General features: G+C 61.5%; 54 protein-coding genes (1 of these 54 only partly in view). 40 read left to right on the top strand and 14 right to left on the bottom strand.

The genetic code is table 11. The features are described 5' to 3' along the window. Positions 1 to 68 carry the beginning of a RidA family protein gene (locus tag HX807_RS12040; RefSeq protein ID WP_177050071.1) on the bottom strand. It extends 334 nt beyond the left edge of the window, so 68 of the gene's 402 nt are visible here — the first part of the coding sequence; the start codon lies at positions 66 to 68; its stop codon lies off the left edge, out of view. 181 nt (positions 69 to 249) lie between these two features. On the opposite strand from HX807_RS12040, the gene HX807_RS12035 reads away from it, so the two are divergent. Next, entirely contained in the window at positions 250 to 1,803 is a 1,554-nt protein-coding gene (locus HX807_RS12035; protein ID WP_177050069.1) for a DUF726 domain-containing protein, read from the top strand. Positions 1,804 to 1,844: 41 nt separating this feature from the next. Next, the gene (locus HX807_RS12030; protein WP_087694160.1) at positions 1,845 to 3,164 is read left to right on the top strand and encodes an Nramp family divalent metal transporter; all 1,320 of its coding nucleotides are present in this window, start codon (positions 1,845 to 1,847) and stop codon (positions 3,162 to 3,164) included. A 10-nt stretch (positions 3,165 to 3,174) separates the two neighbouring features. Here the strand turns inward: HX807_RS12030 and HX807_RS12025 are convergent, their stop codons facing one another. The 3 genes from HX807_RS12025 to HX807_RS12015 form a co-directional block, all read right to left on the bottom strand. After that, positions 3,175 to 3,552, bottom strand: coding sequence for a type II toxin-antitoxin system VapC family toxin (locus HX807_RS12025; protein ID WP_003208092.1), 378 nt, complete (start codon positions 3,550 to 3,552; stop codon positions 3,175 to 3,177). Further along, positions 3,549 to 3,920, bottom strand: a complete 372-nt coding sequence (locus HX807_RS31650; protein WP_008437059.1) for a type II toxin-antitoxin system Phd/YefM family antitoxin — start codon at positions 3,918 to 3,920, stop codon at positions 3,549 to 3,551. Before HX807_RS31650 ends, HX807_RS12025 begins: the two co-directional genes overlap by 4 nt. 138 nt (positions 3,921 to 4,058) lie before the next feature. After that, complete coding sequence (locus HX807_RS12015; RefSeq protein WP_023658922.1) at positions 4,059 to 4,991, bottom strand: LysR family transcriptional regulator; 933 nt, start codon at positions 4,989 to 4,991, stop codon at positions 4,059 to 4,061. Positions 4,992 to 5,109: 118 nt separating this feature from the next. Between HX807_RS12015 and HX807_RS12010 the strand changes: the two genes are divergently transcribed. The 3 genes from HX807_RS12010 (at position 5,110) to HX807_RS12000 (ending at position 6,318) form a co-directional block, all read left to right on the top strand. Beyond that, complete coding sequence (locus HX807_RS12010; protein ID WP_026078275.1) at positions 5,110 to 5,595, top strand: DMT family transporter; 486 nt, start codon at positions 5,110 to 5,112, stop codon at positions 5,593 to 5,595. A 4-nt stretch (positions 5,596 to 5,599) separates the two neighbouring features. Beyond that, on the top strand, positions 5,600 to 6,055 hold the full coding sequence (locus HX807_RS12005) for a DMT family transporter (RefSeq protein WP_177050068.1): 456 nt from the start codon (positions 5,600 to 5,602) through the stop codon (positions 6,053 to 6,055). Positions 6,056 to 6,147: 92 nt separating this feature from the next. Then, complete coding sequence (locus tag HX807_RS12000) at positions 6,148 to 6,318, top strand: metallothionein (protein WP_008437063.1); 171 nt, start codon at positions 6,148 to 6,150, stop codon at positions 6,316 to 6,318. 117 nt (positions 6,319 to 6,435) lie between these two features. On the opposite strand, the gene HX807_RS11995 is transcribed toward HX807_RS12000, so the two are convergent. Beyond that, positions 6,436 to 6,678 carry a DUF6555 family protein gene (locus tag HX807_RS11995; RefSeq protein WP_003208104.1) on the bottom strand — a complete coding sequence of 81 codons (243 nt, stop codon included), beginning with the start codon at positions 6,676 to 6,678 and terminating at the stop codon, positions 6,436 to 6,438. Positions 6,679 to 6,794: 116 nt separating this feature from the next. Between HX807_RS11995 and HX807_RS11990 the strand changes: the two genes are divergently transcribed. The 3 genes from HX807_RS11990 (at position 6,795) to HX807_RS11980 (ending at position 8,812) form a co-directional block, all read left to right on the top strand. Further along, a complete protein-coding gene (locus tag HX807_RS11990) occupies positions 6,795 to 7,559 on the top strand; it encodes a helix-turn-helix domain-containing protein (RefSeq protein WP_102369315.1) in 765 nt (254 codons plus the stop codon). Between the two features lie 89 nt (positions 7,560 to 7,648). Continuing rightward, a complete protein-coding gene (locus HX807_RS11985; RefSeq protein ID WP_003208108.1) occupies positions 7,649 to 7,822 on the top strand; it encodes a DUF1427 family protein in 174 nt (57 codons plus the stop codon). 30 nt (positions 7,823 to 7,852) lie between these two features. Next, entirely contained in the window at positions 7,853 to 8,812 is a 960-nt protein-coding gene (locus HX807_RS11980; RefSeq protein ID WP_177022769.1) for a zinc-binding alcohol dehydrogenase family protein, read from the top strand. A gap of 126 nt (positions 8,813 to 8,938) precedes the next feature. On the opposite strand, the gene HX807_RS11975 is transcribed toward HX807_RS11980, so the two are convergent. Beyond that, positions 8,939 to 9,976 (bottom strand): purine nucleoside permease, encoded by a 1,038-nt coding sequence (locus tag HX807_RS11975; RefSeq protein WP_177050067.1) that lies wholly within the window; start codon positions 9,974 to 9,976, stop codon positions 8,939 to 8,941. A gap of 20 nt (positions 9,977 to 9,996) precedes the next feature. Further along, positions 9,997 to 10,953 carry a nucleoside-specific channel-forming protein Tsx gene (locus HX807_RS11970; RefSeq protein ID WP_032899590.1) on the bottom strand — a complete coding sequence of 319 codons (957 nt, stop codon included), beginning with the start codon at positions 10,951 to 10,953 and terminating at the stop codon, positions 9,997 to 9,999. A 224-nt stretch (positions 10,954 to 11,177) separates the two neighbouring features. Here HX807_RS11970 and HX807_RS11965 point away from each other — a divergent pair, with 224 nt between their 5' ends. Further along, entirely contained in the window at positions 11,178 to 11,987 is an 810-nt protein-coding gene (locus HX807_RS11965) for an aminoglycoside phosphotransferase family protein (protein WP_177050066.1), read from the top strand. Here the strand turns inward: HX807_RS11965 and HX807_RS11960 are convergent. Then, entirely contained in the window at positions 11,957 to 12,904 is a 948-nt protein-coding gene (locus HX807_RS11960; RefSeq protein ID WP_177050064.1) for an AraC family transcriptional regulator, read from the bottom strand. The genes HX807_RS11965 and HX807_RS11960 overlap by 31 nt on opposite strands. Positions 12,905 to 13,118: 214 nt before the next feature. On the opposite strand from HX807_RS11960, the gene HX807_RS11955 reads away from it, so the two are divergent. Together HX807_RS11955 and HX807_RS11950 are read left to right on the top strand one after the other, a co-directional pair. Further along, entirely contained in the window at positions 13,119 to 14,429 is a 1,311-nt protein-coding gene (locus HX807_RS11955) for a sugar ABC transporter substrate-binding protein (protein ID WP_177050062.1), read from the top strand. Between the two features lie 22 nt (positions 14,430 to 14,451). Further along, entirely contained in the window at positions 14,452 to 15,225 is a 774-nt protein-coding gene (locus tag HX807_RS11950; protein WP_008437073.1) for an L-iditol 2-dehydrogenase, read from the top strand. Positions 15,226 to 15,388: 163 nt separating this feature from the next. Here the strand turns inward: HX807_RS11950 and HX807_RS11945 are convergent, their stop codons facing one another. Then, entirely contained in the window at positions 15,389 to 16,096 is a 708-nt protein-coding gene (locus HX807_RS11945; RefSeq protein ID WP_008437074.1) for an NUDIX hydrolase, read from the bottom strand. A gap of 147 nt (positions 16,097 to 16,243) precedes the next feature. Here HX807_RS11945 and HX807_RS11940 point away from each other — a divergent pair, with 147 nt between their 5' ends. Genes HX807_RS11940 through nadE form a run of 3 tightly spaced genes read left to right on the top strand, consistent with a single transcriptional unit; the run spans position 16,244 to position 18,945 of the window. Further along, positions 16,244 to 16,891, top strand: a complete 648-nt coding sequence (locus tag HX807_RS11940) for a nicotinamidase (protein ID WP_003208124.1) — start codon at positions 16,244 to 16,246, stop codon at positions 16,889 to 16,891. Positions 16,892 to 16,901: 10 nt separating this feature from the next. Next, the gene (pncB, locus tag HX807_RS11935; RefSeq protein ID WP_003208126.1) at positions 16,902 to 18,128 is read left to right on the top strand and encodes a nicotinate phosphoribosyltransferase; all 1,227 of its coding nucleotides are present in this window, start codon (positions 16,902 to 16,904) and stop codon (positions 18,126 to 18,128) included. 1 nt (position 18,129) lies between these two features. Next, positions 18,130 to 18,945: an ammonia-dependent NAD(+) synthetase gene (gene nadE, locus HX807_RS11930; protein WP_134326838.1), complete on the top strand. Its 816-nt coding sequence runs from the start codon at positions 18,130 to 18,132 to the stop codon at positions 18,943 to 18,945. Here nadE and HX807_RS11925 read toward each other — a convergent pair. Beyond that, positions 18,942 to 19,304 carry an NUDIX hydrolase gene (locus HX807_RS11925; RefSeq protein WP_102369305.1) on the bottom strand — a complete coding sequence of 121 codons (363 nt, stop codon included), beginning with the start codon at positions 19,302 to 19,304 and terminating at the stop codon, positions 18,942 to 18,944. The genes nadE and HX807_RS11925 overlap by 4 nt on opposite strands. Positions 19,305 to 19,445: 141 nt before the next feature. On the opposite strand from HX807_RS11925, the gene HX807_RS11920 reads away from it, so the two are divergent. Beyond that, positions 19,446 to 20,426, top strand: coding sequence for a Gfo/Idh/MocA family protein (locus HX807_RS11920; protein WP_087694134.1), 981 nt, complete (start codon positions 19,446 to 19,448; stop codon positions 20,424 to 20,426). A 36-nt stretch (positions 20,427 to 20,462) separates the two neighbouring features. Beyond that, positions 20,463 to 21,101 (top strand): ribonuclease T2, encoded by a 639-nt coding sequence (locus tag HX807_RS11915; protein ID WP_371316470.1) that lies wholly within the window; start codon positions 20,463 to 20,465, stop codon positions 21,099 to 21,101. Between the two features lie 6 nt (positions 21,102 to 21,107). Here the strand turns inward: HX807_RS11915 and HX807_RS11910 are convergent, their stop codons facing one another. From HX807_RS11910 to HX807_RS11900, 3 genes are read right to left on the bottom strand one after another with little or no spacing between them, the layout of a single operon-like run. Beyond that, on the bottom strand, positions 21,108 to 21,950 hold the full coding sequence (locus HX807_RS11910; RefSeq protein WP_003214649.1) for a metal-dependent hydrolase: 843 nt from the start codon (positions 21,948 to 21,950) through the stop codon (positions 21,108 to 21,110). Positions 21,951 to 21,965: 15 nt separating this feature from the next. After that, on the bottom strand, positions 21,966 to 22,865 hold the full coding sequence (locus HX807_RS11905) for an SDR family oxidoreductase (protein ID WP_177050060.1): 900 nt from the start codon (positions 22,863 to 22,865) through the stop codon (positions 21,966 to 21,968). Then, positions 22,862 to 24,397, bottom strand: coding sequence for an NAD(P)/FAD-dependent oxidoreductase (locus HX807_RS11900; protein ID WP_177050058.1), 1,536 nt, complete (start codon positions 24,395 to 24,397; stop codon positions 22,862 to 22,864). Before HX807_RS11900 ends, HX807_RS11905 begins: the two co-directional genes overlap by 4 nt. A gap of 303 nt (positions 24,398 to 24,700) precedes the next feature. Here HX807_RS11900 and HX807_RS11895 point away from each other — a divergent pair, with 303 nt between their 5' ends. The 12 genes from HX807_RS11895 (at position 24,701) to HX807_RS11840 (ending at position 39,626) form a co-directional block, all read left to right on the top strand. Further along, positions 24,701 to 25,699 (top strand): alpha/beta fold hydrolase, encoded by a 999-nt coding sequence (locus tag HX807_RS11895; RefSeq protein ID WP_177050057.1) that lies wholly within the window; start codon positions 24,701 to 24,703, stop codon positions 25,697 to 25,699. A gap of 318 nt (positions 25,700 to 26,017) precedes the next feature. After that, positions 26,018 to 27,298: an alkane 1-monooxygenase gene (locus HX807_RS11890; protein WP_102369301.1), complete on the top strand. Its 1,281-nt coding sequence runs from the start codon at positions 26,018 to 26,020 to the stop codon at positions 27,296 to 27,298. 147 nt (positions 27,299 to 27,445) lie between these two features. Next, on the top strand, positions 27,446 to 27,940 hold the full coding sequence (praA, locus tag HX807_RS11885) for an alkane oxidation protein activator PraA (protein WP_177019417.1): 495 nt from the start codon (positions 27,446 to 27,448) through the stop codon (positions 27,938 to 27,940). Positions 27,941 to 28,071: 131 nt separating this feature from the next. Continuing rightward, on the top strand, positions 28,072 to 28,587 hold the full coding sequence (praB, locus tag HX807_RS11880; RefSeq protein ID WP_008437145.1) for an alkane oxidation protein activator PraB: 516 nt from the start codon (positions 28,072 to 28,074) through the stop codon (positions 28,585 to 28,587). Positions 28,588 to 28,735: 148 nt separating this feature from the next. Next, positions 28,736 to 29,251: an alkane oxidation protein activator PraB gene (gene praB, locus HX807_RS11875; RefSeq protein WP_087694131.1), complete on the top strand. Its 516-nt coding sequence runs from the start codon at positions 28,736 to 28,738 to the stop codon at positions 29,249 to 29,251. A gap of 103 nt (positions 29,252 to 29,354) precedes the next feature. After that, positions 29,355 to 29,849: a hypothetical protein gene (locus HX807_RS11870; RefSeq protein WP_008437146.1), complete on the top strand. Its 495-nt coding sequence runs from the start codon at positions 29,355 to 29,357 to the stop codon at positions 29,847 to 29,849. Between the two features lie 107 nt (positions 29,850 to 29,956). After that, positions 29,957 to 31,399 (top strand): outer membrane protein transport protein, encoded by a 1,443-nt coding sequence (locus HX807_RS11865; protein WP_008437147.1) that lies wholly within the window; start codon positions 29,957 to 29,959, stop codon positions 31,397 to 31,399. Between the two features lie 262 nt (positions 31,400 to 31,661). After that, on the top strand, positions 31,662 to 34,199 hold the full coding sequence (locus HX807_RS11860) for an acyl-CoA dehydrogenase (RefSeq protein WP_008437148.1): 2,538 nt from the start codon (positions 31,662 to 31,664) through the stop codon (positions 34,197 to 34,199). Positions 34,200 to 34,359: 160 nt separating this feature from the next. Next, positions 34,360 to 35,703 carry a 3-oxoacyl-ACP reductase gene (locus tag HX807_RS11855; RefSeq protein WP_177050055.1) on the top strand — a complete coding sequence of 448 codons (1,344 nt, stop codon included), beginning with the start codon at positions 34,360 to 34,362 and terminating at the stop codon, positions 35,701 to 35,703. A 2-nt stretch (positions 35,704 to 35,705) separates the two neighbouring features. Next, the gene (locus tag HX807_RS11850) at positions 35,706 to 36,596 is read left to right on the top strand and encodes a MaoC/PaaZ C-terminal domain-containing protein (protein WP_087694128.1); all 891 of its coding nucleotides are present in this window, start codon (positions 35,706 to 35,708) and stop codon (positions 36,594 to 36,596) included. Beyond that, the gene (locus HX807_RS11845) at positions 36,593 to 37,891 is read left to right on the top strand and encodes an acetyl-CoA C-acetyltransferase (protein ID WP_177050053.1); all 1,299 of its coding nucleotides are present in this window, start codon (positions 36,593 to 36,595) and stop codon (positions 37,889 to 37,891) included. The genes HX807_RS11850 and HX807_RS11845 overlap by 4 nt, the downstream gene beginning before the upstream one ends. Before the next feature lie 31 nt (positions 37,892 to 37,922). Further along, positions 37,923 to 39,626: an AMP-binding protein gene (locus tag HX807_RS11840; protein ID WP_008437152.1), complete on the top strand. Its 1,704-nt coding sequence runs from the start codon at positions 37,923 to 37,925 to the stop codon at positions 39,624 to 39,626. Positions 39,627 to 39,740: 114 nt separating this feature from the next. Here the strand turns inward: HX807_RS11840 and HX807_RS11835 are convergent, their stop codons facing one another. Then, entirely contained in the window at positions 39,741 to 40,637 is an 897-nt protein-coding gene (locus HX807_RS11835) for a MurR/RpiR family transcriptional regulator (RefSeq protein WP_003214679.1), read from the bottom strand. 303 nt (positions 40,638 to 40,940) lie between these two features. On the opposite strand from HX807_RS11835, the gene iolC reads away from it, so the two are divergent. The 12 genes from iolC to HX807_RS11775 all read left to right on the top strand — a co-directional run bounded on the left by iolC (position 40,941) and on the right by HX807_RS11775 (position 56,259). After that, positions 40,941 to 42,878 (top strand): 5-dehydro-2-deoxygluconokinase, encoded by a 1,938-nt coding sequence (gene iolC / locus HX807_RS11830; RefSeq protein ID WP_102605499.1) that lies wholly within the window; start codon positions 40,941 to 40,943, stop codon positions 42,876 to 42,878. 148 nt (positions 42,879 to 43,026) lie between these two features. Beyond that, a complete protein-coding gene (gene iolE, locus HX807_RS11825) occupies positions 43,027 to 43,920 on the top strand; it encodes a myo-inosose-2 dehydratase (protein ID WP_087694126.1) in 894 nt (297 codons plus the stop codon). Further along, positions 43,917 to 44,711 carry a 5-deoxy-glucuronate isomerase gene (gene iolB, locus HX807_RS11820; protein WP_003214687.1) on the top strand — a complete coding sequence of 265 codons (795 nt, stop codon included), beginning with the start codon at positions 43,917 to 43,919 and terminating at the stop codon, positions 44,709 to 44,711. The genes iolE and iolB overlap by 4 nt, the downstream gene beginning before the upstream one ends. A gap of 22 nt (positions 44,712 to 44,733) precedes the next feature. After that, positions 44,734 to 46,236: a CoA-acylating methylmalonate-semialdehyde dehydrogenase gene (locus HX807_RS11815; protein ID WP_102605498.1), complete on the top strand. Its 1,503-nt coding sequence runs from the start codon at positions 44,734 to 44,736 to the stop codon at positions 46,234 to 46,236. Positions 46,237 to 46,263: 27 nt separating this feature from the next. Next, positions 46,264 to 47,079 (top strand): TIM barrel protein, encoded by an 816-nt coding sequence (locus tag HX807_RS11810; RefSeq protein ID WP_177050051.1) that lies wholly within the window; start codon positions 46,264 to 46,266, stop codon positions 47,077 to 47,079. 10 nt (positions 47,080 to 47,089) lie between these two features. Beyond that, entirely contained in the window at positions 47,090 to 49,021 is a 1,932-nt protein-coding gene (iolD, locus tag HX807_RS11805; protein ID WP_087694124.1) for a 3D-(3,5/4)-trihydroxycyclohexane-1,2-dione acylhydrolase (decyclizing), read from the top strand. Between the two features lie 19 nt (positions 49,022 to 49,040). Beyond that, the gene (locus HX807_RS11800) at positions 49,041 to 50,051 is read left to right on the top strand and encodes a Gfo/Idh/MocA family protein (RefSeq protein ID WP_008437157.1); all 1,011 of its coding nucleotides are present in this window, start codon (positions 49,041 to 49,043) and stop codon (positions 50,049 to 50,051) included. A gap of 160 nt (positions 50,052 to 50,211) precedes the next feature. Next, positions 50,212 to 51,072: a sugar phosphate isomerase/epimerase family protein gene (locus HX807_RS11795; RefSeq protein ID WP_177050049.1), complete on the top strand. Its 861-nt coding sequence runs from the start codon at positions 50,212 to 50,214 to the stop codon at positions 51,070 to 51,072. Positions 51,073 to 51,203: 131 nt separating this feature from the next. Further along, positions 51,204 to 52,244 carry a Gfo/Idh/MocA family oxidoreductase gene (locus HX807_RS11790; RefSeq protein WP_177050047.1) on the top strand — a complete coding sequence of 347 codons (1,041 nt, stop codon included), beginning with the start codon at positions 51,204 to 51,206 and terminating at the stop codon, positions 52,242 to 52,244. 365 nt (positions 52,245 to 52,609) lie between these two features. Continuing rightward, positions 52,610 to 53,545 carry a sugar ABC transporter substrate-binding protein gene (locus tag HX807_RS11785; protein WP_003214701.1) on the top strand — a complete coding sequence of 312 codons (936 nt, stop codon included), beginning with the start codon at positions 52,610 to 52,612 and terminating at the stop codon, positions 53,543 to 53,545. Between the two features lie 63 nt (positions 53,546 to 53,608). Beyond that, entirely contained in the window at positions 53,609 to 55,162 is a 1,554-nt protein-coding gene (locus tag HX807_RS11780; RefSeq protein WP_177050045.1) for a sugar ABC transporter ATP-binding protein, read from the top strand. A 59-nt stretch (positions 55,163 to 55,221) separates the two neighbouring features. Then, entirely contained in the window at positions 55,222 to 56,259 is a 1,038-nt protein-coding gene (locus HX807_RS11775) for an ABC transporter permease (RefSeq protein WP_003214704.1), read from the top strand. Positions 56,260 to 56,272 lie beyond the last annotated feature (13 nt).

The following is a 56,272-nucleotide window of genomic DNA, read 5'->3' as shown; positions in this document are numbered from 1 at the left end:
GTGTAATGCAGGGTCTCGCGTGCAATGTCGCCGTAACCGGGTGTGATGAAAAACTCGGGCTTGCTCATGGTGTTCCTCGGTTTCAGTGGTTGACCCGACAAAGGTTAATGGACTGAATCTGCGAACAAAATCCGCGTTTTTTGTCATCACTGTGCAGCGATATGGATAGTCCGAGTATCAGTTTTTCACATTCCCGTAGCCCGCCCTTTGTTACTATCGCCCTCCGTCGTCGCCAGGAGTCACCGTCACATGCAACACCAGTGGGATGAAATGCACCGCACCCGCAAGCCCACGTTTGTGCTGTGTGGCGAGCCCCAGGGGGATGTGCTCAATCTCTACGTGCATGGTTATTCGGCGTTCTTCAACCAGCAACAACTGGGTAGTTTCTCCCGGCAACTGGCAACCATCGAAGGCTCCACCAACCTGATGCTGTTCTGGCCGGCAGGGCATTTCCTGGAAAACCTGTTTGCGCCGTTCAAGGACGTGATTACCTCGATGTTGGGTGGCGGCAGCCTGGGTGCCGCAACCATCGGGGTGGGCAAGGCGATTGCCTATTTCCTCGACCACTACAAAAGCGTCGAGGCGCGGGTGGATGAGGTCGCCAAAAGCCTGCTGCCCGAATTGGCCAACTACCTCCATGGCGAGTCGATCAAGGTGCGGCAGATCAACCTGATCGGCCACTCCCTGGGCGCGCGCATCCTGGTCAAGAGCCTGCTGGCCAGCCCTGAGGTGGCCCGTGAGTTGCCGCTGAACAACCTGCTGCTGATGGGCGGTGCGATTTGTACCTCCAGCCCCTGGGACCTGGTCTCGGCGCCGCTCAGCGGTCGGGTGATCAACTGCCACTCGAGCAAGGATTGGGCGCTGGCGCTCAAGCCGGACACCGAGCGCTGCATCGGTCGTTATGCGATCCCGCTGACACCGGCGCTCAAGGCCAAGGTCGCCAACGTGCACCTGGCCACGTTCGACCACGCCGCGTATTGGCCGCAACTGAAGACGGTGGTGCAGTACACCGACCTGCTGCAGGAACGCCGGGGCATGATCCGCGCCGATCAACGCAGCAGCGAAGTGCGCTTTGCGGAAGAGGATGTCGAGCTGTTCCCGCTGCTGGTGCAGGCGCGGCCGGAGGAGTTGCAGTTTTTCGCCGAGCTGATGGCGCAAAAGCGCAGTGCCTCTATCGACGCCACCGTGCGCGAGCCCTTGAAGCTGGCCATCGAGTTGCAGCGCATGGGCGGCGACACCTTTATGAACCTGGCCCGTGGTCATGGCGTGAGCTATCGCGAAATCGCCCAGGACGTGGCGCAGCGGGTGGGTATCAAGTTTGATCAACCGATCGAGAAAGTGGCCCTGGCGGATCTGGAACTGCAGGTTGCGGAGCGGCTGATCGAGCAATACAAGGACAAGCTCAGCCAGGCTGATCGCCAAGTGTTCGAGGCAGAGTTGAAGGCTGCGGCACAAAAGGAACAGGGTTTTTTCAATCGTTTCGATGTCGGGCGCTCAGCCACCACTGCCCTCAGCGGGACCGCGCTGGCCGGGTTGACCGGGTTTATCCTGCGCCGGGGCGCGGCCACGGCCATTCCGGTGGTGGGGCAGGCGCTCGCGGCGGCGATGCTGCTGGTGACCGGCGTGCGGGCGTTTTCCGGCCCCGCGTATTCCATCACCACCCTGGCGGTGCTGGTGATTGGGGTGATTCGCGAGCGCCTGGAGCGTGAAGCACTGAACCAGGAGATGGATCTGGTGGTCCAGGTGATAGAGGCATTTGATCTGCCCCGGGAGACGGTGATGCGTACCGTTGCGTCTGACTGATAAGCTGCGTTCACGTCTTGTGTGAAAGCCTGGTACCCCGCGTGAAATTCAGCCTGCCCAAAATCGCTACCGCCCCGTTCTGCCCGCCGGAAGTCGCCGGCTCCATCGTCGTTGATCCCCGTGCCTCGTTTTTCAAACGTGCGCTGATGTTTGCCGGCCCTGGCTTGCTGATCTCCATCGGCTACATGGACCCGGGCAACTGGGCAACGGCCATCGAGGCCGGTTCGCGCTACGGCTACAACCTGTTGTTCGTGGTGCTGCTGGCGAGCCTGGCGGGGATGGCGGTGCAGTGCCTGTGCTCACGGCTGGGCATCGCCACCGGCAAGGACCTGGCGCAACTGAGCCGCGAGCGCTACAGCCGGCGCTCGTCGTTCGTGCAGTGGATCCTTGCGGAAATCTCGATCATCGCCACCGACCTCGCCGAAGTCCTCGGCTGCGCCCTGGCGTTTCACCTGTTGCTGGGCGTGTCACTGACCACCGGGATTGTCATCACGGCCTTCGATACCTTGCTGATCCTGGCCCTGCAAAATCGAGGTTTCCGCCGGCTGGAAGCGATCATGCTGGCACTGGTTGCGACCATCGGCGTGTGTTTCTTCATCGAGCTGGTGCTGATCAAGCCTTACTGGCCCGACGTGTTTCGTGGTTTCACCCCGTCGTTGTCCGCCATCAGTGATGCCGCACCGTTGTACCTGGCCATTGGCATACTGGGGGCCACGGTGATGCCCCATAACCTCTACCTGCACAGCTCCATTGTGCAAACCCGGCTGGTCGGCAAGGACCTGGCCAGCCGCCAGGACGCGGTGAAATTGGCGCGTATCGATACCATCGGTTCCCTGTCCCTGGCACTGCTGGTCAACGCGGCAATCCTGATACTGGCCGCCGCTGCGTTCCACCAGACCGGCCACACTGATGTGGTGGAAATCCAGGACGCCTATCACTTGCTCGACCCGCTGGTGGGTGGCGCGTTCGCCAGCGTGCTGTTCGGTGTTGCGCTGTTGGCTTCGGGCCAGAGCTCCACGTTCACCGGCACCATTGCCGGGCAAGTGATCATGGAAGGCTACCTCAACCTGCGCATTCCCTGCTGGCAGCGACGCCTGATCACCCGTGGCCTGGCGCTGATCCCGGCGTTCCTCGGGGTGTGGCTGATGGGGGATGATGCCATCGGCAAGCTGCTGATCCTCAGCCAGGTGGTGTTGAGCCTGCAGTTGCCGTTTGCGTTGTTTCCGCTGATCCGCATGACGGGTGACAAGCGCCTGATGGGGCCGTTCGTCAACAGCTTGCCTACGCGGCTGCTGGCCTGGAGCTTGTTTGTGGTGATCAGCGGGGCGAATGCCTGGCTGATCGGGCAGTGGTTGTTTTGAGCGAAGTGAATTAAGTCAAAACGGCCAATGATGTGTATTTCGCCACCATCGGGTCGGCTGTCACTAACTTCATCGGCTCAATGATAGCCGTTGCAATGATGAGCCGATCAAACGGGTCCCTGTGATGGTGTTCAAGGTCCTTGACCGCGATGGCGTGCTCCGAGGTGATGGGCAGTTCCACGTAGCCGCTTTCCAGGCAGTATTCGCGAATTTCGTCCAGGTTTACGTTGAGCTTCCCGAGCCCGACCTTTATCGCCAGCTCCCAGAATGTGGCGGCACTGACGTAAATTTCAGCCGCGTTCTCGATCAGCTTTCTGGCCTTCGCTGGCAGTTTTGGATCATCGCTCAGGGCCCAAAGCAGGATGTGGGTATCCAGCAGTATTCTCATGGGTGGTTTCCCTCAAACGCATCCAGCATGTCGTCTGGCAATGGCGCATCGAAGTCATCCGGCACCACCAGTTTGCCCTTCATCGCGCCAATTCGCCGGCCTGTCGGTTTCCCGACAGGAACAAGGCGAGCCATCGCCCGCCCATGCTTGGCTATGGTGATGATTTGGCCGGCGGCGGCATCATCGACCAGTTTTGATAAATTATTTTTTGCTTCACCCAACGGTACGGTAATCATTTGGTCTTCTCGAGGTTTTGGCCAAATATAGCCAAAATTTCGTAAGCAGGCAAAGATCAACCGACTGCTGGCGGAGGGTGATTTTTGCGGGGACGATTGCAGGTTTCCAAACGAGTAATGACTGGCATCCATGACGTCTCTCCTGAAGGAATTCCTCGAAGTCTGCCCGAGTGCAAGCGGTTTTTGACCCGTGTTGTGGAAAATCAGATCGGACTTACTTGAAGGGGGATTTTTCCCGACAGTGCGGGCCGAATAGTTTCCCACAGTTGCTCAACGGTCCCAGTAAGGCACTGCCCCAAAACACTCGACGAAGTAATCAATCACGGTCCGCACCTTCAACGACAGCCGCCGGCTACCCGGCCACAGCGCAGCAATCTGTTGCGGCTCCAGGGTCGTCGCCACTTCATAGTCGCTGAGCACCGCCTGCAGCGTGCCGGCGCGCAGGCCTTCACCGATCAACCATGACGGGAACACCACCAGCCCCAGGCCTTGTTCGGCAGCGTGGGTCAGGGTGTCGGCGTGGTTGCCGGTGATCGGGCCCTTGACGCTGTAGGACGTCCAGTCGCCCTGGTCCCGGCGGAAGAACCAGCGCTGCTGGCCGGTGACGCCCTTGTAGGCCAGGCACTGGTGGTTCACCAGTTCGTCCGGATGCCGGGGCGTACCGAAACGCTCCAGATAGCCGGGGCTGGCAGCGAGACGAAAGCGCTGGGGGGCGAAGATTCGCGCCTGCATGCCGGAATCGTTCAGCACACCGATGCGAAACAGCAGGTCTGTGCCGTCTTGCAACGGGTCGACGTAGGTGTCGGTTTGCTGGATATCCAGTTGCAGCTTCGGGTAACGCCGACACAGCTCCCCAAGCCACGGCGAGAGGTGGCGTTGGCCAAACACCATCGGCGCATTGATGCGCACCAGGCCGCTGGGTTCGCTTTCCTGTTCCTGCAACGCCTGGCCGGCGGCTTCCAGTTGCTCCAGCATCAATCGCGCATGCCGGCCCAGCAGGCGACCGGCTTCGGTAGGGCTGACCGCACGGGTATGGCGGTACAGCAACTGTTGGCCCAGGGCCTGCTCCATCAACTGGACCTGGCGGGAAATGGAGGAGGGCGCCAGGCCTTCGCGGCGTGCGACTTCGGAAAAGCTGCCGTAGTCCAGTACCGCGACAAACAGGCGAAGCGCCTTGAAGCTCAGTTCGTTCAAACCCTGCATCATCACTCCATGCTGTGCGTATTGCGCAAAGGTGTTGTCGGCATGCTCCCATTTATCGCACAGCAGTGCCACCGGATAATACGCGCCATTGTTCCTCTCTCTAACGCGCAGGTGATGTATGCAGGCTTCTTCAATGGCGGGTGTGGCTCAGGCCCGGCCCAAGACATTTCTTCGGTTGCTGTTGCTGCCGCTGGTAATTTTCGCGGGCATGGGCTTGTCGGTGGAGGCCGGGTTGCTGGGCCCGCTGGGTGTGCAGGTCGGGCATCTGTGGGCGACCTTGAGCATCTTCGGCGTCGGCTCGGCGATCCTGTTCCTGCTGTTGCTGTTCAGCGGCCCGCAAAAGGGTCCGGCGTTGACCGACCTGCCGCGCTGGCAATTGATCGGTGGCTTCCTGGGGCCGATGTACGTGGTGGTGCTGACCCTGGCTACGCCACATATCGGCATCGCGATGACCATGATTGCGATCTTGTCGGGCCAGGTGGGCAAGAGCGTGCTGATCGACCACTTCGGCTGGTTTGGCACTGCCCGCAAGCGGGTCAACGTGGAGCGCTGGATTGCACTGGCGTTGATTGTGGTGGCACTTGTTCTGATTGCGCGAGGTTAAGGCGATGAACCTGATTCTGTTGTTGGTATTGGTAGTGGCCGCCGGCGCGGTATTGAGTGCGCAGGCCGCCATCAATGGCCGCCTCGGGCAGGCGGTGGGCGTATTGCGCAGCAGCCTGCTGACCTTTGTCGTGGGCGCGATCAGTACCGGGTTGCTGATTCTGTTCTTTGAGCCCGCCCACGCGGTCAGCCTGCTGGACGTGCCGAAGTGGCAACTGACCGGGGCGTTGTTCGGGGTGGTGTACATGATGGTGATGGTCGGCGCGGTCCCGATTGTCGGCACGGCAGTGGCGACGGTGGCGGTGATTGTCGGGCAGTTGGGCATGGGCATGCTGATCGATAACTTCGGCTGGCTCGGCAACCCGGCGATCGAACTGTCCGGCAGCCGCATCGTGGCGATGCTGTGCCTCGCGCTGGCCCTGGTGTTCATGTACCGCAGCAACGCTCGTCGGGCTGACTGACGGGCCTTTGAACCTTGAATCGTTGCCTATAGTCATTGCTTGAGGTGTCGGCGTTCGCCGCACCTGGACGACCACGAAAAAGGAGTCTGACCATGCAAGAGAAAACATGTGCCTGCCCCCACTGCAACTGCCAGTTGGGGAAAAACGCGGTGATGAAGGATGGCAAGGGCTATTGCTGCCAAGGCTGCGCCGAGCATCATGCCCATGGCGAGCCTTGTGCTTCGGCGACCGGGTGCGAGTGTGCCAAGTCGGCGCACGGCTAACGCAGGCTGCCTTCTGTAGGAGCGAGCTTGCTCGCGAAACACCCGAGAGCGACGCGGGGCACCAGGTGCCCCGCGTCATCGTTAACGACCTTCGCGAGCAAGCTCGCTCCTACAGTTTCACGCGCTGGGGCGCGCATCCGAGCGGCGCCATTGCACGTTTTCGATGCCGAATTTCTCGGCCTGGGGCTGGCTCGTCTTCTTCACCTGCTCACGGGCAAAGCGCCCGATGCGGCCTACGCCGGCGTCGCAGCTCGCCCAATGCCAGGCTTCGGCGTTGTCGAGTTTTTCCAGGCGGATGATGAATGACTTGGGCTGGCCATGCAGCGTGTAGTCGATCACGAAAAGTTTTGCGTTAGTCATGGATCCGTAAACCCTCCTTGTGTCTTTAAGTGACCCTGCGCAGGCAGTAAAAATTCACTCGGATTGTCCGGTTCACGTCTTATCATGGCGCTCCATACTTGAACGATGTGTCTTCCATGGCCCTTGCCGCGCCTCCCGACCTCAGTGATCACGCCGTCCCCGTGCAACCCTTGGCGCGCACCTATCCGCGCGGATTGTATGTCGAGCCCCATCAACACGATTGGGGCCAGTTGCTGTATGCCATGAGCGGCGTGATGTGGGTCGAGACACCCCGGGAAGCGCTGGTGGTGCCGCCCCAGCGCGCGGTGTGGCTGCCGCCGGGTGTCGAGCATGGGATTCGCGTGGTGTCGGACTTGCAGATGCGCAACATCTACCTGCGCCCGGCGCTGGCAGCGACCCTGGACAGCCAGGTGCAAGTGATCGAGGTCGGCGGGCTGCTGCGCGAACTGATCGTGGCGCTGGTGGAGCAGGGCGACAAGGGGGACCAGGCCTACTACGAGGCCGTGGTCGGCCTGGCCCTGCTGGAACTGCAACGGGCCCGGCGCTCGCCGATCCGCATCGCCTTGCCCGTGGGCGCCGACCGACGCCTGACCAGCGCCTGCCAGGCGGTGATGGCGTCACCGTCCCTGGACATTCCCTTTGAACAGCACGCCGAAGCCGCCGGCGCCAGCGTACGCACCCTGGCCCGGCTGTTCCAGAACAGCCTGGGCATGGGCTTTGCCGAGTGGCGCCGCCAGGTGCAGTTGGCCACCGCCGTGGCCGAGTTGATCCAGGGCCAGTCGGTCAGCGCGATCGCCCGTTCCCTGGGTTATTCGCCGAGCAGTTTCAGCGACATGTTTCGCCGTGAACTGGGGATGGCGCCGTCGCAGTATCCCGTCTGAGGCTTGGCCGAAATCCTGAAGCACTTGGCCGATGCTTCGGTTTCAGGCCCCCTACACTGACCGCATCAACCCTTGCTGCGGAGTGTTCCATGAATTACCTGATTTCCTTGGCCATCGGCCTGTTGGTCGGCGTGATTTACGGTGCCCTGGACTTTCGCTCGCCTGCGCCTCCTGCCATCGCCCTGATCGGGCTGATGGGCATGCTGATGGGCGAGAAGCTCTGGCCCATGGGCCGGCAAATGGTCAGCGCCTGGTTCTCCTGAAACCCTTTTTAACCTCGATGGATATTGGTCATGAAAGCACTGCAATTTTCCGCCACCGGCGATCTCGCTGCCCTTGCTTACGTTGATGTCGCCACGCCGGTGCCGGCGGCCGGTGAAGTCCTGGTGCAGATCAAGGCTGCCGGGCTGAACCCCAGCGACGTGAAGAACGTGCTCGGGCGTTTCCCCTACACCACCTTGCCACGCATTCCCGGGCGGGACTTTGCCGGGGTGGTGGTGGAAGGTCCGCAGGAGCTCGTTGGCCAGGAAGTCTGGGGCACGGGTCGCGACCTGGGCTTTTTCGCCGACGGTTCCCACGCCCAGTACCTCACCGTGTCGGCCAAGGGCGTGGCGCACAAGCCCAGCCACCTGAGCTTTGCCCAGGCCGCCAGTCTCGGCGTGCCGTACACCACGGCGTGGGATGCGCTTGAGCGCAGCGGTGTAACCAAAGGCACGCGCTTGCTGGTGATTGGTGCCAATGGGGCTGTAGGCAGCGCGGCACTGGCCTTGGCGAAGATTCGTGGGGCCCAGGTGCTCGGGGCCGTGCGTCGGCCGGAACAGGTCGAGGCCTTGCGCGAGCAGGGTTTCGAGGGCTTGTTACTGGGCCAGCCGGAAGCGCTGGGAGGGCAGGTCAATGCGCTGTTCGGTACGGGCGCCGATGTGATCTTTGACACCACCGGCTTCTGGTTGCCGGCAGCGGTGGCGGCACTCGCACCTTTTGGCCGTATCGCGATCATCGCCGCGCCGGTGGACGGGCACGTGCAACTGCCGGCCCTGGCGTTGTATCGCAAGGGTGGTTCGGTGGTGGGGATCAATTCGCTGCTCTACAACTGCGAGCAATGCGCCGTGATGCTGGAGCAGTTCGGGCGGTTCTTCGATGAGGATTTGTTGCCGCTGCCGACTGGTTTGCGAGAAGTGTCGCTGGCCGACGGTGTGAAGTGCTTTGAGCAAGTGAACCAGGGCAGTGCCGACAAGATTATCTTCCTGCCCTGACCCGCTTATTGTGGGCGCGGGCTTGTGTGGGAGCGGGCTTGCTCGCGAATACGGTGTGTCAGCCAATACATTCGGCACTGATCCACCGCTTTCGCGAGCAAGCCCGCTCCCACATTTGATCTTTATTCAGGCTTCGGGAACGCCTTTTTCCCACGCCGACCAGTTCTTCAGGATCGCTTGTACCAGCGGATTACCAGTGCGATACAGGTTCTCCAGCGCCGGTACAAATCCGCCCTGGTCCGCATACTTCAGCAGGTTGTCCACTTCGCTGTAGCCTGGGTATGGCCGGTCAAAGTCGGAACCCGCCCGCACGACGGCCAACCGCTGGATATCCACCAAACCTTCGCGGCTGGCTCGTAGCAACGCCTCATAGGTGGAGTTGTCTTCCTGCTGGGTGGTGCAGTACGCGCCTTTATTGTCCGTCAGCAATTTGGTCCAGACCTCGGCGCGCTCACTCAGGCGCGTCCCGGAGAACCAGGTATTGCCCGCCAGGGTGTCGCACTGGGTGACCTGCGGCGGCTGATTGGCCGGCGCGTACGGATAGTGTTTGCGCCAGGCCGTGGACTCCTTGCTTTCACTGAGCTCGACTTTTTGCGACAGCGCAAACGCCTTGGCTTGCAGCTTGGGATTGAGCTCGAACACTTCGGTCTTGTAGTCCAGCGGCGGCTTCTCGTTCGGCCCCTTGGTATTGATGCCGATATAGCCGGTCGGCCAGTCCTTCGGCGCGTCCCGTGAATCCAGTTCCCATTGGGTTCCGAATTCCACCAGGTAATGGGCCCACGCGGCGGTGCCGATGGTGCCATGGTGCGGGTTGATCCCGGCGATCCCGGCGATCAGGAAGTAGCTCTGGCGCAGGTCGAACTTGGGCGACAACGCCAGCGCCAGGGTCGAGGCGGCAGCGTTGGTCTGGCCCATGCCGGTCACCAGCAGGCACACGTCCTGGGTGTTGCAGCGGATCACTGGATACTCGGCCGACAAGCCTGGCACGCGAACTTCCTGCTTGAGTTCCAGGCGGTCGATCCAGTTCTGCGCTTCGGGGGCGAACATGGTGATCAGCATCACCTTGGGCTTGATCGGGGCCGGGGCATCAGCCAGCACGACATGCGGCAACAGCGCCCCGGCGGCCAGGCCGATGGCGATTGAAAGGCGGGTAAAGGTCTTCATCTACTGCTCCTTGTTCACACTCAGAATTGATAGCCCACACCGGCGTAGTAACCCCAGCCGTTGGAGCGAGCGCGGAAATTGCCGTCGCCAAAGTTCAGCTCGCTGCCGTCTTCCCAGTTGCCGCCGTTGTGGAAGTAACGGCCTACCAGGGTGAAACGCAGGTGAGTGAACGAATACAACAGCACGTTTGTTGCAACCAGGGAGTTGGCAGTGCGCGCGGGGTTGTCTTTGTGCAGATCCGAGCCGAAATCGTAGTTGGTGAAGCCGATATAGGTCAGCGACGCACCATTGTCGAAGCTGCCGATGGGCACGATGTATTTCATCTGCGCACGGTAGCCGTCCCATGAGTATTCGTTGCTGGCGCCGTAGTTTTCCCACTGGTAACGGCCATAGAAGTTGGCCGACAGGTTGACCCGCGAGTGGGTCTCGATGTCGGTGCCCAGGCCGCTGTACAAGGTGTTGGCACGGTTGTCCTTGTTGCTGCCGTGGTCGTAGATCCAGTCAAACGCTACATACCATTCCTTGAACGGGCCGATGGCCAGGCTGCGACCGGCCAGGTAGTCGATGGAGATGCGCGGTTCGTGCTCCATGAACACCGGCGAGCCGTGGTCCCACGCGCCTTTGTCGTTGCTGTTGCCGATCCCGAAGATCTTCGGGATGTCGACGTAGCCATACAGTTCGAACGGGCCCTTGCGGCCGAAGTATTCGTACTCCAGGTACACGTCATCGGCGGGTTTGGGGCCGAAGCTGATGTCTTTGCTGCCGATCACCGTCAGGTCCTGGTTGAACCAGTCCGACAGGTACACGCCTTTTTTCGACGGGCTGGCTTCCGGGGCCAGGGCTTCGCCCTGTGCTGAGTCATCGGTGGGTTTTTCCTGCGCCAAAATGGGTCCGCTGAGTACTCCCGTAACGGCAGCCAGTAGCAGGGAAACAGCAAAAGGGGTAGCCGACGCGGATCGTCTGGAAGTGGGTTGCATTGAAAATCCCTGTTCGTACGCGGTTGGGGCCCGATTCTTCGGGTTGAGGTGAACCTGGTTGCCAAGTTCGTTCCGCAAACGTTTGCACAGGTTGTACCAATTTGTGTCAATTGCATGAAGGAATTGAGAAAAGTGGGAAATAGTCGGCCTTTTGGTCAGAAACGTAACGGACCGGGTAAAGGCGTGTGTGGCATCCTGCAGGACCTCGCACTGGGAGTCGCCCGATGTTCGATCACTATTTGAAACGCTGGAACCTGACACCCGAGGGTGACGCCATCATCACCCCCGGCAGCGACCTGCTGCCGGTGCGCTGGGACGGGCAGCCGGCGATGCTCAAGATCGCCCGCGAGCCCGAGGAAAAGCTCGGCGGCGAATTGATGACTTGGTGGGCCGGCAAGGGCGCCGCCCGCGTGTTTTTCCATGACGGCGATGCCGTGGTGATGGAGCGCGCAACCGGCCCGGGTTCGCTGATGCACATGGCCCTCAACGGCCAGGACGATGAAGCCAGCCGCATTGCCTGCGCCACCGTGGTGCTGTTGCATGCGCCGCGCCCGTCGCCACCGGCGGGCTTGCACTCATTGGAGCTCTGGTTCCGCTCCCTGTGGCTCGCCGCTGAGGGTAAAGGCGGGCGGATACGCGAGTGTGCCGCCACGGCGCGCAGCCTGCTGGCGTCACCTCAGGAACCGGTGGTGCTGCACGGTGATGTGCACCACGACAACATCCTCGATTTCGGCCCCCGGGGCTGGCTGGCGATTGATCCCAAGCGGGTGGCCGGCGAGCGTGGCTATGACTACGCGAATTTGATCTGCAATCCGGATTTGCCCACTTGCACCGATCCGGTGCGATTTACACGCCAGGTCGAGATCATCGCCGGGGCTGCGGGCCTGGAGCGCCAGCGCCTGTTGCAATGGGTGGTGGCGCACGCCGGTTTGTCGGCGGCGTGGTTTCTGGAGGATGACCAGCGACACCGCGCCGATGGGGAGCTGGAAGTGGCACGCCTGGCTCAATGCGCCTTGGTAAACGGCAGCGCCTGATCACCATTGCGGTTAAACAGGTACATCGCGGTTTCCCGGCGATATTCGCTGGGCGTCTGGTTCATCTCGATGCGAAAGTGCCGGTTGAAGTTGGAGAGGTTGGCGTAGCCCACTTCAAAGCAGATATCGGCCACTGACATTTCGCTTTGCAGCAACAGTCGGCAGGCGCGCTGCACCCGGAACTTGCGCATCAGGTCGATAAAGCCGTGACCGGTGACGCGCTTGAAAAAACGCGAGAAGCCCGGTTCGCTCATGTCCAGCCGTTGGGCGATCACCGACAGCCGCAGGTCGCCGGTCAATTCCGTCATCAGGTATTCGAAGGCCTTGTGGATACGCTCCGAGCTGCGGGCATCCAGGCTTGGCGTGTAGCAGGCACTGGCCAGGCAATGGGCTTCCCCGGAGGGTGCCTGCCCCAAGGTATGCAGTAACTGGATGAACAGAATCAGGCGCGCCAGGCCCTCGGCGGGGCCGATGGACTCCAGCAGGTGCGCAGCCTTCAGGGCGGTTTCACCGGTGAATTCCAGGCCGCGCCGGGCCCGGTCAAACAGGCCTTGCAGGTCGCCCAGCTCAGGCAGCGTGGTGCGCAGGGCCAGCAATGCGGCACCGTCGAACTGCAACACCACATCGCGCCCCGTCAGGTACTCGCCGAGGGCCAGGTCGCCGATCCAGTCGTGGGGCAGGTCGGGGCCGATCAGTGCGACATGGCCGGCGCCAAACGCACCGATATAGTCGCCCGCCACGAGCTTGCCGCTGCCCTGGCGGATCAGGTGGATTTCAAATTCGGGGTGATGGTTCCAGCGGGCGAGCTCGAACGGATAGTCATGTTCGTACCAGCGAAAGCCATGCTCGGGCTCGGCAAGAATCACTTCCAGCTCGGCGGGGCGCTGCTCGAAAAGGGCGGATCGGCTTGCAGGCATGGGCTTGGCCCTTCTGGGCTTTTTGGAATGGGACCAAAATACGCCCTTTGTCCAAGTAGCCGCTACCCCGGGTTTTGCCCGCCACTGATACTTTTTTGATCTTGGCGATGCGGTTAAAAAAGTATCAGCCGGGCATCCGCCAGTCGTTTGTCCGGCCTTGGGCAAGCTGCTGTAATCGGGCCGTCAACAACAAAAACAATATGTGGAAACCGCCATGCTCAAGATTCCGAAAGCGCTGTTCCTGCTCTCCGGCCTCACGCTCGCGATGGCCGCACATGCTGCCGAAACCGTGACCATCGCCACGGTCAACAACAGTGACATGATCCGCATGCAGCGCCTGTCCAAGGTGTTCGAACAGCAGCACCCCGAGGTGAAACTCAATTGGGTGGTGCTCGAAGAAAACGTCCTGCGCCAACGCCTCACCACCGACATCGCGACCCAGGGCGGCCAATTCGACGTACTGACCATCGGCACCTATGAAACCCCGCTGTGGGGTGCCAAACACTGGCTGGAGCCGATCACGCCGCTGCCCGCCGACTACGACGTGGAAGACATCTTCCCCGCGGTACGCCAGGGCCTGTCGGTGAACAACACCCTCTACGCGTTGCCGTTCTATGGCGAAAGCACCGTCACCTATTACCGCACCGACCTGTTCAAGCAGGCCGGCCTGGCGATGCCCGAGCATCCGACCTGGACCCAGCTGGGCGAGTTCGCCGCCAAGCTCAACCAGCCCGCCAAGGACCAATACGGCATGTGCCTGCGGGGCAAGGCCGGCTGGGGTGAAAACATCGCGTTGCTGAGCACCATGGCCAACGCCTTTGGTGCACGCTGGTTCGACGAACAATGGAAACCCGAGCTGACCAGTCCCGAGTGGACGGCGGCGGCGAACTTCTACGTCAACACCCTGAAAAACTATGGCCCGCCGGGCGTCTCCAGCAACGGTTTCAACGAAACCCTGGCGCTGTTCAACAGCGGCAAATGCGCGATCTGGGTCGACGCCAGCGTTGCCGGCTCGTTCACCACCGATAAAACCCAAAGCAAAGTCGCCGACAGCGTGGGTTTTGCCGCCGCACCCACCGAGGTCACCGACAAGGGTTCGTCGTGGCTGTACGCCTGGTCCCTGGCGATCCCGGCCACCTCCAAACACAAGGACGCCGCCAAGGCCTTCATCACCTGGGCCACCTCCAAGGAATACATCCAGCTGGTAGCGGATAAGGACGGCATCACCAACGTACCGCCGGGCACGCGCCAGTCCACCTACAACGCGGCGTACCTGGCCACGGCGCCGTTCGCCAAGGTGACGTTGCAGATGATGCAACACGCCGACCCCGCGCACCCGTCGGCCAAACCCGTGCCGTACGTGGGCATCCAATACGTGACGATCCCCGAGTTCCAGGCCATCGGCACCTCGGTGGGCAAGCTGTTTTCGGCAGCGCTCACCGGCGGCATGACGGTCGACAAGGCACTGGCCGAGGCGCAGTCCACCACCGAGCGTGAAATGAAACGCGCCGGCTACCCGAAATAATCACCTCAGGGACACTGCATTGATGAATCGACTGGAAGGTAAAAGTGCGCTGGTCACCGGCAGCGCGCGGGGCATTGGCCGGGCGTTTGCCCAGGCCTACATCAACGAAGGCGCGACCGTCGCCATCGCCGACATCAACCTGGAGCGGGCGCGGGCCACCGCCACGGAGCTGGGCCCGAAAGCCTACGCGGTGGCGATGGATGTCACCGACCAGGCGTCCATCGATGCCGCGATTGCCGCCGTGGTGGCGCAGGCCGGCAAGCTCGACATCCTGATCAACAACGCCGCCTTGTTCGACCTGGCGCCCATCACCGACATCACCCGCGAGAGCTTCGACCGGCTGTTCTCGATCAACGTCGCCGGTACGTTGTTCACCTTGCAGGCGGCGGCCCGGCAGATGATCAAGCAGGGGCATGGCGGCAAGATCATCAACATGGCCAGCCAGGCCGGGCGCCGGGGTGAGCCTCTGGTGGCGGTGTACTGCGCGACCAAGGCGGCGGTGATCAGCCTCACGCAATCGGCGGGGCTGAATCTGATCAAGCAGGGCATCAACGTGAACGCCATCGCGCCGGGAGTGGTGGACGGCGAGCATTGGGACGGGGTGGACGCGATGTTTGCCAAGCACGAAGGGCTGCCGCTGGGCGAGAAGAAAAAGCGCGTAGGAGCAGAGGTACCGTTTGGGCGGATGGGGACTGCCGAGGATTTGACCGGAATGGCGGTTTTCCTCGCGTCCAAAGAAGCCGACTACGTGGTTGCCCAGACCTACAACGTCGACGGCGGCAACTGGATGAATTGAGCGGGACGCAGCTCCTCGAACCATCGCAGATCAAAAAAGGTGGGAGCGGGCTTGCTCGCGAAAGCGGTGTATCAGTCAATCTATCCGGCGACTGACACTCCGCATTCGCGAGCAAGCCCGCTCCCACAGTTGATCTTCATTGTCCTGGGAAGGGGGCTTGGTCTTATTCGGCAAAGCTGCGATCAAAGAAGTACACCGCCCCAGGCTTCAGATTCTCCACTGTCGCCTGCGGCCGTCCGCCCTCGCCATGCTTCTTGCGCCCCGTCTCCCGCAAAAAACCGGCCTCGGTCAACTTCAGCAACCGCTGGCGGATACTGGTCTTCAGCACCGGCCGCGCCAATACCAGCGAAAAGATCGTAGTCGCCTCCGGCGCACTGAACTCATTGCCCAAAAACATCAATGGCAAGCTGCTGTACAGCGACTTGGAAAACAGCCTTTCCTGTACCGCTGCCACAATCGCGTTGTGATCGAAGGGCAGCTTGACCCCGCCAGTCGCCACGGCATCAACAGAGCACCACTTTTGATGCCCCCCCAGCTCCACCTCATCAGCCACGATCGCCAGGTAATAGGTCGACGACGACCAGCAGCGCGGATCGCGAAACGCATCGCCCACCGTCCCCACTTGCTCATACCAGGCCAGCGGCAACCCAACCTTGTCACTGGCCCGCAACCGCTCCACGGCATCCTGCAGGCTCAGATCTTGCACGCCGCCATTCACCACTACACCGGGCAAGGCCCAGTGCCCGGCGAAGGGCTCGGCGTCGCGCTGGTTGAGCAATATCTTCAGTTCCCCGGATGCACGGCAATAGAACAGCACGCACAAGTCCACGGTGTGCAGGTAGGCGCTAAGGGTTGGGGCGTGGTCTGGCATGTCGGGTCCTGTTGGCAGCGGTGGGGCACAGTCTAACGGATCAAACGGGTGTGTCGTGTACTTGATCCAGGATAGATAACAAAATGTTTCTTGCCATGAAAGTACATGACGTGTACTTTTATATTCAGGCCACAGGAGAACACGACCATGACCGTCTCTAAGAACGCTATCGCCTCATTCGACGTTGACGCCCAGAAGAGCTTCACACCGCTGTGCCCCAACGAATTGCCGGTCGCTGGCGGTGACCAGATCGGCGCCGAGCTCAATTACATGGCCAGCCTCGCCGCGCGCCGTGTCGGCAGCAAGGACGCCCATACCCCGCACGCGCCCTGGGTGGTGCAACAGCACAGCGAGATGCTGCAACCCACCGGGCTGGTACATGCCGATGTCACCTGGGTCGCCCACTGTGTGCCCGGCACTGAAGGTTTCACCCTGTTGGACGAATTGCCCACGCCTTATGACTACGACTACTTCATCTGGAAGGGCGTCGAACCCGACCTGCATCCCTACGGCGCCTGCTACCACGACCTCCACGACAAACTCTCTACCGGCGTCATCGAATACCTCAATGCCCAGGGCATCCAGCGTGTGATTGTCGGCGGCCTGGCCCTGGACTACTGCGTCAAGACCACCGCCTTGCAACTGCTCAAGGCCGGTTTCGAGGTGATCCTGCACCTGCCGGCATGCCGTGGCATCAGCGAGGAGGGCGGTGTGCAGGCGGTCAGCCATTTGCAACAAGCAGGCGTTGTAATTACCCGCAATCGGGAAGAACTGGCCGCGATGGCCGCGCGTTAAGGAGTACCTCATGGAAAGTGCATACGACTACGAAAACGCTGTGATCCAGGGCCTGCTGGACACCGACTACTACACCTTCACCATGATGCAGGCCGTGTTGCACCAGCACCCGAATGTCGATGTGGAATACCAGTTCATCGTCCGCTCCAGAGAGAAACTGGGGCACCTGATTCCCGAGCTGCGGGTGGAGCTGGAAAAACTCGCCGGCCTCAGCATGCGCGAAGGCGAGCTGCGCTTTCTGTTCAACCAGCGCCGTGAGTACTTGACCCCGGATTTCGAGCGCTTCCTGGGGCTGTTCCGCTTCAACCTGCGCTATATCCACGTCAGTGAAATCGACGGCCAACTGAACGTCCGCGTGGTCGGCCCGATGCTGCACTGCATCATGTTCGAACAGCCGGTATTGGCCCTGGTCAGCGAGCTGCGCAACCGCGACAAATACCCCGACGTCAGCCTCGAAGACGTCACCCGCAAGCTCTACCAGAAATTCGACTGGCTGGAGAAAAACCTCACCCGCGACGAACTGGCCGACCTGCGTGTCTCGGACTTCTCCACCCGCCGGCGGTTGTCGTTCAAGGCCCAGCGTGAAGTGGTCGACATCATGCGCCGCGACTTTCCCGGCCAGTTCATCGGCACCAGCAATGCGCACCTGGCCTACGAATTCGACCTGCCGCTGATCGGCACCATGGCCCACCAGTGGCTGATGGTGCACCAGCAACTGGGGCGGCTGCGGGAAAGCCAGAATGCGGCGCTGGAAAACTGGGTGCGCGAATACCGTGGGCGCTTGGGTATCGCCCTGACCGACTGCATCAGCACCGACTTTTTCCTCAAGGATTTCGACCTGTACTTTGCCAAGCTGTACGACGGTTTGCGCCAGGACTCCGGTGACCCGATCGTCTGGGCCGACAAGGTGTTGGCCCGCTACAAGGAGCTGGGCATCGACCCGATGACCAAGGACCTGATGTTCTCCGATGGCCTGAATTTCGAGAAATGCCTGCCGATCCTGCGGCACGTGCGGGGCAAGGCCAAGTTCGGCTTTGGCATGGGCACCAGCCTGGCCTGTGATGTCGACGGAGTGGAGCCGCTGAGCATCGTGATGAAACTGGTGCGGGTGCACGGTGAGCCGGTGGTGAAATTCTCCGATGACCCGATCAAGAACGTCTGCGAAGACGCCTCGTTCCTGCAGTATGCGGCGCAGGTGTTCAACGTCGGCAACGTCAATCCGCAACTGGGGGTGTGACATGGACACTCAGGCACGTATCGCACAAGAACTGAAGATCAACCGGCTGCTCGGCAAGGGAGGCGAGGGCGCTGAGCTGCAACGGCGCATCGACTTCATCAAGGGCACCTTGCGCCAGTCCGGCTGCCATGCGCTGGTGCTGGGCATCAGCGGCGGTGTCGACTCACTGACCGCCGGGCGGCTGTGCCAACTGGCAGTGGAACAACTGCGCAACGAAGACTACGAGGCGCGGTTTATTGCCATGCGCCTGCCCTATAAAACCCAGGCGGACGAGCGCGACGCCCAGGCTTCCCTGGACTTTATCGCACCGGACCGGATCGAGACGCTGAACATCGCCGCCTGCGTCGACGGGCTGATGGGCAGCCTGTCTGCCGCGCAAGCCAGCGCCGAACGCATCGACTTTATCAAGGGCAACGTCAAGGCCCGGGCGCGGATGATGGCGCAGTACGCCGTGGCGAACCTGCACAACGGCCTGGTGGTGGGCACCGACCATGGCGCGGAGGCGCTGATGGGATTTTTTACCAAGTTCGGTGACGGCGCCTGCGACCTGGCGCCGCTCTCAGGGCTGACCAAGACCCAGGTGCGCCTGCTAGCCAGCGCCCTTGGCGGGCCACGGCAGTTGGTGGCCAAGGCACCGACCGCCGACCTGGAAGAACTGGCCCCTGGGAAGCTGGATGAGCTGGCTTATGGTTGTAGCTATGACGAGATCGACCGCTATCTGATGGGCGAGGCGGTGAGTGAGCGGGTGAGGACGATTGTCGAGAGCGCTTACCTCAAGACGGCTCACAAGCGTGCGCTGCCGTTCGTTCCCGACTAGAGACGGCGCAGGAAGGATTTGACGATTTTCTGGGTGGCCTGGGTGGTGTCCAGGTCATCCAGGCGACTGTAGGGATGCCACTGGCATTCCTTGATTTCACTCAGGGGCCGGGCATCTTCGATATTCACCACCGACGCCTCGAACACATGGTGCAGGGTGTCGCTGGCCTTCAGCTCCTGCAATAACAGCAAACCGTCCACGTTCAGCCCGGTTTCCTCTTCCAGCTCCCGCGCGGCCGCGCCCACTGGCCGCTCATCGCGCTCGACCTTGCCGCCGGGCAATGCCCATTTCGAGCGGGCTTTACGCACGAACAGGATGTGCCCGTCGTGCTCGCAAATCACCGTGGCCCTTATTTTCATCGTCTGTGCCCCCGCAGCTGGATGATTGTCATAAAAGTGTAATGCAATTGTCATGCTCAGTCTTTATCCGGCAGGGTGGAGAGGGGGCCGGAAAACACCGATACTGCCCCATCGAAAAAAACTCACCTGAAGGAGATGCAGATGAACACCGTACGCTGGGGCATGATCGGCTGTGGCGATGTCACTGAACTCAAGAGTGGACCCGCCTTCTACAAAGCGCCAGGTTCTGCGCTGGTGGCCGTGATGGGGCGGCGCGAGGAGGCCGTGCGCGATTATGCGGCACGCCACGGCATTGCCCGTTTCTACACTGACGCCCAGGCGCTGATCGACGACCCGGAAGTAGACGCGGTCTACATCGCCACACCGCCCGACAGCCACCTCGAATACAGCCTGATGGTGGCCGCTGCCGGCAAGCATTGCTGCGTCGAGAAGCCCATGTCCCTGAATGCCGAGCAAAGCGCGCTGATGCAGCGCACCTTCGAACAGGCCGGGCTGCACCTGTTTGTCTCCTATTACCGGCGTTCCCTGCCACGCTTCCAGCAGGTGCGGGACTGGCTGCAGGACGGGCGCATCGGCGAATTGCGTCATCTGACCTGGACCCTGTGCAAGCCGCCTTCGGAAGACGATGCCAGCAGTGCCAACTGGCGCACCGACCCGGCGATTGCCGGCGGCGGGTATTTTGCCGACCTGGCCAGCCACGGTTTTGACCTGTTCCAGTACCTGGTCGGGGATATCGTCGAGGTGGCCGGGTTTACCGCGCGCCAGGCCGGGCGCTACGCCGCCGAAGATGCCGTCACCGCCTGCTGGACCTTCGCCTCGGGCGCGCTGGGCATGGGCTGCTGGAACTTTGTCGCCGACCGGCGCGAAGACCGGGTGGAGATGATCGGCAGCAAGGGCCGCATCACGTTTTCGGTGTTCGATGAGGCGCCGTTGCGGCTTGAGGGCGAGACCAGCGAGGTGCTGGAGGTGCCCAACCATGCACATATCCAGTGGCATCACGTGCTGGGGATGAATGCGCATATTCGCGGCGAGAGCAAACACCCGGCACTGGCGATCGAGGCGTTGAAGACCGACCGGGTCATGGACCGGGTGCTACAACGTAACCCCAACCTGGCGGTCTAGCGGTGCTTTAATTTTGTCTTTTTAAGGAATGAACGGATGAAAATGAAAGCAGCCTGGATTGTGCTTTGCCTGGCGTTGGCCGGGGCCGCGACAGCAGCGCCGCGGGCCCAGGGGCAGGCCGGGGAGTTTGACTTTTATGTGTTGTCGCTGTCCTGGTCGCCGACCTTCTGCCTGACGCACCCGGACGACCAGCAGTGTTCGGGCAAGGGCTACGGGTTTGTCCTGCATGGGCTGTGGCCGCAGTACGCGAAGGGCGGCTGGCCGGCGTCGTGTGAGCGGCAGTCGCGCTTGTCGGATGCAGACTTCGCCCGGGGCAGGACGCTGTTCCCGTCGCCCAAACTGCTCAGGCATGAATGGGCCAAGCACGGCACCTGCAGCGGCCTTGAGGCGTCGGCTTACCTGGACAAGACCGATGCAGCGCTCAGCGTGGTCAAGATCCCGCAGCAGCTTGAGCCCTTCAATGTCCGAAGCGGCCTGGGCGCGCGGGACATCGAAGCGCTGTTTCGCGAGAGCAACCCGGCCATGGGCAACCATGGCCTTGCGGTGATCTGCAAGGGTGCCGTGCTGACCGAGGTGCGGGTGTGCCTGACTAAGGACCTGGCGTTTGCCGGCTGCCCGCGCAGCGTCAAGAGCCAGTGCCGGGATGGCGATATTCGGATCCCGACCCAGCGCTAAGCGGACTCAGGCGGGCCCATAACCTTTATGGGCCTGCTCGATCTCCTCCACCAGGCGGTCAATGCCCGCCAGGCGTGCCCGGTTGTCGTGGTCCCAGGGATGGAACCCGGGCTTGAAGTAATGCAACCAGGGCAGCGCCATGCGCGGGAACACGCCCTTGGGTCCGTACAGAAACTTGAGCATCCGCCAGAAGCCCTTCAAATGCCCGCCCGAACGCCGGTCGGCAAACAACAGGCGCAAGTGAAAGTCCAGGATCGTCAGCCAGAACAGCCCCGTGGTGATGAGCATGGTGGAAGTGCGCAGCAGATAACGCTTGGGCCCGGGCTTGATCACGCTGTTCCACACATCAAACGCCACCGCCTTGTGCTCGGTTTCTTCCAGGGCATGCCAGTACCACATCTGCTGGTAACCCTTGACCGAATCCCCGAACCGCGACGGGTCGCTGAGGAGGATTTCCGCGAGCATCGCGGTGTAGTGCTCCAGGGCAATGGTCACCGCCAGGTTGAAGGAGGCGGGCAGGTATTTCTTTTGCGCGTCGAGGATCATCTTCAGCCGACGGTCGAGGGTATTCGCCGGCAGCCCTGCGGCTTGCAGCAGGTCGTTGTAGGCCACGTGCTCGCGGCTGTGCATGGCTTCCTGGCCGATGAAACCCTGGATTTCTTTCTTCAGCTCCGGGTCTTCGATGCGCTGGCGGTAGTGACGCACGCTGTCCATGAAGAACAGTTCGCCCTGGGGAAACAGCAACGACAGTGCGTTGAAAAAGTGGGTAATGAACGGGCCTTGTTCATGCCAGTCCTTGATGCGTTCGGCCGGCAGGGCAAAACGGAGGTCGCGGCGAATCGGCAGCATGGTCGGTACTCCAGTTCAGAGACGGTGCTCTTCGTTGGTTTCAAGGATGGGCGAGGGCGCATTGCGTTGCTTGGGCGCCATGCGTTTGCTGGCCAACACCACCAGCGCTTGATAGGCGGCAGGCAGGCAGCGGGCGAGCAGGTCCAGAAAATAGGCGTCGCGGCCAATCAGCACGCGGCGTTTGTTTTTGCGTACGCCTTGCAGGATCACTTTGGCGGCCTGGTCGGCGTCGGTGATGAACAGCTTTTCGAAGTCGGCCCGGGCCTGCTGTTCGCTGTGAATCAGGAAGCCGGTCATGTTGGCGTCGATCCGGCTGCTGCGGCAGATGTCGGTGCGGATCCCGCCAGGGTGCACGCAGGTGGCCGAGACCCCGCTTTTTTGCAGGTCGAGTTCCTGGCGCAAGGACTCGGTAAAACCACGCACGGCGAACTTGGTGGCGTTGTAGCCGCTCATGCCCGGCTGGGCGAACAGGCCGAACACGCTGGAAGTGTTGACCACATGCCCATCGCCGCTGGCCTTGAGGTACGGCAAAAAGGCCTTGGTGCCGTACACCACGCCCCAGAAGTTGATCCCGACGATCCATTCCAGGTCGGTGTAGTCCACGCCTTCGACGGTGCTCGACAGCGCGACGCCGGCGTTGTTGAAGATCAGGTTGATCTGGCCATGTTCGGCGGCGCATCGGGCGGCCCAGTCTTCCACGGCCTGGCGCTCGGAAACGTCCAGCACCTGCGAGGTGACCAGCACCGGTGCAAGCACCTGGGCCTTGATCAGTGCGACGGTCTGCTCCAGGCCCTGGCTGTTTTTATCCGCCAGCGCCAGGTGGCAGCCTTCACGCGCCAACGCCAGGGCCAACGCGCGGCCCATGCCGGAAGCGGCGCCGGTAATGGCCGCCACGCGACCGTTGAATGACTTCATGACAGGCTCCCTTCTGCGGTGGTGTGGGTCGTTGCGGCCGGGCGCGCGGTGGACGGTATCGGCACCAGGCTGGCGACGTAGTCCTTGAGGGCGAAATGCCGGGTGACCTGCTTGAAACGCCAGGTGGAGCCGGGCCACAGCGTGGTGTTCTTGCCGGTGCGTGGGTCCAGGTACCAGCTCTTGCAACCGCCGGTGGACCAGATGGTGCCGTTGAGTTTTTCCTGCAGCCTGGCGTTGTAGGCCAGTTCCACCGCCGGCTTGACGTCCACCGTGGCGATGCGATGGCGCTGCATTTGCTGCAGGGCATCGAGGATGTAGGTGACCTGGGCCTCGATCATCAGAATCATCGAGTTATGCCCCAGCCCGGTGTTGGGGCCGACGATCAGGAACAGGTTTGGATAGCCCGGCACCGTGGTGCCCAGGTAGGCGTGGGCGCCGTCTTGCCAGGTGTCCATCAGGTCGATGCCGTGGCGCCCGATGATGCAGTTGCGGGGCAGCGGATCGGTGGCCTGGAAGCCGGTGCCGAAGATGAGGCAGTCGGCCGGGTGCTTGATGCCGTCGGCGGTGATCACCCCGTCCGCCTCGATGCGCAGCACGTTGTCGGTTACCACCTGCACATTGCTGCGGGACAGGGCCGGGTAGTAGTCGTTGGAGATCAGCACGCGCTTGCAGCCGATGGTGTAGTCCGGCGTCAGGGTCTTGCGCAGGGAAGGGCGGGCCACTTGTTTGTGCAGGTGGCGCACGGCGATTTTCTGCACCATTTTCATCAGGCGCGGGTGCAGGGCAAAGCCCACCACGCGACCTTCCAGTGCCCAATAGAACGCGCCGCGTACCAGGCGCTGGGTGAACGGCAGGTGCTTGAATGCCCAGCGCTCGAAGCGTGAAATCGGCCGGTCGGGCTTGGGCATGATCCACGGCGGGGTGCGCTGGAACAGGTCCAGGTGGGCCACCTGCGGCGCAATCTGCGGCACGAACTGAATGGCACTGGCGCCGGTGCCGATCACCGCCACGCGCTTGCCCTTCAATGAATACTCGTGGTCCCACTGCTGGGAGTGGAAGCGCTTGCCCTTGAAGCTGTCCAGGCCCGGAATATCCGGCAGTGCCGGGCGCGACAGGCCGCCCATTCCCGACACCAGCACCCGCGCACTCACCTGGCGGCCATTGCTGAAGCTCAGGCTCCAGCGCTGTTGCGCCTCATCAAATACCGCCTTCTCCAGGCCCATGCCAAAGCGCAGGAACGGCACCAGTTCGAAGCGCCGGGCGCACTGCTCCAGGTAGGCGCGAATCTCCGCCTGTGGCGCAAATTGCCGGGTCCAGTCCGGGTTGGGCGCAAAGGAAAACGAATAGACATGGGATTGCACGTCGCAGGCGCAACCGGGGTAGTGGTTGTCCCGCCAGGTGCCGCCGAGAGCATCGGCCTGTTCGGCAATAAAGAAGTCGTGGAACCCGGCTTCCTTGAGTTTGATCGCCATGCACAGCCCGGCAAATCCGGAACCGATGATGGCGATGTCGATGGTGTCATGGGCATTCATAGGCTGTCCCTCGTGGGCCGGTGGCGCCTTACGGGTGTCGACATCGGATGTGCTCCTTGTTTTTGTTTTGGCTTTTTAGATAGAACACCATTGCAAAGGAAAATTGAATTATTTATTTTAAAAAAGATTTTAAATAATCTACCTGAAAATATCGTCTAGGCTACGACCCAGTTCCTCATGTGCGACTCATCCGACGGACGAGAGCTTGTACGCACACAGTTAAGGTCCAGGGTGGACGATGGCTGAGGCCTTGACCAATACCGGTCGGGCCGCCAGCAACGCAGGGATGCAGAGGACCGAGCTATGGCTGTCGAGTGGGTTGTCGCTGCGGGTGTGTGTGTAGGGTTAAGCGTAGTGTTGTGGGCCTTCAGTGCCCGGATGACACGGCGTATAGAGGCTGCTGTTCCGATCAACGGGCGCTTTCTGGAGATCAACGGCGAGCGCTTTCATTATGTAGACGAGGGCAAGGGCCCACCGCTGGTGATGATCCACGGGCTGATGGGCAGCAGTCGCAACTTGACGTACGCCTTGTCTGCCCAATTGCGTGAGCACTTTCGAGTGATCACCGTGGATCGTCCGGGGTCGGGTTATTCCACCCGGCATGCCGGCACGGCCGCGGACCTGCCTGGCCAGGCTCGGCAAGTCGCCAGCTTTATCCAGACGCTGGACCTGGATAAGCCGCTGGTGCTGGGGCATTCCCTCGGCGGGGCGATTGCCCTGGCCCTGGCCCTGGACCATCCCCACGCGGTGTCCGGATTGATCCTGGTGGCGCCCCTGACCCATCCCCAGCGCCTGCTGCCGCTGGTGTTTATGTCGTTGGCGATACGCCCGGGATGGCTGCGACGCTTTATGTCGCACACCCTGACCATGCCGATCGGATTGCTGACCAAAGGCTCGGTGGTCAAGGGCGTGTTTGCCCCCGACCCGGCCCCGGAAGACTTCGCCACCCGTGGCGGCGGCTTGTTGGGCATGCGGCCCGAGAACTTCTATGCCGCCTCCACCGAGATCAACCTGGTCAACGATTTCCTGCCGGACATGGTCAAGCGCTACCCGCAGCTGACGTTGCCGATCGGGCTGATTTATGGCGCGCAGGACAAGGTGCTGGATTTCCGCAAACACGGGCAGGCCCTGGCCAGCCTGGTGCCGGGCCTGAAGCTGCAGCTGGTGGAAGGGCGCGGGCATATGTTGCCGATCACGGCCACCGAGCGTGTCGCGGCGGTGGTCGAGCAGATAGCCAAGCGCGTCCGGCCGCCGGAAAGCGCCACGGTGTTGCACACGCCGTTTGCGTTGGCGAGTAAATAATTGTGCGACTGAACTCGCGGTTCGAACTCGTCAATGCTTGCTCTAGACGCCTGACCAAACGGCTGAAAAAGAGACTGCCCGGTCACGTTCAAAAGGGTTCAAGAAACTAGTTGACGACCTAACGATTCCGCGCTATTTATTTAAAAAAATTATTTCAATGTCTAATTTGAAACAATTTTTGAAATGCCTAAGAGCGAATAAAATAATGAAAAAAACGCCTTTTATCGCATGGTTGAATTCTCGGGGCAGTCACCGCTCCGTGTACCTGTCCAGTGTTGATTTTTGCTCCCTGCCTGCCTGCGTCGTGCGGAGGCTGCCATGAATCAGACCCTGGCTGCCCCGAACGTCTGGACCGACGGCAAGCGCCACCTGTGGTGGCTCGGCATCATGCCCCTGGCAACCCCAATTCTCTCTGGTGCCCTGGCCATCACTACCGGCGTGCAACAACTGTGGTGGGTCGGTGTGCTGGTGATCTTCGGCCTGATCCCGCTGATCGACGGCCTGCTGGGTGAAGACGTCAGCAACCCGCCCGAGTCCGCCGTCAGCAACCTCGAATCCCAAAGCTACTACCGCTGGATCGTCTACACCGGCGTGCTGTTTGTCATCTCATCCCTGGTGGTCACCGGGTGGCTGGCCGCAGGCGGTATCGACTGGATTATCAATGGCGGCCTGTTGCATGCCACCGCCACCCTGGACCCGTCGAGCTGGCTGGCGAAAACCGCCGCGTTCATCACCGCGCGCACCGAGCTGCATGGCCAGGTGAGCTGGTTCACCTACCTGGGCATGGCAATGTCCACTGGCGCTGCCACCGGCATCGCCATCAACACCGCCCATGAGCTGGGGCACAAGCCGCGCCTGCTGGAAGTCGTGCTGGCCAAGATCACCCTGGCGCCGACCTTCTACGGGCACTTCTACACCGAACACAACCGTGGCCACCACGTGCGCGTCGCCACCCCGGAAGACCCGGCCAGTTCGCGGTTGGGGGAGAGCTTCTGGGCCTTCCTGCCGCGCTCGGTATGGTTCAGCGCCCGCTCGGCGTGGAACCTGGAGCGTGAACGCCTGCGCAAACTCGGCCTGCCGGCCTGGCACTGGAAGAACGCCGTACTCAGCGCCTGGATGTACAGCGTGGTGTTGTGGGGCGCGATGATTGCCTGGCTGGGCGCGGCAGTGATTCCATTCCTGATCATCCAGGGCATCTACGGTTTCTCGCTGCTGGAAGTGGTGAACTATGTCGAGCACTACGGCCTGAAACGCCAGAAGTTGCCCAACGGTCGTTATGAGCGTTGCTCGCCACGGCATTCCTGGAACAGTAATCGGATTGTCACCAATATCTTTCTGTTCCAACTGCAGCGGCACTCCGACCATCACGCCAACCCAACCAGAAGTTATCAGTCACTGCGTCATTTTGATGAATCGCCGCAACTTCCATACGGTTATGCCAGCATGATTGTCTGGGCGTATGTACCGTACTTGTGGCGACGACGCATGGATCACCGGGTACTTAATCATTACGCCGGGGATATTACCCTGACCAATCTTCAACCTTCACAGCGTTTGAAGTACCTGGAGAAGTACAGCAACACCACCAGACCCTTCTAACGAAAGCAGTCAGTTGTAGGGCGTACTCGGGATCTGTGTATCGCGCAGGTTTTCATCGCCCAGGCTTTACCGGTTTCCAGTACGGCTTAGTTGCAAGACAGTTGTTTGACCCGAACAAAAAATAAAATGAAGGGAAGGACGTACACCATGCAAAACCCTGCCAAGTTCACCACGCACATTGTATTGGCCGCGCTGGGCCTGATCGTTTACCACCAGGCCCAGGCCGCCCGTATCGAACCTGCCGGCAGCGCGTTTACTGCCCAGGGCCCCATCAGCTTTTCCAAAGGCGCGCTGATCAGCGCGGATTGCACCATCAAGGTCGCCGGCAAAGTGGCGGCGGATGGGTCGTCAGTAAATGTCGACAAAGTTGAGTTCGACGGCGGCCTCAAGTGCAGCCGGGTCGAAGCCATCAACTTGCCGTGGGTATTGGTGGCTAAAGATACCAGGAGCGGCTCGATGTCGAAGATCGCCGTGGATGTGCATGCCTTTGGTTTGGGCGGCAAGTGCGGGCCTTCTACTGCCGATGGAACCTGGGATAACGCCACCGGCAAGCTGGAAGCGTCGAATGTGCCTATCGGCGAAGACTGCAAGATCAAGACGGTGTCGATCAAGATGCCGCCGAGTTTCAAAGTTGTTGAGTAACAGTGGGATGTTGTAGCGGTAATTGAATTGAAATTTGGCTGGAAAGGGAAGTTCTGCAGATTCACCGTGACCTCTCGATCATGGCCATTACCCCTGGCGAAATGACTCGCCATAACATGTGAGGAAAAATAATGAAAAGCTTGAAAACCCTCGTGTCTTTGACTGCTTTGACTGTTTGCATGGGTGCTGCTTCGATGGCCAGTGCGGCGTCTTTCAGCCCTATTGGTGCAAGCATCACCGCTAACGGCAGCATTACGGTCAAATCGCCGTCGTCGTTTCAGCAGCCAGTGACTTGCAACATTCTTTTCCAGGGTGTTGTTAACGCCGATGGTACTGCCAATATCAATAGCGCCACCGTATCGGGTTCCAACAGCCTGTGCGCATTGCCCAAGATGACTAACCTGCCATGGAAACTATCGGCTACCTCCGTTACTGCGGGTACCGTGACCAACGTTGGCTACACCATCGCAGGTGCACCGCCAATCATTCCTGCCACCAACTGCGGCCCGACCACTATTGCCGTGGGCCTGGCGTCAACTGCCAGCCCAGCTTCCAGCACGATCACTGCAACCAACCAGACGCTGACCGGCAGTTGCACCGTGGTGTCGCTGAGCCTCACCGCACCGGGTGCCGTGGTAATTCCTTGATAGGCGTACTCCGTAAAAAGGGTTGATCACCCCGATGGAAGGCAGGCGCCTCGCGAGAGGCGCTTGTTCAGGGATGGACAGCCAACGGATCGGCTGACAACACCGTTCATTGCGCTTGGTGAATACGTCACCAGACAGGTGGAAAAACATGGAAAGCTTGAAAACGTTCGTGGGTGCTACTGCTGTTGCAATGTGCATTTGTGCGGCTTCGATGGCCAACGCGGCGTCTTTCATTCCTGCCGACCAATCATTTACCACCGTTAACGGCACCCTGACGCTGAAGTCGCCGTCTTCGATGAGGACACCTGTAACGTGTAATATCCAGTTTGTTGGGCGGGTATCCCACGATGGTTCCACGGCAAGTCTGACCAGTGTTTATATCGCCGGCAGCAACGCCCTGTGTGCCATGTATCGTGTCAGTAACTTGCCATGGGTATTGAGTCCAACAGCCAGTGCTTTCGGCGCATTATCTAATGTCAGTTTCACTGTGGCGAGCCTTCCGCCAATCATTCCTGGTACTAACTGCGGTCCTGCAACTATTAGCGTTTCTCTCTTCAATAACACCGATGGCTTAAATCTTTATGCAATCAATCAGGTACTTCCCGGTAGCTGTGAAGTTGTGTCGATGCGCTTCGCAATGCCATACCTGATGATAAATCCTTGATAAACGAATTTTGATCGGCTTGCGCCTCAGGCGAGGTGTCTGGCCATGTAACTGATGCCGGCGGAGCCGGTGGATAACAATAAAAAGTCTGGGGACTAAGACAATGCAAAGCCTTACCACACGTATTTCTCTAACTGCGCTGCTGCTTGGCCTGGCATTCACATCCTCAATGACCCACGCGGCATCGTTTGCCCAGGCGGGCGCCGCATTTACTGCCACTGGCTCGATCTCTACCGCAGTAAAACTTTTGGTATGGACACCCGTCCCTTGCACAGTCGCGCTGACCGGAAAGGTCGCTTCCGACGGTTCAAGTGCGACCATCACCGGTGCCACTTTTACGGGCAACGCACTGTGCGGAGTTTCCGGGCCGCTTAATCTGCCGTGGACCCTCGTACCGACGAATGCCAGCACCGCAACACTTTCAGGTTTCGCCGAGAAGTTCTTCTCCGACACGTGCGCGTCTCCAAGTACGTTGACCACGCAATGGAGTGCTGCTGATAACACCTTTAGCCTCCTTAGCCCTCACACCGTAAGCGACAGCTGCCGAATCACGGCATTCAGTTTCAAGCCTTCGCCAGTCCTCACTATTAGTCCTTGAACTTGATCATCAGATCAAAGGTTGAAATATGCCCCTGAACGGGCAAACGAAGCAGCAAGACGAGCCGGCTCGAGCAGGCTCAGTTTGATAACAATAAGGAGTGCCGCATGAATAATAAAAAACAACAGGTGCAGGCTGTATTGGGGCTCGCATTGCTGGGGGGGCTGATGATTACCGCTCCGGCGCAGGCAGGTGGTTTTGCTACCCCGACCTATGGCGCGCAGGGCTGGGGCCGTGCCTTTGGTGGTGGTTCGCTGTTCAAGGATGACCCTTCAGCTGCGTACAACAACCCGGCTGCCATGGCATTTATTGATCACACTATCGTGCAGCAAACCGTCGATTACGCCCGCGTCAATATCAAGTACAAGGGCAGTGCTTACGACTACAAGGGAGATCCGAGCAGTTCCAGCGTCATTGATCCGTTGACAGGTATACCTACCTCAACCCCGCGCACAGGCAACGGCGGCGAAGCAGGCTTCACCGCTTGGCTGCCTACCGGCTTTGCGGTGATTCCGCTCAATGACCGTTTTGCGCTCGGCTTTAGCGCTGTTGTCCCTCAAGGCATGAAAAGTACCTGGGACCCGGATTGGAAGGGTCGCGACTTCGCCGTCGACACCAAGATCGAAACGGTAGGTGTGACGGGCTCGCTGTCGTTCAAGGTCAACGACCAGTTCTCCATTGGTGGTGGCGCCATCGTGCAGCACAGTAGTGGCTTCGTCAGCCAGAACGTCGACCTGCTGGCAGCGGCGGCCTTGTCGCCAGGATTGGGCGGTGCACCCTTTCCTTCAGGGGTTGGGCATGCCTTGATGCGGGTCAAGGTAGATAACACCTCTGTCGGCTGGTTTGCCGGCGTGGTCTGGAAGCCGACGCTGCAGGATACTGTTGGCCTGAACTACCACGCCAAGATCAAGAACAAGCTGGAGGGTAACTACAATATCTATGCCGATGACGGCTCCAGAAGCCTGATGACCGATATCAACCCTGCTTTCGGCAAAACCCTGGTAGAGCAGGCGTACCCGGGCCTGCATCTGTACCCGGATGGCGCCAACGCCTCAACCCAGCTGGATATTCCGGCCAATGCCGCGATTGATTGGGTGCACGTGTTCAACGACCGCTTCACCCTGGGTGTCAGCGCCATGTGGACGCAATGGTCTTCGTTCAAGGACCTGACCCTGAAGTCCGACGGCAGCACCATCGTGTCGATTCCCTACAAGTACCGTGACGTCTGGATGCTGTCGGTGGGCGGTGACTACAAACTCACCGACGACTGGACCGTGCGTGCCGGTGTCGCCAATGACCAGACTCCAACCCGTAACTCCACACGTGACCCACGTATTCCTGACGGTGACCGCTGGTTTGCTTCCCTGGGCCTGAGCTACGCCGTAAGAGCTATTCCGGGGCTGACCCTGGACGGTGCGTACTCCCGGCAGTTTGTGGAAGAGGTCAAGTTGAAGACGCAGAACGTCGATCGTCTCGGCGGCGCACGCCTGGATGGCAAGGTCGACAGCAAAGGGGAGGTGGTCAGCTTATCAGCGACTTACGCGTTCTGATCGCGTGCAGTGAAGTGAATTGACTAGCCGATAAAGGAGGGCGGCAAGCGCATCTTGCTGCTCTTCCGGCATTTCTCACGTGTTCCCTTTGATCCATCAGGCTGACTTGCTCAGCCCTTGATTTTTTCGTCCAAGCATTAAATAAAAATTTCAAAACAAAATTTGAATTTATCTTTTCAAGTTTGTAGTGTGGCTTTACGTCACAGGTCATTCCGATCTGCCCGGGCGTTGGCCGTACCCTGAATTGAGTAGAGGTATCCCCATGGTTATCTGGTTATTGGCGGGACTCGCAGCAGCGATTGCCCTGGCGTATCGACAAGCCGCTGCCACCCTCTGGCTGGGTGCCGGCCTGGTCTGGCTGGCGGCCGGTTACCTGTTCAACGCAGTCGCCGGTTTCGGCGCCGGCGTGGTGGCGGTGCTGGTGGTGTTGCCCGCGCTGCTGCTGACGATCAAACCCCTGCGCCGCACCCTGTTGACCAGCAAGGCCCTGGGCCTTTTTCGCGGCATCATGCCGGCGATGTCCGACACCGAGCGTGCTGCCATCGAGTCCGGAACCGTGTGGTGGGACGCCGAGCTGTTCAGCGGCAAACCGCGCTGGGAACGCCTGCTGCAAGCCGCACCCGCCAGCCTCAGCGCTGAAGAACAGGCTTTCCTCGACAACGAAGTGGAGACCCTGTGCGACATGTCCAACGACTGGGAAACCACCCAGGTCTGGCAAGACATGTCCCCCGAAGGCTGGCAGTACACCAAGGATGCCGGCTTCCTCGGCATGATCATTCCCAAGCAGTACGGCGGCAAAGGCTTCTCTCACTATGCGCATTCGCAAGTGGTGATGAAGCTCTCGACCCGCTGCTCGGCGGCGGCGATTTCAGTGATGGTGCCCAACTCCCTGGGCCCGGCCGAACTGCTGCTGCACTACGGCACCGACGCCCAGCGCAACTACTACCTGCCACGCCTGGCACGGGGCGAAGACATCCCGTGCTTCGCCCTGACCAGCCCGTATGCCGGCTCCGACGCCGGCGCGATTCCAGACTTGGGCATCGTCTGCAAGGGCATGCACGAAGGTGAGGAAGTGCTGGGTTTCCGTGTGACCTGGGACAAGCGCTACATCACCCTCGGCCCAATCGCCACCGTGCTCGGCCTGGCCTTCCGCGCCGAAGACCCGGACGGTCTGCTCGGCCAGCCGGGTTCCCTGGGCATCACCTGCGCGTTGATCCCCACCACCCATCCGGGGGTGAACAGCGGCCGGCGTCACTGGCCACTCAATGCCGTATTCCAGAATGGCCCGACCACCGGCAAGGATGTGTTTATCCCGCTGGAATGGGTGATCGGCGGCCGCGAGCAAGTCGGCAACGGCTGGCGGATGTTGATGGAATGCTTGGCGGCTGGCCGGGCGATTTCCCTGCCGTCGGCCAACGTCGGCCTGGGCAAGGTGGCTGTGCGCGGCACCACCGCTTATGCGGCGATGCGCAAGCAATTCGGCCTGCCCATCGGCAAGTTCGAAGGCGTGCAGGCGCCCCTGGCGCGCATGGCCGGGCATTTGTATGCCTGCGACGCGGTGCGCAAGGTCTCGGTGGCGTCACTGGATGCCGGTGAAAAACCCTCGGTGATCTCGGCCATCGCCAAATACCACGTTACCGAGCGGGCGCGGATCATCGTCAACGACGGCATGGACATCGTGGCCGGCAAGGGCATCTGCATGGGGCCCAACAACTTCCTCGCCCGGGCCTACCAGCAAAGCCCCATCGCCATCACGGTGGAAGGCGCGAACATCATGACTCGCTGCCTGATCATCTACGGCCAGGGCCTGATCCGCTGCCATCCGTATGTGTTCCGCGAGATGGAAGCGGCGCGCAATACGGACCGGCGCAAGGCCCTGGTGGACTTCGACAGCGCGATGTTCGGTCACCTGAGCTTCGTGCTGGCCAATACCGTGCGTGCCGCAGTGTATTCGCTGACGGGCGGACGGCTGATTTCCGTGCCGGGCAAGACCGATCCGGCGTTGGCGTCCTACTACCGCCAGGCCAATCGGCTGTCGGTGGTGTTGGCGTTGATCTCGGACATTTCCATGGGCGTGCTGGGCGGTGCCCTCAAGCGCAAGGAAAGCATCACCGGGCGGCTGGGGGACATTCTGTCCCAGCTGTACATCCTGTCCTGCGTGCTCAAGCGTTTTGAGGATGATGGCCGGCCACAGGCAGATTTGCCGCTGGTGCATTGGGCGGCCCAGGACGCGTTGCTGCGCGCCCATGAGGCCCTGGCCGAAGTGCTCGACAACTACCCGTCGAAAGCCGCGGCGGCGGTGGTGCGTGGCTTGACGTTCCCGTTCGGTATTCCACAGCGCAAACCGTCGGATCGCCTGTTGGCGCAAGTGGCGGAGCTGGTGCAGGTGCCGGGGGAAACCCGCGACCGCTTGCTGGGCAATTCCTACATTCCTCGGCCGGAAATCGACAAGCTGGCTTACGGCGAGCTGGCCTTGCGCCTGTTGCCGCAAGTGGAGCTGATCGAGGCGCGGCTCAAGGGGGCGATCAAGCAAGGCCTGATCGAGCCAATGCCGATTTCCAGTGCGGCGTTTACTCCGTGGCGAGTCAAGGCGCGGGCGCTGGACCTGATCAGCGAGGAAGACGACAGCTTGCTCGCGCGCTATGTGGAATATGGCGATCACGCGATCCAGGTGGACGACTTCCCGCAGGACTTCGGTTTGCTGGAAGCCTTGCAACAGCGCCAGCAGGCGCTGGAACAGGCCGCCAAACCGAGCGCAAGACGCCGCGCCAACCAAGGCGAAAACGCGCCGGTCAACTGACTGGAACTGGAGGAACACGACCCCTGTAGGAGCTGGCTTGCCTGCGATAGCGTTGGTTCAGTGCCAGATGTGTTGGCTGACACACCGCAATCGCAGGCAAGCCAGCTCCTACAAGGATCGGGTTTCCATGGCAACACCGTGTTTGTGAGTGAATTTATCCATGAGTGACAGCTACCTCTCTTTCGTCAATTCCCCCTGGGGAGCCTGGTTGGCCCGCACTGCCGGGCTGCCCCAACCCCTGGCATTGCAACGTCACCGCAGCGGCCAGCAAGGCCTGGCCAACCCGGTAATCGTCGCGGGGGTAGGGCGCCTGGGGGCGCAAATCCAGCGCATCTTCACCGCCACCGATACAGTGACCGCCACCGCTGCGACCCTCAAGGCGCCCTCCACGGTCAAGGTCCAGGGCGCGGTGTTCGACGCCAGCGACATCGCCGACCTCAAGCAGTTGGACGAGCTCTACGAATTCTTCCACGCCAACGCCAGGCGCCTTGGGCAGCACGCCCGGGTGGTGGTGCTCGGCACCGCGCCGGAGCAGTGCAAGGACCTGCCCCAGGCCATTGCCCAGCGTGCCCTTGAGGGCCTGGTGCGTTCGTTGGCCAAGGAGTTGCGCCGGGCGATCACCGTGCAGTTGATCTACGTCGCACCGGGTGCCGAGGACGGGCTGGAAAGCAGCCTGCGGTTCTTCCTGTCGCGGCGCTCGGCCTATGTCTCGGGGCAGGTGGTGCGCCTCGAAAAAACCGTCGATAGCCCAACCGAAATCAACTGGGACAAACCCCTCGGCGGCCGCCGTGCCCTGGTCACCGGCGCCTCCCGTGGCATCGGCCTGGCAATCGCCCAGGTGCTGGCCCGCGATGGAGCCCATGTGGTCTGCGTGGATGTGCCCCAGGCCCAGGATTCGCTGCAACAGGCGGCCGGCAGTGTCGCAGGCACCGCACTGGCGCTGGACATCACCGCCACCGATGCCGCGCAGCAGTTGCACGCCCATGTCAGCCAACACGGTGCATTCGACGTGGTGGTGCACAACGCCGGGATTACCCGCGACAAGACCATCGCCAAGATGACTGAGACCGCGTGGCGCAGCGTACTGGCGGTCAACCTGGAAGCACCGTTGCATCTGAGCACGGCGCTGCTGGAAAGCCAGGGCCTGAATCCGGGCGGGCGGATCGTGTGTGTCTCATCGATTTCCGGTATCGCCGGCAACCTCGGGCAAAGCAACTACGCCACCTCCAAGGCCGGGGTGATCGGCCTGGTACAAGGCCTGGCCCCGCAGGCGGCGGCGCAGCAAGTGACGGTGAATGCCGTGGCACCGGGCTTTATCGAAACCCAGATGACCGCGAAGATCCCGCTGATGATTCGCGAAGCGGGGCGGCGGATGAACTCGATGTCCCAGGGCGGGCAACCCATCGACGTGGCAGAAACCATCGCCTGGCTGGCGCATCCGGCATCCGGCGGGGTCAATGGCCAGGTGGTGCGGGTCTGCGGCCAAAGCCTGTTGGGAGCCTGAGCATGGACTATGTGACGCAGATTATTGACCCGCCGCCCTCGCGCTCGCGGCTGTTGCTGGACGGGGTATTGGGGCTGCGCAAACCGAAGCTGGAAGGCGAGCCGACGTTGCCGAAAGAACGCCTGGTGCGTTCGGCCGTCGAGCTGTCTGCCCAAGGGATCGCGGCTTACGGTCGGGCCTGTGGTTTCCGCCATGAGCAAGGCGTGCCGCTGTCCTATCCCCATGTGCTGGCGTTCCCCTTGCACCTGATGCTGCTGACCCGCCCGAGTTTCCCGTACCCGGCCAGCGGCATGGTGCATTTGGCCAATCGCATCCGCCAGCATCGACGGCTGGAGGCGGGCCAGGCCTTGCGCCTGGAGGTGTATTGCGAACGCTGGGTCGCCCATCCCAAGGGCCAGGCCCTGAGCATCGCCACCCGTGGCTACAGCGCGGGCGCCCTGATATGGGAGAGCGACAGCCTGTACCTGCGCCGTGACGTAAACGCGCCGGTTGGCGAGCCGTGGGACGACGCGTTGCCCTTGCAGGAAGAAGGTTTGCTGCGCACTCAACGCTGGGTGCTGCCGGCGGATCTGGGGCGGCGTTTCGCCAGGGTCTCGGGGGATTTCAATCCGATTCACACCTCGGTGATTGGCGCCAAACTCTTCGGCTTTCGCCGGGCCATCGCCCACGGCATGTGGACCCTTGGCCGCGCCCTGGCCGCCCAGCAACCCCCCGGCGGACTGGACCAGGCCGAGGCCCATTGCGACTTCAAGCTGCCGATCTTCCTGCCCGGCCAGGTGGCGCTGTGGAACGTTCCGCCAACCGGCCCGCGCCGTGAGTTTGAAGTGCGTAATTTCGCCGGTGACAAACCCCATATGCGTGGGCTGTTTATCTGGAATGAGACCGATCGATGAGTGACTACAGTTTCAACCCGGCCCCGACGCGCCGCGTGGCGATTATCGGCGGCAACCGTATCCCGTTCGCCCGCTCCAACACTGTGTACGCCCATGGCAGCAACCAGGATCTGCTGGTCGCCGCCCTGCAAGGCCTGGTGGACCGCTACAACCTTCACGGCCTGCGCCTGGGCGAGTTTGCCGCGGGTGCGGTGATCAAGCATTCCCGGGATTTCAACCTGGCCCGGGAAAGCCTGCTGTCTACCACACTGTCTCCCGAAACCCCGGCCTACGACCTGCAACAAGCCTGCGGCACCGGCCTGGAAGCGGCGTTGCTGGTGGCCAACAAGATCGCCCTTGGGCAGATCGAAGTGGGCGTTGCCGGTGGTTCCGACACCACCTCCGACGCGCCCATCGGCATCAACGAGTCCCTGCGCCGCACCTTGCTTTCAGCCAACCGCGCCAAGGGCACCGGCGCCAGGTTGAAGGCCTTGATGGGGGTGCGCCCGTCGATGTTTTTCAAGCCGCTGCTGCCGCGCAATGGCGAGCCGCGCACCGGCTTGTCCATGGGTGAACACTGCGAGGAAATGGCCAAGCGCTGGCAGATCAAGCGCCTGGCCCAGGACGAGTTGACCCTCACCAGCCACCAGCGGCTGGATGCGGCGTACAAGCAGGGTTTCTTCGATGATTTGATCAGCCCGTATCGCGGCCTGGCCCGGGACAACAACCTGCGGGCCGACGCCAGCCTGGAGAAACTTGCCGGCCTGTCACCGGCCTACGACCGCCAGAACGGCACGCTCACCGCCGGCAACTCCACGCCCCTGACTGACGGCGCGTCGGTGGTGCTGCTGGCCAGCGAGGAATGGGCCGCCGAGCGCGGCTTGCCCGTATTGGCGTACCTGCGAACCGGTGAAACCGCTGCGGTGAATTTCGTCGACGGCACCGAAGGCCTGCTGATGGCGCCGGCCTACGCCGTGCCACGCATGCTCAAGCGCGAGGGCCTGACGTTCGCCGACTTCGATCTGTTCGAGATCCACGAAGCCTTCGCCGCCCAGGTGCTGTGCACCCTCAAGGCCTGGGAAGACCCGGATTACTGCCGCGACCGCCTGGGCCTCGACGCGCCGCTGGGCAGCATCGACCGCAGCAAGATGAACGTCAACGGCGGCTCCCTCGGCTGCGGCCACCCCTTCGCCGCCACCGGTGGCCGGCAACTCGCGGCACTGGCCAAGGCGATCCACCAGCGTGGCGGCGGCCGCGGCCTGATTTCGATCTGCGCGGCGGGTGGGTTGGGCATTACCGCTATCGTCGAAAAGTAGTTCCCACCATAAAAACAACAAGGAGACTGCCATGAACGCTGTAAGCCTGGAACAGACCGAACGCCTCTGGTTGAACGCTTACCTGCCCGGCGTACCGGCAGACATCGACGCCGGCATCGAGGATTACCCGTCGTTGCGCGAGGTGTTCCTGGAGCACCTGCACAAATTCCGCGACCGCGTGGCCTACGTCAGCATCGGCACCGAAATGACCTACGCCGACTGGGAGGTGCAGGGCATCGCCTTTGCTGCGTGGCTGCAAGCCCAGGGTGTGAAGAAGGGCGACCGGGTGGCGCTGATGATGCCCAACTGCTTGCAGTACCCGATCTGCCTGCTGGGCACGATCCTCGCGGGTGCGGTGGTGGTCAACGTCAACCCGCTGTACACCGCCCGGGAGCTGCAGCATTTGCTCAAGGACAGTGGCGCAGAGACCCTGGTGATCTTCGAAAACTTCGCCCACACCCTGGAGAAAGTGGTGGCCGCCAGTACCGTCAAACGTGTGGTGATCGCGGCCATCGGTGACCTGCTCGGCACCTTCAAGGGCGCGGCGATGAACTTCATCCTGCGCAGCGTGCAGAAGCAGGTGCCGCGTTTCAACCTGCCGGGGGCCGTGCGTTTCAACCAGGTGTTGAAACAGGGACGCGGGCAAACCCATCTCGCCGTGCCGATGAACCGCGAAGACCTGGCCTTCCTGCAATACACCGGCGGCACTACCGGCGATGCCAAGGGCGTCATGCTCAGCCATCGCAATATCATCGCCAACCTGTTGCAGGCCAAGGCGTGGGTCGGTGATCAGCTCGATCAGAACCAGCAGGAAACCAACGTCACCCTGCTGCCGCTGTACCACATCTTTTCCCTGACGGTGAACTGCCTGATGTTCATGTGCCTGGGCGGGCGCAACATCCTGATCGCCAACCCACGGGATGTGAAGCGGGTGCAGATGATCCTGCGCAAGGAGCGTTTCAACGGGATTGCCGGGGTGAATACGCTGTTCAACGGCCTGCTGGAAAACAAGGAATTCTGCGCCCGGGATTTTTCCGATTTGCGCATGGTGATCGCCGGCGGCATGGCCACCCATACCGCTGTGGCCAAGCGCTGGAAGGAAGTCACCGGCTTGCCGATCATCGAAGGCTACGGCCTCACTGAATGTTCGCCGGTGGTGAGCATCAGCCCCATCGACATCTCACGCATGCGCGAGATGGAATTCACCGGCAGTATCGGCGTGCCGTTGCCGTCGACCTGGGTGCGGTTCATTCGTGAGGACGGTGAGTTGGCGGAACTGGGCGAGCAGGGCGAACTGCAAGTACGCGGCCCGCAGGTGATGCAGGGTTACTGGAAACGCCCGGCGGAAACCGCCGAGGTGCTGGATGCCGAAGGGTGGCTGTCTACCGGGGACATCGGGGTGATGAATGAGCAGGGCTTCATCCGCCTGGTGGACCGCAAGAAAGACATGATCCTGGTGTCCGGGTTCAACGTGTACCCCAACGAGATCGAAGACGTGGTGGCGTTGCATCCGGGCGTGGCGGAAGTGGCGGCGATCGGGGTTGAGGATGGGGTGACCGGCGAGCGGGTCAAAATCATCGTGGTGCGCAAGGACCCAAGTTTGACCCAGGAGCAGATTCTGGCGCATTGCCGGGAGTATTTGACGGGGTACAAGGTGCCGCGGTTTGTCGAGTTTCGTACGCAGGAGTTGCCCAAGACGACGGTGGGCAAGGTGTTGCGCCGGGCACTGCGCTAAGCCTTACGATCGTTCCCACGCTCTGCGTGGGAACGCCTCTTGTGACGCTCTGCGTCACGCTTTGGACGCGGAGCGTCCGGGGCTGCATTCCCACGCGGAGCGTGGGAACGATCGTCAGTCGTCGAATCCCACCTGCTCATGAATCTCATCGACCTTCAATTCCAGCCGATACGCCACGGCAATGAACAACGCCTGGCACAGGCACAGCGTCGCACTCAGTGACCTGAACGCAAACGACGAGCCTTCATTCACCAGCAACACCGTGCTCGCCCGCTTGGCCAGGGGCGACAGGTTGCTGTCGGTAATGATCAGGGTCTTGGCCTGATGGTGCTGGGCAATCCGCAGGCAGTGCTGGGTTTCCTTGCCGTACGGCGTAAAGCTGATGGCAATCACCAGGTCGTTGGCCCGCACACTGCGCATCTGCTCACGATAGCTGCCGCCCAACCCCGAGACCAGATGGATGCGCTTGTTGGTGTGCTGCAGGTTGTACACCAAGTAGTCCGCCACGGCGAACGAGCGGCGCACGCCCACCACGTAGATATTGTCGGCATTCACCACCAGGTCCACGGCCTTGTCGAAGGCTGCGTCATCCAGTTCCAGCCCCAGGCGCTCGATCCCGGAGAGGGTGGCATTCACGCACTCACGCGCCAGGTCGCCGCCGCTGGCTTTCTGCGACTTGTTGGCGATCATGCTGCGGATGCGTTGCTGGTAGTTCTGCACCGGTGTGGTCTTGTGGGTGTAAGCCTCGCGGAACAGCGCCTGCATTTCACTGAAACCACTGAACCCGAAACGCTGGGAAAACCGCACGATGGCCGACGGGTGCACTTCGCATTCACGGGCGATGTCGCTGATGCGGTCGACCATGATCCGATCGCTCTGCTGGCTCATGTAGCTGGCGATGCGCTTGAGCTGGCGCGGCAGGCTCTCGTATTCATCGGTGATCAGCTGCAACAACCGCTCGGCGTTCAGCGGCGGGCTGGCGAGTGCGTCTTCCGGGGCGCTCTGGGACATAGGGAATCCTTCTGGCTTGTTCTTATAGGGCGCTTCGAGGCGCCCCTGACAATAAGTCGATGTGCGCAAGTCTACAGGGTAGGCGCAAAAAAATACCTCGGCATCCCGCCCCACGGTGCAGCTGAAACGATGCACTGCGGCTGGAACATACCGATGATGGCGTATTGGAAAATATATTCCACAAAAAATATTTATAGAATAAATATTGATTGGCGTCACCAGACGTTCTAGTCTGCTTGCACCAAGAGCGTATGCCGCCACCGCGACGGCACACGCAGGCTGATAAAAATAACAGGAGCCAGCATGGGCCAGACTCGTTTTGCCAGTGGGCGTCAATTGGATCTGATTTGCCTGGGACGCCTGGGCGTCGACCTTTACGCACAACAAGTGGGTGCACGGCTGGAGGATGTCTCGAGCTTCGCCAAGTACCTCGGCGGTTCCTCCGCCAACATCGCGTTCGGCACCGCGCGGCTGGGGCTCAAGTCGGCGATGTTGAGCCGGGTAGGGGACGACCACATGGGGCGTTTCCTGCTGGAGTCCCTGGCCCGCGAAGGCTGTGACGTCAGCGGCATCAAGGTCGACCCGGAACGCCTCACCGCCCTGGTGCTGCTGGGCCTCAAGGACCGCGAAACCTTCCCGCTGGTGTTCTACCGCGAGAACTGCGCCGACATGGCCCTGCGCGCCGAAGACATCAGTGAAGCGTTCATTGCTTCCAGCAAGGCGCTGCTGATCACCGGTACCCACTTCTCCACCGACGGCGTGTACAAGGCCAGCATCCAGGCCCTGGACTACGCCGAGAAGCACAACGTCAAACGCGTGCTCGACATCGACTACCGCCCGGTGCTCTGGGGCCTGGCCGGCAAGGCCGATGGCGAAACCCGGTTTGTGGCCGACCAGAATGTCAGCCAGCACGTGCAGAAAATCCTCCCGCGTTTTGACCTGATCGTCGGCACCGAAGAAGAATTCCTGATTGCCGGTGGCAGTGAAGATTTGCTCACGGCATTGCGCACGGTGCGTGGCCTGACCTCGGCCACCCTGGTGGTCAAGCTTGGCCCCCAGGGCTGCACGGTGATCCACGGCGATATCCCGGCCCGCCTTGAAGACGGCGCGATCTACCCCGGGGTACGGGTGGAAGTACTCAACGTGCTGGGCGCCGGCGATGCCTTCATGTCCGGCTTCCTCAGCGGCTGGCTTGAAGACGCCAGCGACGAGCGCTGCAGCCAGTTGGCGAATGCCTGCGGCGGCCTGGTGGTGTCGCGCCATGCCTGCGCGCCGGCCATGCCGACCCGCGCCGAACTTGATTACCTGTTCAACAGCCCGGTGCCGATTACCCGCCCGGACCAGGACGCAGTGCTGCAACGCCTGCACCAGGTCAGCGTGCCGCGCAAGGTCTGGAAGCAGCTGTTTGTATTTGCCTTCGACCACCGCTGGCAGTTGGTGGAACTGGCCCAAAAGGGCGGCCAGGACCCGGCGCGCATCAGCGCCCTGAAGCAACTGTTCATCCAGGCCGTGGAACGGGTTGAAAGCAAACTGGCGGAGCAGGGCGTCGAGGCTGACGTCGGGATTCTGGCCGACCAACGCTTCGGCCAGGACGCGCTGAACGCCGCCAGCGGTCGCGGCTGGTGGATCGCCCGCCCGGTGGAAGTCCAGAATTCACGGCCGCTGGCCTTTGAACACGGGCGCTCGGTGGGCAGCAACCTGATTGCCTGGCCCCGGGAGCAGATCATCAAGTGCCTGGTGCAATTTCACCCCGATGACGAGCCATTGCTGCGCCTGGAACAGGAAGCGCAACTCAAGGCCCTGTATCAGGCGTCCCTGGTCAGCGGCCATGAGCTGCTGCTGGAAGTCGTGCCCCCCAAGGATCACCCGTCCACCTATCCCGACGTGCTCTATCGCAGCCTCAAGCGCCTGTACAACCTGGGCATCTACCCGGCGTGGTGGAAGATCGAGGCGCAGTCGGCCGCAGACTGGAAAAAGCTCGACGAGCTGATCCAGGAGCGCGATCCCTACTGCCGGGGCGTGGTGCTGCTGGGCCTGAACGCTTCCGCCGAATGCCTGGCCGATGGCTTCCAGCAAGCCAGCCAAAGCCAGACCTGCCGCGGGTTCGCCGTGGGTCGCACGATCTTCCAGGAACCGAGCCGAGCCTGGCTGGCGGGGGAGATTGACGATCAAGCCTTGATTGAGCAGGTGCAGTGCATCTTTGAGCAATTGATTAAGGCTTGGCGCAGTTCTCGAAGCTAAACACGGTCAAATGTGGGAGCGGGCTTGCTCGCGAAAGCGGAGTGTCAGTCGACTGATACACCAACTGAACCACCGCCTTCGCGAGCAAGCCCGCTCCCACATAAAGCAGATCTCAGGCAACTCTGAAAAAACAATAATAGGTGCAGCCATGCCCGCTATCCGAATTGGCATCAACCCGATCTCCTGGAGCAACGACGACCTGCCGGCCCTGGGCGGTGAAACGCCGTTGAGCACGGCCCTCAGCGAAGGCAAGGACATCGGCTACGAAGGCTTTGAACTCAACGGCAAATTCCCCAAGGACGCCAAAGGTGTCGGCGATGTATTGCGCCCCTACGACCTGGCACTGGTCTCCGGCTGGTACTCCAGTCGCCTGGCCCGGCGCTCGGTGGCGGAAGAAATCGAAGCCATCGCCAGCCACGTCGAACTGCTGCGTGAAAACGGCGCCAGCGTGTTGGTGTATGGAGAAGTCGCCGACTCGATCCAGGGTTCGCCGGTGCGCCTGATCGAACGCCCGCGCTTCCACAGCGAACAGGCCTGGCAGGAATACGCCGACAAACTCACAGAACTGGCGCGCTTCACCCTGTCCCAGGGCGTGCGCCTGGCGTACCACCACCATATGGGCGCCTACGTCGAATCCCCGGAAGACATCGACCAACTGATGCGCCGCACCGGCCCGGAAGTCGGCCTGCTGTTTGATTCGGGCCACTGCTACATGGGTGGCGGCGAGCCTATCGAGGTGCTGCGCAAACACATCGCCCGCATCTGCCACGTGCACTTCAAGGATGTGCGCAAGCCGGTGGTGCAACTGGCACGCAACCAGATGTGGAGCTTCCCGGATTGCATCGTCAACGGCACCTTCACCGTGCCCGGCGACGGCGATATCGACTTCGCCGCGCTGCTGGACGTGCTGCTGGCCGCCAATTACCAGGGTTGGCTGGTAGTGGAGGCCGAGCAGGATCCTGCCGTGGCGCCGAGCTACATCTATGCGAAGAAGGGTTACGACACCCTGCGCGCACTGTTGAGCGAGAGGACTGGACAATGAGCCTGTTGGTCAAAAGCAGCAAGCGCGGGCAAACCATGGTGGCGCTGGAAGAAGGGCGCCTGGAATACGTGGGCTTCGCCGCCTACCGCCTGAGCCTGGGTGAAACCTTGCCAGTCACCGCCGGCGACAAGGAACTGTGCCTGGTGCTGCTCAGCGGCCGGGTGACTATCCAGGGCGAAGGCTTCAACTGGGAAAACCTCGGTGATCGCCACTCGGTGTTCGAAGACAAGTCGCCCTTCGCCGCTTATTTGCCGCCAGGCACCGACGCCCAGGTCACCGCGCTGAGCGACGTGCAAATTGCCGTCTGCGCCGCTCCCGGCTCAACCGACGCAGGTCTGGCACCCCGTCTGATTCGCCCCGAGCAATGCAAGCGCAGCGTACGTGGCAAGGGCGCCAACACCCGCTACGTGTGCGACATCCTGCCCGACAGCGAGCCTGCCCATTCGCTGCTGGTGGTGGAAGTGCGCACACCGTCCGGTCACTCGTCGAGCTACCCGCCCCACAAGCACGACACCGACGATCTGCCGCACCAGAGCTTTCTCGAAGAAACCTACTACCACCAGATCAACCCGCCCCAGGGCTTCGTGTTCCAGCGCGTCTACACCGACGACCGCAGCATCGACCAGGCCATGGCCGTGGAAAACAGCGACCTGGTGGTGGTGCCCAAGGGGTATCACCCGGTCAGCGTGCCGTATGGCTACGAGTCCTACTACCTGAACGTGATGGCCGGCCCCAAGCGCGCCTGGCATTTCCATAACGACCCGCAGCACAGCTGGCTGCTGGATCTTTAAGCACTTTCGACGGAGAACAATAATGAGCAACGCCCCGGTAATCGGCCATTACATCAACGGCCAGGTGCACGACAGCGCCAGTGAGCGTTTCAGCAATGTGTTCAACCCGGCCACCGGCGAAGTCCAGGCCCGCGTCGGGCTGGCCAGCCAGAAGACCGTCGATGAGGCCGTGGCGTCGGCGCTGAAAGCCTTCCCGGCGTGGTCCGAGCAATCATCCCTGCGCCGTTCGCGGGTGCTGTTCAAATTCAAGGAATTGCTCGACCAGCACCACGATGAGCTGGCTGAAATCATCAGCCGCGAACACGGCAAGGTGTTCTCCGACGCCAAGGGCGAAGTCACCCGCGGCATCGAGATCGTCGAGTTCGCCTGCGGTGCGCCAAACCTGTTGAAAACCGATTTCAGCGACAACATCGGCGGCGGCATCGACAACTGGAACCTGCGCCAGCCACTGGGCGTGTGCGCCGGCATCACCCCGTTCAACTTCCCGGTGATGGTGCCGCTGTGGATGATCCCGCTGGCGCTGGCCACCGGTAACTGCTTCATCCTCAAGCCGTCGGAGCGCGACCCGTCCGCCAGTTTGCTGATGGCCCGCCTGCTGACCGAAGCCGGTCTGCCCGACGGTGTGTTCAACGTGGTGCAGGGTGACAAGAGCGCGGTAGACGGCCTGTTGCAGCACCCGGATATCGAGGCGATTTCGTTTGTTGGCTCCACGCCGATTGCCGAGTACATCCACCAGCAGGCCACTCAGCGCGGCAAGCGTGTGCAGGCGTTGGGCGGGGCGAAGAACCATATGATCGTGATGCCCGACGCCGACCTGGATCAGGCGGCTGACGCCTTGATCGGCGCGGCTTACGGCTCGGCCGGCGAGCGCTGCATGGCGATCTCGATTGCGGTGGTGGTGGGTGATGTCGGCGACAGGCTGATCGAAAAACTGCTGCCGCGTATCGACCAGTTGAAGGTCGGCAACGGTATGCAAAAAGACAGCGAGATGGGCCCGCTGGTTACCGCCGAACACAAGGCCAAGGTCGAAGGGTTTATCGACCAGGGCGTGGCCCAGGGCGCGAAGCTGATCGTCGACGGTCGTGGCTTCAAGGTGCCGGGCGCGGAGGGTGGTTTCTTCGTCGGTGCGACCTTGTTCGATAACGTCACCACCGAAATGAGCATCTACCAGCAAGAGATTTTCGGGCCGGTGCTGGGCATCGTGCGGGTGGCGGATTTTGCCAGTGCCGTGGCCTTGATCAACGCCCATGAGTTCGGCAACGGCGTGTCGTGCTTTACCAGCGACGGCGGCATTGCCCGTGCCTTTGCCCGCACCATCAAGGTCGGGATGGTCGGCATCAACGTGCCGATTCCGGTGCCGATGGCCTGGCATTCGTTCGGTGGCTGGAAGCGCTCGCTGTTCGGCGACCACCACGCCTATGGCGAAGAAGGCATTCGTTTCTACAGCCGCTACAAGAGCGTCATGCAACGCTGGCCCGACAGCATCGCCAAGGGCCCTGAATTCAGCATGCCAACCGCCAAGTAACGTTTTCGAGTGTGGAGCACAACAATAATGAAGTCGCCTCTACGTTTTGCCCTGAACCGCATGGTCGCCCCCAGCCTTTCCCTGCCCGATTTTATCCAGCTGGCGGTGACCCTGAAATGCGACGCCATCGAGATCCGCAACGACCTCAAGGGCATCGAGATTGAAGACGGCACCCCTGCCAGCCGCGTGCGCGAATTGTGCGCGGTGCATGGCATCACGGTGCTGTCGATCAACGCGCTGTACCCCTTCGATGTGTGGAATGACGAACGCCGTGCCCAGGCCATCAAGCTGGCTGCCTATGCCCGCGAATGCGGCGCGCAGGCGTTGGTGATGTGCCCGTTGAACGACCGCGCCGACTCGCGCAACGAAGCCCAGCGCGCGGCCGGTTTGCGCACCGCCTTGAGTGAACTGGCGCCGATCCTGCGGGAATACGGGATTCTCGGTTTTGTCGAACCCCTGGGGTTTGAAGAATGCTCCCTGCGCCGCAAGCGCGTGGCAGTGGATGCGATCAAGGCCATCGGCGGTCTGGATGTGTTTCGCGTGGTGCACGACACCTTCCACCACCACCTGGCCAGTGAACATGAGTTCTTCCCCGAACTGACTGGGCTGGTGCATATCTCCGGTGTGGAAGATGCCGACGCACCGCTGAACTCGATCCGCGACGGCCACCGTGTGCTGGTGGGCGAGGGCGATATCCTGGGCAATGCCGCGCAGATCGACACGCTGCTCAGCACCGGCTACAGCGGCCACCTGTCGTTCGAACCGTTCGCCGAAAGCGTGCACGGCCTGGCCGATATCAAGCAGGCATTGGGGGCGAGCATCGCCCACCTGCAGAAACGATAAGGAGCACCCCATGACCACAACCCGATTGACCATGGCCCAGGCCCTGGTGAAGTTTCTGGATAACCAGTACATCGAAGTCGACGGTGTGCAGAGCAAGTTTGTCGCCGGCATCTTCACGATTTTTGGCCACGGCAATGTGCTGGGCCTGGGCCAGGCCCTGGAGCAGGACAGCGGCGACCTGGTGGTGCATCAGGGCCGCAACGAACAGGGCATGGCCCACGCGGCGATTGGTTTTGCCAAGCAGCACTTGCGCCGCAAGATCTACGCGTGCTCCTCCTCGGTGGGGCCGGGTGCGGCGAATATGTTGACCGCCGCGGCGACCGCGACCGCCAACCGGATTCCGTTGCTGCTGTTGCCCGGTGATGTCTACGCCAGTCGCCAGCCCGATCCGGTACTGCAACAAATCGAACAGTTCCACGACTTGAGCATCAGCACCAACGACGCGTTTCGTGCGGTCAGCAAATACTGGGACCGCATCAACCGCCCGGAACAGCTGATGACGGCGGCGATCCACGCCATGCGCGTGCTCACCGACCCGGCGGAAACCGGCGCCGTGACCCTGGCCCTGCCGCAGGATGTACAGGGCGAAGCCTGGGATTACCCGGATTACTTCCTGCAAAAACGCGTGCACCGTATCGACCGCCGCCCGGCGACCGAAGCGATGCTGGGGGATGCCGTGGCGGCGTTCAAGGGCAAGCGCAAACCGCTGATCGTGTGTGGCGGCGGGGTCAAATACTCCGGGGCGAATGCCGCGCTGCAAGCCTTTGCCGAACGCTTCGACATTCCTTTCGCGGAAACCCAGGCGGGCAAGAGTGCGGTGGTTTCAAGCCATCCACTGAACCTCGGCGGTCTTGGTGAAACCGGCTGCCTGGCGGCGAACCTGCTGGCACCCGAGGCGGATCTGATCATTGGTATCGGCACGCGCTATACCGATTTCACCACGTCGTCGAAGTCACTGTTCAAGCATCCTGAGGTGCAGTTTCTCAACCTGAATATCAGCCCGTGCGACGCACTGAAACTCGATGGCGTGCAGTTGCTGGCGGATGCCAAGGTTGGCCTGGAAGCACTGGCTGAAGCCTTGGGCGACTACCGTTCCAGCTGGGGGGATCAGCCACGGGATGCCAAGGCGCAATTGGACGTCGAAGTCGACCGGATCTACCAGGCGGAATACCAGACTGAAAACTTCGTCCCTGAAATCAACGACCACATGGACCCGGCGGTGCTGCGTGAGTTTATCGAGCTGACCGGTTCCTGCCTGACCCAAAGCCGCGTACTCGGTGTGCTCAACGAAGCCCTGGCCGACGACGCAATCATCGTCGCCGCCGCCGGCAGCCTGCCCGGTGACTTGCAGCGCAGCTGGCGCAGCAAGGGCGTCAACACCTACCACGTCGAATACGGTTATTCGTGCATGGGCTATGAGGTCAACGCCGCGTTGGGCGTGAAGCTGGCCGAGCCCGAGCGCGAGGTGTACGCACTGGTGGGCGACGGCTCGTACATGATGCTGCACTCGGAGCTGGCCACCTCGATCCAGGAGCGGCGCAAGATCAACGTGGTGCTGCTGGACAACATGACCTTCGGCTGCATCAACAATTTGCAGATGGAACACGGCATGGACAGCTTCGGCACCGAGTTCCGCTTCCGCAATCCCGAGACCGGCAAGCTCGACGGCGGTTTTGTGCCGGTGGACTTCGCCATGAGTGCGGCGGCCTATGGTTGCAAGACCTACAAGGTCAACACCGTGGAGCAGTTGCAGGCGGCGCTGGCCGATGCGCGCACGCAAACCGTGTCGACGCTGATTGATATCAAGGTCCTGCCGAAAACCATGATCCACAAATACCTGTCGTGGTGGCGCGTCGGTGTGGCGCAGGTGTCCACCAGCGCGCGCACCGATGCGGTGGCCAAACAACTCAATGAACGCCTGGCCAAGGCCCGGCAGTACTAATAACAAGAGGAGTGTTTTCATGTCTTTGAAGTTGGGTGTTATCGGTACTGGCGCCATCGGCCAGGATCACATTCGTCGCTGCAGCCAGACCTTGCTCAACAGCCAGGTGGTGGCCGTGACCGACATCAACCTTGAGCAGGCGGCCAAGGTCGTCGCTGACCTGAAACTCACCGCCGAGGTGTACCCGGACGGCCACGCGCTGATCAATTCGCCGCAGGTCGAGGCGATCCTGGTGACCTCATGGGGCCCGAGCCACGAAGAATTTGTGTTGGCGGCGATTGCGGCCGGCAAACCCGTGTTCTGCGAAAAACCCTTGGCGGTGACTGCCGAAGGCTGCCGCAAGATCGTCGAGGCCGAAGTGGCCCACGGCAAGCGCCTGGTGCAGGTGGGTTTCATGCGTCCGTATGACCAAGGCTATCGCGCCTTGAAAGCCGTGATCGACAGCGGCCAGATCGGCGAGCCGCTGATGCTGCACTGTGCCCACCGCAACCCGAGGGTGGGTGAGAACTACAAGACCGACATGGCGATCACCGACACCCTGATCCACGAGCTGGATGTGTTGCGCTGGTTGCTGGCCGATGACTACGTGTCGGTGCAGGTGGTGTTCCCGCGTAAATCGAGCAAGGCGCTGGCCCATCTGCGTGACCCGCAGATCGTGCTGCTGGAAACCGCCAAGGGCACGCGCATCGATGTGGAAGTGTTTGTGAACTGCCAGTACGGCTACGACATCCAGTGCGAAGTGGTGGGGGAGACCGGTATTGCGAAATTGCCGGAGCCGTCCCAGGTGCAGATGCGCAGCGGGGCCAAGTTGTCGAATGCGATCCTGATGGATTGGAAAGACCGGTTCATCGCGGCGTATGACGTTGAGCTGCAGGCGTTTATCGACGGTGTAAGGGCAGGGCAAGTGGGGGGGCCGTCGGCGTGGGATGGTTTTGCAGCGGCGGTGGCGGCGGATGCGTGTATTGAGGCGCAGAACAGTGGGCAGATTGTGAAAGTGGGCCTGCCACCCCGTCCGCATTTCTACGGCTAACCACAACCCTCACTGATGTAACGCAGTCAGTGTGGGAGCGGGCTTGCTCGCGAATGCGGCCTTTCAGTCAACATTTGCATCGACTGACCCACCGCATTCGCGAGCAAGCCCGCTCCCACATTTGACCGAGTTCCTACCTCAAATTCGGGAGATCTCAAGCATGCGCATCGCATTAGACCCCTACATGTACCGCCACCTGCCCCTCGGCCAAATGGTCGACAAGGCCGCCGAGCTCGGCTACCAGCACATCGAACTCTCGCCCCGGGAAGACTTCCTGCCGTTCTACAAGGCCCCCCGGGTCGACCGCGCGCGCATCAAGGAATTTCGCAAGGCCCTGAGCGACGCCGGCGTGCAACTCTCATCCCTGCTGCCCATGTACCACTGGGCCGCCGCCGACGAAGGCCTGCGGGTTGCCGCCGTACGCAACTGGAAACGCGCGATCCAGATCGCCGTGGAAATGGACTGCGAGCTGGTCAACACCGAATTCACCGGCCAGTCCGACAACCCGTTGGTGTGCGAAAACCAGTTCATGCGCTCCATGGACGAGCTGATGCCGGAGTTCGAGCGCGAAGGCATCAAGCTGGATATCCAGGCGCATCCGTACGACTTCTGCGAGCGCAACAACGAGTCGGTGGACATCATTCGCGGCCTCGACCGCGACTGGATCAACTACCTCTACGCCGCGCCGCACACCTTCTTCTATGACGACGGCAAGGGCGATATCGCCTCGATGCTCAAGTACGCAGGCTCCAAGCTCAGCCACTTGATCATTGCCGACACTTACAACCACCGCGCTTCGTCCAACCTGCGCTACATCGTCAACCCGCCGGGCGTCACCGCCACCGTGCACCAGCACCTGGACATCGGCCAGGGCGAGGTGAACTGGGAGGTGTTTTTCGGCACTCTGCGGGAAATCAAGTTCGACGGCATTGCCACAGTGTCGGTGTTTGCCTGGGAAGACCGGCCGGATGAGTCCAACCGGATGATGCTGGAGCGGGTGACCCGCGAGTTGTGCTGTTAGACCGTTGTGGCTTGCCCTGTGGCGAGGGAGCTTGCTCCCGCTGGGGTGCGAAGCGCCCCCAAAAGCTTGCGACTGCTACGCAGTCGAGCGGGAGCAAGCTCCCTCGCCACAATTAACCAAGGAGTATTTGTATGCGAATCGGACTGGTTGGATACGGCAAAGGCGGCCGTGTATTTCATGCACCCCTGATAGCCAGCCTGCCGGGGGCGACCTTTGTCGGCGCGGTGACACGGTCACCCGAACGTCGCCAGCAACTGGCGACGGATCACCCCGGAGTGAAGGCCTTCGACAGTATCGGGCAGATCACCGAGGCCGGTGTCGACGTGCTGGTGATCTCCACCACCCTCAAGGGCCGTCCGGCCCTGGTGCTGGAGGCCATCGAACACGGTGTGGCGGTGGTCAGCGACAAACCCTTTGCCAGCAATGCCGAACAGGCCCAGGCCTTGATCACCGCCGCCGAGCGCCAGGGCGTGCTGCTCAGCGTCTACCAGAACCGGCGCTGGGATTCGGACTTCCTCACCCTGCGCAAGCTGATCGACGCCGGAGCCCTGGGCACCGTCACCCGCTTTGAATCCCGGGTGGAGCGCTACAACCCGGGCTCGGTGGGCAATGCCAGCGGCGGCGGCTTCCTGCGGGACCTGGGCAGCCACCTGGTGGACCAGGCCATGCAATTGTTCGGCCCGGTGGACCGGGTGTTCGCGCAGTTGCACTACACCGCCGATGAGCCGAACGTAGACCACGGCTTCTTTGTATCGCTGACCCACGCCAATGGGGTGATTTCACACCTGTGGGGCAGCGCCCTGCAAAACAGCCAGGCCCCGCGGTTTCGGGTGAATGGCACGGCCGGTTGCTACACCATCGAAGGGCTGGACGGCCAGGAAGAGGCGCTGCTGGCCGGCAAGACCCCGAAAACCGAAGGCGAGCACTGGGGCGCTGAAGAACATCGACGCTGGGGCTGGTTCGAGCAGGGGCCGGATCGTGAGCGGGTGCCGTCGGAAAAGGGCCGTTGGAATCAGTTCTACAGTCAGCTGCAAAGCGCGGTGGAAGGCCACGGCGAGTTGCCGGTGAACGTCCTGGATGCGCTGGCAACCACCCGCGTACTGGACGCCGCGCGCCTGAGTTCAGAGCGCCAGCAGGTAGTGGAAATGGCGGCTATGGAGCCTCATGGATGAAAAATAGAATAAAATTCTAAAACATGTTGATATGGAAATTATTTTCCAATAAAGTCATTCCAGGTTGCATAAAGTACGTTCGGACTCGATTCGGGCGACTCGACAAAAACAAGATCAAAACAACCAGGTACCGTCAGATGAAAATCTTCAACGCTGTACTGCGAGTTTTACGTCCTGCCCTCCAGCCACGCGGTCTGCCCCGCGCCCGGCCGTTTTACTTTTCCCTCCTGAATGTCCTGTGCGTCGAAAGCAAGGGTTCCCTGGTGTGCTGCATTCCGGGGGCGCCGATCGTTCGACTGCCGACCGCTTCGCTCTGAAAAACGCAACGTCCACAAAACCAACAAGAAATTGGAGACAGACCGTTCATGAAGACCCCGATCCGTTTTACCGCGCTGGCCCTGTCCATGATGCTCGCCAGTGGTTTCGCCACGGCGGCCGATATCAAGGTGGGCGTGAGCATGTCGGCGTTCGATGACACCTTCCTGACTTACCTGCGTGAAGACATGGACAAGCAAGCCAAGTCCTACCCCAAGGGTGACGGCGTGCAGCTGCAGTTCGAAGACGCCCGCGCCGATGTGGTCAAGCAACTGAGCCAGGTCGAGAACTTTATCAGCCAGAAAGTCGACGCCATCATCGTCAACCCGGTCGACACGGCGTCTACCGCCAATATCAGTAAAGCGGCCCTCGCAGCGGGCATTCCGCTGGTGTACGTCAACCGTCGTCCCGACCAGACGGATCTGCCCAAAGGCATCGTGGCCGTGACCTCCAATGACGTCGAGGCGGGTCGCCTGCAAATGCAGTACATCGCCGAAAAGCTCGGCGGCAAGGGCAAGATCGTGATCCTGCTGGGTGACCTGGCGAACAACTCCACCACCAACCGCACCAAGGGGGTGAAGGAAGTCCTGGCCAAATACCCAGGCATCACCATCGAGCAGGAACAGACCGGCATCTGGCTGCGTGACAAGGGCATGACCCTGGTCAACGACTGGCTGACCCAAGGCCGTGAATTCAACGCGGTGCTGGCCAACAACGACGAGATGGCCATCGGTGCGTCCATGGCGTTGAAGTCGGCGGGCACCAAGCCGGGCACCGTGTTGATCGCCGGGGTGGATGGCACACCGGACGGTTTGAACGCGATTACCAAGGGCGACATGGCCGCGTCGGCGTTCCAGGATGCCAATGGCCAGGCCGTAGGTTCGGTGGAAGCGGCGCGCAAGATGGCCAGGCACGAGCCGGTCGAGCAGAACGTGGTGATCCCGTTCAAGCTCATCACCCCGGACAACGTCAAAGACTTCAAGTAGCCCTTAATAACAACAATAAACCGGCAGGGCAGCCACGGCGGCCCTGCTGACGGAGTACCCGATATGTTTGCTCAAGCGACTGCTTTCCAGCCTCCCGGTATCCAGCCCTTGGTACTGGAAGAACCCTATCTGCTGGAGATCTCCAACATCAGCAAAGGCTTTCCCGGCGTCGTGGCCCTGGCCGATGTGCAGCTGCGGGTGCGCCCCGGCTCGGTGCTGGCGCTGATGGGCGAGAACGGTGCGGGCAAGTCGACACTGATGAAGATCATCGCCGGCATCTATCAGCCCGACGCCGGTGAAATCCGCTTGCGTGGCAAGCCGATCAAATTCGAAACGCCGTTGGCGGCGCAGAAAGCCGGGATCGCGATGATCCACCAGGAACTCAACCTGATGCCGCACATGAGCATCGCCGAGAACATCTGGATCGGCCGCGAACAGCTCAACGGCCTGCACATGGTCAACCACCGGGAAATGCACCGCTGCACCGCCGAACTGCTGGCGCGGCTGCGGATCAACCTCGACCCGGAAGAGCACGTCGGCAACCTGAGCATCGCCGAGCGGCAGATGGTCGAGATTGCCAAGGCGGTGTCCTATGACTCCGACATCCTGATCATGGATGAACCGACCTCCGCCATTACCGACAAGGAAGTGGCCCACCTGTTCTCGATCATTGCCGACCTCAAGTCCCAGGGCAAAGGCATCATCTACATCACCCATAAAATGAACGAAGTGTTCGCCATCGCCGATGAAGTGGCGGTGTTCCGTGATGGCGCCTATATCGGCCTGCAGCGGGCCGACAGCATGGACAGCGACAGCCTGATCTCGATGATGGTGGGACGTGAGCTGAGCCAGCTGTTCCCGGTGCGCGACAAGCCCATCGGCAATCTGCTGCTGTCGGTGCGCGACCTGCGCCTGGATGGGGTATTCCAGGGCGTGTCGTTCGACCTGCACGCCGGCGAAATTCTCGGTATCGCCGGGCTGATGGGCTCCGGGCGGACCAATGTGGCCGAAACCATTTTCGGCATCACCCCAAGCTCCGGCGGCGAGATCCAGTTGGACGGCAAGACCGTGCGCATCACCGACCCGCATATGGCCATCGAGAAGGGCTTCGCGCTGCTGACCGAAGACCGCAAGCTCAGCGGCCTGTTTCCCTGCCTGTCGGTACTGGAAAACATGGAGATGGCCGTGCTGCCGCATTACTCCGGCAATGGCTTTATCCAGCAAAAAGCCCTGCGTGCCCTGTGTGAAGACATGTGCACCAAGCTGCGGGTGAAAACCCCGTCGCTGGAGCAATGCATCGACACCTTGTCCGGTGGCAACCAGCAAAAAGCCCTGTTGGCCCGCTGGCTGATGACCAACCCACGGCTGCTGATCCTCGACGAACCCACTCGCGGTATCGACGTGGGCGCCAAGGCCGAGATCTACCGGCTGATTTCCTACCTGGCCAGCGAAGGCATGGCGGTGATCATGATTTCCTCGGAGCTGCCCGAGGTGCTGGGCATGAGCGACCGGGTGATGGTGATGCACGAAGGCGACCTGATGGGCACCCTGGACCGCGCGGATGCGACCCAGGAAAAAGTCATGCAACTGGCTTCCGGTATGACGGCGGTCCACTAACGAACAGACGGCGCCGGCCCGTTGTGGCCGGCGCAACGCGATAAAAAAGGTGAGTGGTTATGAACGCGATACTGGAAAGCAAACCCGAGGAAAAGAAGCCCGCTGCGGCGCCGGTCAAGCACCGTCGACGCATGCCCACCGAGCTGAGCATCCTGCTGGTGCTGATTGGCATCGGCCTGGTGTTTGAGTTGTTCGGCTGGATCGTGCGCGACCAGAGCTTCCTGATGAACTCCCAGCGCCTTGTATTGATGATCCTGCAGGTGTCGATCATCGGCCTGCTGGCGATTGGCGTGACCCAGGTGATCATCACCACCGGTATCGATTTGTCCTCGGGCTCGGTGCTGGCGTTGTCGGCGATGATCGCCGCCAGCCTGGCGCAGACTTCCGACTTTTCCCGTGCGGTGTTTCCGTCATTGACTGACCTGCCGGTGTGGATACCGGTGGCGATGGGCCTGGGCGTGGGGCTGCTGGCGGGGGCGATCAACGGCAGTATCATTGCGGTCACCGGGATTCCACCGTTTATTGCGACCCTCGGCATGATGGTCTCGGCCCGTGGCCTGGCGCGTTACTACACCGAAGGCCAGCCGGTGAGCATGCTCTCGGACTCCTACACGGCCATCGGCCACGGCGCGATGCCGGTGGTGATCTTCCTGGTGGTGGCGGTGATCTTCCATATCGCCCTGCGCTACACCAAGTACGGCAAGTACACCTACGCCATCGGCGGCAACATGCAGGCGGCGCGCACCTCGGGCATCAACGTCAAGCGCCACCTGATCATCGTCTACAGCATCGCTGGCCTGCTGGCAGGCCTGGCCGGTGTAGTGGCGTCGGCACGGGCGGCCACCGGGCAGGCGGGCATGGGCATGTCCTATGAGCTGGACGCGATTGCCGCTGCGGTGATCGGCGGTACCAGCCTGGCGGGCGGGGTAGGGCGCATCACCGGCACCGTGATCGGCGCGTTGATTCTCGGCGTGATGGCCAGCGGGTTTACCTTCGTCGGCGTGGATGCCTACATCCAGGACATCATCAAGGGCCTGATCATCGTGGTGGCGGTGGTGATCGACCAGTATCGCAACAAGCGCAAACTCAAGCGCTGACACGTTCCTCAAG

It is taken from the genome of Pseudomonas sp. D8002, from assembly GCF_013385695.1.
In the GTDB taxonomy this organism is placed as follows: domain Bacteria; phylum Pseudomonadota; class Gammaproteobacteria; order Pseudomonadales; family Pseudomonadaceae; genus Aquipseudomonas.
The sequence above is the reverse complement of the archived record's forward strand: the minus strand, read 5'-3'. Positions and strand labels throughout refer to the sequence as shown.

Coding starts and splice junctions, on each gene's coding strand:
- HX807_RS12035 (WP_177050069.1), top strand. CDS start 250: ATGCAACACCAGTGGGATGAAATGCACCGCACCCGCAAGCCCACGTTT.
- HX807_RS12025 (WP_003208092.1), bottom strand. CDS start 3,552: ATGAGAATACTGCTGGATACCCACATCCTGCTTTGGGCCCTGAGCGAT.
- HX807_RS31650 (WP_008437059.1), bottom strand. CDS start 3,920: ATGGATGCCAGTCATTACTCGTTTGGAAACCTGCAATCGTCCCCGCAA.
- HX807_RS12015 (WP_023658922.1), bottom strand. CDS start 4,991: ATGCAGGGTTTGAACGAACTGAGCTTCAAGGCGCTTCGCCTGTTTGTC.
- HX807_RS12010 (WP_026078275.1), top strand. CDS start 5,110: ATGCAGGCTTCTTCAATGGCGGGTGTGGCTCAGGCCCGGCCCAAGACA.
- HX807_RS12005 (WP_177050068.1), top strand. CDS start 5,600: ATGAACCTGATTCTGTTGTTGGTATTGGTAGTGGCCGCCGGCGCGGTA.
- HX807_RS12000 (WP_008437063.1), top strand. CDS start 6,148: ATGCAAGAGAAAACATGTGCCTGCCCCCACTGCAACTGCCAGTTGGGG.
- HX807_RS11995 (WP_003208104.1), bottom strand. CDS start 6,678: ATGACTAACGCAAAACTTTTCGTGATCGACTACACGCTGCATGGCCAG.
- HX807_RS11990 (WP_102369315.1), top strand. CDS start 6,795: ATGGCCCTTGCCGCGCCTCCCGACCTCAGTGATCACGCCGTCCCCGTG.
- HX807_RS11985 (WP_003208108.1), top strand. CDS start 7,649: ATGAATTACCTGATTTCCTTGGCCATCGGCCTGTTGGTCGGCGTGATT.
- HX807_RS11980 (WP_177022769.1), top strand. CDS start 7,853: ATGAAAGCACTGCAATTTTCCGCCACCGGCGATCTCGCTGCCCTTGCT.
- HX807_RS11975 (WP_177050067.1), bottom strand. CDS start 9,976: ATGAAGACCTTTACCCGCCTTTCAATCGCCATCGGCCTGGCCGCCGGG.
- HX807_RS11970 (WP_032899590.1), bottom strand. CDS start 10,953: ATGCAACCCACTTCCAGACGATCCGCGTCGGCTACCCCTTTTGCTGTT.
- HX807_RS11965 (WP_177050066.1), top strand. CDS start 11,178: ATGTTCGATCACTATTTGAAACGCTGGAACCTGACACCCGAGGGTGAC.
- HX807_RS11960 (WP_177050064.1), bottom strand. CDS start 12,904: ATGCCTGCAAGCCGATCCGCCCTTTTCGAGCAGCGCCCCGCCGAGCTG.
- HX807_RS11955 (WP_177050062.1), top strand. CDS start 13,119: ATGCTCAAGATTCCGAAAGCGCTGTTCCTGCTCTCCGGCCTCACGCTC.
- HX807_RS11950 (WP_008437073.1), top strand. CDS start 14,452: ATGAATCGACTGGAAGGTAAAAGTGCGCTGGTCACCGGCAGCGCGCGG.
- HX807_RS11945 (WP_008437074.1), bottom strand. CDS start 16,096: ATGCCAGACCACGCCCCAACCCTTAGCGCCTACCTGCACACCGTGGAC.
- HX807_RS11940 (WP_003208124.1), top strand. CDS start 16,244: ATGACCGTCTCTAAGAACGCTATCGCCTCATTCGACGTTGACGCCCAG.
- pncB (WP_003208126.1), top strand. CDS start 16,902: ATGGAAAGTGCATACGACTACGAAAACGCTGTGATCCAGGGCCTGCTG.
- nadE (WP_134326838.1), top strand. CDS start 18,130: ATGGACACTCAGGCACGTATCGCACAAGAACTGAAGATCAACCGGCTG.
- HX807_RS11925 (WP_102369305.1), bottom strand. CDS start 19,304: ATGAAAATAAGGGCCACGGTGATTTGCGAGCACGACGGGCACATCCTG.
- HX807_RS11920 (WP_087694134.1), top strand. CDS start 19,446: ATGAACACCGTACGCTGGGGCATGATCGGCTGTGGCGATGTCACTGAA.
- HX807_RS11915 (WP_371316470.1), top strand. CDS start 20,463: ATGAAAATGAAAGCAGCCTGGATTGTGCTTTGCCTGGCGTTGGCCGGG.
- HX807_RS11910 (WP_003214649.1), bottom strand. CDS start 21,950: ATGCTGCCGATTCGCCGCGACCTCCGTTTTGCCCTGCCGGCCGAACGC.
- HX807_RS11905 (WP_177050060.1), bottom strand. CDS start 22,865: ATGAAGTCATTCAACGGTCGCGTGGCGGCCATTACCGGCGCCGCTTCC.
- HX807_RS11900 (WP_177050058.1), bottom strand. CDS start 24,397: ATGAATGCCCATGACACCATCGACATCGCCATCATCGGTTCCGGATTT.
- HX807_RS11895 (WP_177050057.1), top strand. CDS start 24,701: ATGGCTGTCGAGTGGGTTGTCGCTGCGGGTGTGTGTGTAGGGTTAAGC.
- HX807_RS11890 (WP_102369301.1), top strand. CDS start 26,018: ATGAATCAGACCCTGGCTGCCCCGAACGTCTGGACCGACGGCAAGCGC.
- praA (WP_177019417.1), top strand. CDS start 27,446: ATGCAAAACCCTGCCAAGTTCACCACGCACATTGTATTGGCCGCGCTG.
- praB (WP_008437145.1), top strand. CDS start 28,072: ATGAAAAGCTTGAAAACCCTCGTGTCTTTGACTGCTTTGACTGTTTGC.
- praB (WP_087694131.1), top strand. CDS start 28,736: ATGGAAAGCTTGAAAACGTTCGTGGGTGCTACTGCTGTTGCAATGTGC.
- HX807_RS11870 (WP_008437146.1), top strand. CDS start 29,355: ATGCAAAGCCTTACCACACGTATTTCTCTAACTGCGCTGCTGCTTGGC.
- HX807_RS11865 (WP_008437147.1), top strand. CDS start 29,957: ATGAATAATAAAAAACAACAGGTGCAGGCTGTATTGGGGCTCGCATTG.
- HX807_RS11860 (WP_008437148.1), top strand. CDS start 31,662: ATGGTTATCTGGTTATTGGCGGGACTCGCAGCAGCGATTGCCCTGGCG.
- HX807_RS11855 (WP_177050055.1), top strand. CDS start 34,360: ATGAGTGACAGCTACCTCTCTTTCGTCAATTCCCCCTGGGGAGCCTGG.
- HX807_RS11850 (WP_087694128.1), top strand. CDS start 35,706: ATGGACTATGTGACGCAGATTATTGACCCGCCGCCCTCGCGCTCGCGG.
- HX807_RS11845 (WP_177050053.1), top strand. CDS start 36,593: ATGAGTGACTACAGTTTCAACCCGGCCCCGACGCGCCGCGTGGCGATT.
- HX807_RS11840 (WP_008437152.1), top strand. CDS start 37,923: ATGAACGCTGTAAGCCTGGAACAGACCGAACGCCTCTGGTTGAACGCT.
- HX807_RS11835 (WP_003214679.1), bottom strand. CDS start 40,637: ATGTCCCAGAGCGCCCCGGAAGACGCACTCGCCAGCCCGCCGCTGAAC.
- iolC (WP_102605499.1), top strand. CDS start 40,941: ATGGGCCAGACTCGTTTTGCCAGTGGGCGTCAATTGGATCTGATTTGC.
- iolE (WP_087694126.1), top strand. CDS start 43,027: ATGCCCGCTATCCGAATTGGCATCAACCCGATCTCCTGGAGCAACGAC.
- iolB (WP_003214687.1), top strand. CDS start 43,917: ATGAGCCTGTTGGTCAAAAGCAGCAAGCGCGGGCAAACCATGGTGGCG.
- HX807_RS11815 (WP_102605498.1), top strand. CDS start 44,734: ATGAGCAACGCCCCGGTAATCGGCCATTACATCAACGGCCAGGTGCAC.
- HX807_RS11810 (WP_177050051.1), top strand. CDS start 46,264: ATGAAGTCGCCTCTACGTTTTGCCCTGAACCGCATGGTCGCCCCCAGC.
- iolD (WP_087694124.1), top strand. CDS start 47,090: ATGACCACAACCCGATTGACCATGGCCCAGGCCCTGGTGAAGTTTCTG.
- HX807_RS11800 (WP_008437157.1), top strand. CDS start 49,041: ATGTCTTTGAAGTTGGGTGTTATCGGTACTGGCGCCATCGGCCAGGAT.
- HX807_RS11795 (WP_177050049.1), top strand. CDS start 50,212: ATGCGCATCGCATTAGACCCCTACATGTACCGCCACCTGCCCCTCGGC.
- HX807_RS11790 (WP_177050047.1), top strand. CDS start 51,204: ATGCGAATCGGACTGGTTGGATACGGCAAAGGCGGCCGTGTATTTCAT.
- HX807_RS11785 (WP_003214701.1), top strand. CDS start 52,610: ATGAAGACCCCGATCCGTTTTACCGCGCTGGCCCTGTCCATGATGCTC.
- HX807_RS11780 (WP_177050045.1), top strand. CDS start 53,609: ATGTTTGCTCAAGCGACTGCTTTCCAGCCTCCCGGTATCCAGCCCTTG.
- HX807_RS11775 (WP_003214704.1), top strand. CDS start 55,222: ATGAACGCGATACTGGAAAGCAAACCCGAGGAAAAGAAGCCCGCTGCG.